The organism is Pseudomonas sp. N040, from assembly GCF_015637705.1.
Lineage (GTDB): Bacteria > Pseudomonadota > Gammaproteobacteria > Pseudomonadales > Pseudomonadaceae > Aquipseudomonas.
The window spans coordinates 114,437-172,107 of the sequence record NZ_JADOBE010000010.1 but is presented as its reverse complement, the minus strand read 5'-3'; the positions used below and the strand labels follow the sequence as shown (position 1 = coordinate 172,107).

The following is a 57,671-nucleotide window of genomic DNA, read 5'->3' as shown; positions in this document are numbered from 1 at the left end:
CAGTCGCATGGTGCGGTCGGCCGAAAAGTCGCGGTATTCGATATCCGGGTGATACAGCGCCAGCACCGCATCGAGGTCACGGTGTTTCCAGGCAAAGTGGTAACGCATCACCGCTTCACGGGTCAGCTCGGTTTGCTCGGGTCCGTCAGGGAAATCAATATCAGACATGCAACTCATCCACAGAAGGCCTACAGCTTGCCTGAGGATTTCTACCGGGCCAATAACGACAAAACCGGCCAGAGCCGGTTTTGTCGTGACACTCAGACCATCAGAAGCTTTCGCCCTTGGCGGCCTTCTCCAGCAGCAGGGCCGGCGGCAGGAAACGCTCGCCGTACTGCTCGGCCAGGTACTGGGCGCGGGCGACGAAGTCCTTCACCCCGTACTGGTTGATGAACTGCAGCGCACCACCGGTCCAGGCAGCGAAGCCGATACCGAAGATCGAGCCGATGTTGGCATCCGCCACCGACAGCAACACGTTCTCTTCCAGGCAGCGCACGGTTTCGATGGCCTGGATGAACAGGATGCGGTCACGTACGTCTTCCTGGGAGATCTGCGCATCGGCCTTCTCGAAACGCGCCTTGAGTTCTGGCCAGAGGAACTTCTTGCCACCCTGCGGGTACTCGTAAAAGCCGGCACCCGCCGCTTTGCCCGGACGCTTGAACTCCTTGAGCATCGCATCGACCACGGCATAGGCCGGGTGATCGGGCATCTGCTTGCCTTCGGCGGCCAGGTCCTTGATCGTCTGCTGACGGATGTGCTCCTGCAGGCTCATCGACACTTCGTCGCTGATCGCCAGCGGGCCGACCGGCATGCCGGCCTTGCGCGCTTCGTTCTCGATCATCGCTGCCGAGACGCCTTCGCCGAGCATGGCCAGACCTTCGTTGGTGAAGGTGCCGAACACGCGCGAGGTGAAGAAGCCACGGCTGTCGTTGACCACAATCGGCGTTTTCTTGATCTGCAGCACATAGTCGAAGCCACGGGCCAGGGTTTCATCCGAGGTGTTGGCACCCTTGATGATCTCCACCAGCGGCATCTTGTCGACCGGGCTGAAGAAGTGCAGACCAATGAACTTGTCCTGCTTCTGCACCGCCGTAGCCAGACCGGTGATTGGCAGGGTCGAGGTGTTGGAAGCAATCACCGCATCCGGCAGCGCGGCGGCTTCGGCAGCTGCGGTGACCTTGGCTTTCAGGCCGCGGTCCTCGAATACCGCTTCGATAATCAGGTCGCAGCCGGCAAAATCCGCATCGCTGACGGTCGGCTGGATGCGCGCGAGAAAGGCATCGCGCTTCTCGGCGGTCATCTGGCCGCGGCTGACTTTCTTGTCGAGCAGGTTGGCCGAGTAGCTCTTGCCTTTTTCCGCCGCTTCGATGGACACATCCTTGAGCACCACGTCGATACCGGCGGCTGCCGTCACGTAGGCAATGCCCGCACCCATCATGCCGGCACCGAGGATGCCGACCTTCTTGGTCACGTAAGGCGCCGGGCCTTTCGGCCGCGAACCGCCGGCGTTGATTTCGTTGAGCTGGAACCAGAAGGTGCCGATCATGTTCTTCGCCACCTGACCTGTGGTCAGTTCGGTGAAGTAGCGCGCTTCGATGATCTGCGCGGTGTCGAAATCGACCTGTGCACCTTCGACCGCGGCGCACATGATCTTCTCCGGCGCCGGGAAGCAGCCCTGGGTCTTGCTGCGCAGCACGCTCGGGGCAATGGCCAGCATCTGTGCCACGGCCGGAGAACTTGGTGTACCGCCAGGGATCTTGTAACCCTTCACATCCCATGGCTGGACGGCCGCCGGATTGGCCGCGATCCAGGCACGCGCCTTGGCCAGCATGTCTTCGGCAGAAGTCGCCAGCTCGTGGATCAGGCCCGCCTTGAGCGCTGCGTCCGGACGGACTTTCTTGCCCTCCAGCAGGTACGGCAGGGATTTTTCCAGACCGAGGATGCGCACCATGCGCACCACCCCGCCACCGCCCGGCAGCAGGCCGAGGGTCACTTCCGGCAGGCCGATCTGCACCGCCGGGCTGTCCAGCGCAATGCGGTAATGGCAGGCCAGGGCGATCTCCCAGCCCCCCCCCAAAGCCGCTCCATTGATGGCGGCGACCACCGGCTTGCCGAGGCATTCCAGGCGGCGCAACTGGCCCTTGATGTTGAGAATCATGTCGTAGAACGACTTGGCATCAGCCTTGGTGACCTTGATCAGCTCATTCAGGTCGCCACCGGCAAAAAAGGTCTTCTTGGCGGAGGTGACGATCACCCCGGCAATCGAGTCTTTCTCGGCTTCCAGGCGATCAACAATCTTGCCCATGGCTTCGCGGTACACCGCGTTCATGGTGTTGGCACTCTGGCCCGGCATGTCCATGGTCAGAACAACAATATTGTCCGGGCCTTTTTCGTAGCGGATAGCTTCAGTCATTTTCTAATTCCTTCGATGCGTAGGGCGGGTGAAACCCGCGTCTGGTCAATTGCGCGGGTTGCACCCGCCCTACCGGTCAAATACGTTCGATGATCGTAGCGATGCCCATCCCACCACCGACACACAGGGTGGCCAGGCCATAGCGCAGATTGCGCTTCTCCAGTTCGTCGAGCAGGGTGCCGAGAATGGCGCAACCGGTCGCACCCAGCGGGTGGCCCATGGCAATCGAGCCGCCATTGACGTTGACCTTGTCCTCGGACACGCCCATTTCCTTCATGAACTTCATCACCACCGAAGCAAAGGCTTCGTTGACTTCGAACAGGTCGATATCACTGGCCGCAAGGCCCGCCTTGGCCAGTGCCTTGCGCGTGGCCGGAGCCGGGCCGGTGAGCATGATGGTCGGATCAGTACTGGTGACGGCGGTGGCGACGATGCGGCCGCGCGCCTTGAGGCCCAGCTCTTTGCCCTTGGCTTCGCTGCCGATCAGCATCAGCGCCGCGCCATCGACAATGCCCGAACTGTTGCCCGGGGTGTGCACATGGTTGATCTTCTCCACATGCGAATACTTGCGCAGGGCTGAAGCATCAAAGCCCATCTGGCCCATCATCTCGAAGCTCGGCTTGAGCTTGCCCAGACTCTCCACCGTGGAATCACCACGAATGAACTCGTCATGGTCGAGGATGACGATGCCATTCTGGTCGGTCACCGGAATCAGTGATTTGTTGAACGAACCATCGGCACTGGCACGCGCAGCTTTCTGCTGCGAGCGCATGGCGAAAGCGTCAACGTCGGTACGCGAGAAGCCTTCCAGCGTGGCGATCAGGTCGGCGCCCACGCCCTGCGGCACAAAGTTGGTGTGCATGTTGGTCGCCGGGTCCATCACCCAGGCGCCGCCATCAGAACCCATCGGCACGCGCGACATGGACTCCACGCCGCCGGCTACCACCATGTCTTCGAAGCCGGAGCGCACTTTCATTGCAGCCAGGTTGACGGCTTCCAGGCCGGAGGCGCAGAAACGATTGAGCTGCACGCCCGACACGCACTCGTCCCAGTCGGCAACGAAAGCGGCGGTCTTGGCAATGTCGGCACCCTGATCGCCCACCGGCGTCACGCAGCCGAGGACGATGTCGTCCACCTGGCTGGTATCCAGCTGGTTGCGGGCTTCCAGAGCTCTGAGCAACCCGGCTACCAGATCAACCGGCTTGACGCTGTACAGCGCGCCGTCCTTCTTGCCCTTGCCACGCGGAGTACGCACGGCATCAAAAATATATGCTTCGGTCATGGCTTTCTCTCGTCGCGATTGATCCAGGGGCAAACACCCGTTTCACCCGGTGCACACACCTTAGCGGCAGCGCACCAGCACTCAATGACCGATGCGCTCAAGCCGATTGACCACTCGGCTCATGCCGCCGCAGCCTGCCAGCGACTGCGCGGTGCGCCAGGTCTGCCGGCTGTGCTAGCGTGAGCGGAGAACCAGTCCGGGAGTTTCCGCATGCGCACCCACCTGCTGCCCTTGTTGCTGTACCTGCTGCTCGGCCTGCCGGTGAACGCTGCCGAACTGAAGATCGAACTGGGTGACCACACGCGCATCTGGAGCACCGCGGAACTGCTGGGCCTGCCCCAGGCGCAGCTCATCGAGATTCCCGCGGATGTCGGCTACCGGCGCCCCATGCGCTATCGCGCCGTACCACTGCGCACGCTGCTGCCGGGCGTCGGCGCGGATCAGCACGTGCAGGCGGTGGCCATGGACGGCTTCGTTGCCGAATTGCCGGCCGCGCCGCTGCTGCAGGAGGAAGGCTCCGTGGCCTGGCTGGCCATCGAGGAACCGGGCACGCCCTGGCCGGGACTGGCCGCAGGCAAAGCGGGGGCCGGGCCGTTCTACCTGGTCTGGGAAAACCCTGCGGCCAGTGCCATCGGCCCCGAGCAGTGGCCCTTCCAGCTTGCCGCATTGCGCACCACGGCCAGCGTCAGCCAGCGCTTCCCGGCACTGGTGCCGGCAGCCGATGCTCCGGACGATGTCCAGCAGGGCTTTGTCCAGTTCCAGAAGCATTGCCTGGCCTGCCACCGCCTCAATGGCGAAGGCGCCAGCGAGTTCGGCCCGGACCTGAACATTCCCTACAGCCCCACCGAGTACCTGGCCGGCGACTTCCTGCTGCAGTACATCCGCGACCCGCAAAACCTGCGGCGCTGGCCACAGGCACGCATGCCCGGCTTCGACTCGGCCACCCTTGGCGACCTGCAACTGCACCAGCTGCTCACCTACCTGCGGCACATGGCCGGACGCAAGCAAGGCACTAGCGCCAGCCCCTAGGAACTGTTGACGCCGGGTCACGGCCGCGACCATCAGCGGCCGCTCGGCAAAGCCGCCCGCATGGCTATACTGGCCCGCCAAGCCCCCCGCCACCGGCCATCCTGAGGAGCAACCATGAGCCAGGCACAACCCGGAATCCTCGCGCCAATCCCCGCCTTTGGCCGTTACCTGCTGTTTGCCGCACGGCCGCAGGCCGGACAGGCGGCCGCCCTGACCCGGCTGGCCGCGCTGGCTGAAGTTGACGCTATGGTCGTCGGCCTGGGGCCGGCACTGGTCAACCGCCTGGGCGCGCGCATTCCCGGCCTGCGCGGCTTTCCGGATTTCTCCAGCCCCGGCCTGGCCATCCCGGCCACCCCGCACGACCTGTGCTGCTGGCTGCGCAGCGACGAGCGCGGCGAGCTGGTGCATCTGAGCCGCCGGGTTGAACAGGCGCTGGGCCAGGCCTTCGACCTGCAGCACGGCGTGGATGCTTTTCGCTATGGCGGCGGGCGCGACCTCACCGGCTACGAGGACGGCACGGAAAACCCGGTCGGCAGTGCCGCCACCGCCACCGCCCTGGTCGCCACGCAGGGGCCCGGCCTGGATGGTTCGAGCTTTCTCGCCCTGCAGCAATGGCAGCACGACTTCCACGCCTTCGACGGCATGTCCGGCCAGCAGCAGGACCACGCCATCGGCCGGCGCAAGAGCGACAACCAGGAACTCGACGATGCGCCCGAGTCGGCACACGTCAAGCGCACCGCGCAAGAGAGTTTCGATCCGGAAGCCTTCGTCCTGCGCCGCTCGATGCCCTGGGCACGGGATGACGACAGCGGGCTGATGTTCGCCGCCTTCGCCACGTCATTCGACGCCTATGAAGCGCAGATGCGGCGCATGGTCGGCGCCGATGACGGCATCCGTGACGGGCTGTTCCAGTTCAGCCGGCCCATCAACGGCAGCTACTTCTGGTGCCCGCCACTGCGCGACGGCCAGCTCGATCTGCGGGCGGTCGGCTTGTAGGCGCTGTAGCTGCAAAAAGAGGGTGAGCCAGGCACCGCAGGAGGCCGGGAAGCGCAGCTTACGAACTACAAAGGCGTCACCGTAAGGAAACTGGAGCGCCCAGTTGCGTGACCTCTGACCAGTGATTGGCATGGGTGCCGACTAACCGCTTGCGTTCAACGGGGTCAGCCACGCAGGCTGCCAACCGGCCGCCTCCGACCCGAAGGCCTTGTCGCCGCAGCTGGTGGACAAGTAGACGTTGTCCACCCTACGGGCACCCGAACTTGCGCAGGGTGGGGAAACTGCGCAGCAGTTGCCGCGATTCGAACGTCCAGGTTATTTGCTTATCTATGAAAGCCGCAAATACTCGCTCTGAATCGCCCCGAGTTTTGTAGACACTTCTGATGGTCTGCTTTTGGAAAATATCAGCCCGGCACGAATGGACGAAGCCCAGTACTTCCGTTGGTCACGGCCGTGTTAGCGGCTCAGCCATATGCCGCGCGGTTCAATTTCGTTTGGTATCGAGCCTCCGCGCAAACTCTCATCCCAGCATCTGCACCGCCGGCTGCTTTGCAACGGCCTTTTGGGAAGTCTGCTGTTATCAACTGACGGCCAGTCGCAGCCAGTGGCTATACAGCCCTTCTGCGAGCCGGTTCATCGCCGCCACTTTCCCCGCCAGATTTTCCCGCGTCTGGACGCGCTTCTCCTGGCTCGGCTGGGTCTCATCGAGCAGGTGGCCGGCGTCGCGGAACCATTCCTCCACCAGTTGCACGGTCATCTCCGGATGGCCTTGCAGCGCCAGCAGCTTGTCGCCCCAACTGAAGCCCTGGTTGGCGCACCAGCTGCTGGATAACAGGTGGATGGCGCCCTCGGGGATGGCGAAGCTGTCGTTGTGCCACTGGTAAATGGGGAATTCATCCGGCAGATGATCCAGCCAGGGGCTGGGCGCCAGGCGACGCATGGGTTGCCAGCCGGCTTCGTTGTAGCCCATGTGCTGCACCGGTGCACCCAGCGCGCGGGCCAGCAGCTGCCCGCCCAGGCAATGGCCGATCAGCGGAATGTCGCGGGCGATGAAATGCTGGAGCACCTGGATCTCTTGTTCAAGCCACGGCAGCGGATCGTTGACGCTCATGCCGCCGCCCATCACGGCCACCGCCTTGGGCTGATCCAGATCCAGTGCATCCAGCTCGCCCAGGTCGCAGCGCACCTCGCGCCAGGACTCGCCTCGGGCATCGAGGAAGTCGCCCAGGTAGGCCGGCGGGCAATAGTCAACATGGGTCAGGACAAGTATCTCGGACATGGGTCACCTCTGCTGACGGATTGTGCAGATAAATTGACGCATGGTCGAGAAACTTTACAACCCAACCCTGTTGCAGGTGCTCAGAAATCGATGCTCAGTTGCTCGCCGCGGGCCCGCGAGACACAGGTGGCGATGCGCTTGCCCGTCTGCTGTTCCTCGGCGCTGAGGATCGCATCGCGATGCTCGACCTCACCTTCCAGCACGCTGCACAGGCAGGCACCACACAGCCCCTCGCGACAGGCACTGGGCGGATTCAGGCCGGCCACTTCCATGGCTTCGAGCATGCTCTGTCCGGCATCCACTTGCAGGCTGCGCCCGCTACGGGCCAGATGCAGGGTAAAGGCGTGATCGCCCGGCTGCGGTCCGGCGGCAGCAGCTGCGAAACGCTCCAGGTGTACCGCCGTGGCAGGCCACCCGCTGGCGCGAGCGGCGGCGTCCGCCTGATCCATGAAGCCTGTCGGGCCACACACATACAGCTGGCGGGGGCGCTGGGCGTCCCAGCCAGCCAGCAATTGCCGCAGATCGACGCGCCCGGCCTGACTGCTCAGGTGGGTGTGCACGCGGTCGGCAAACGGCCAGCTGGCGAGCTCGCCGGCAAACGGCAAATGCTCGGCGTCGCGACCACACAGGTGCAGACTGAAGGGCTGGCCACTGGCGTGCAGCGCCCAGGCCATGGACAGCAACGGCGTTACCCCGATGCCGCCGGCCAGCAGCACAACCTCACCGTCGGCCTGCAGATCGAGGGCAAAATTGTTGCGTGGCAAGCCCACCCGCAACCGGCTGCCGACCTGCACTTCGGCATGCAGGCGCAAGGAGCCGCCCCGCCCGACGGCATCCTGACGGACAGCGATAGAGTAGATGTCCTGTTCCAGAGGATTACCGCACAGCGAATACTGGCGCACCACTCCGCCATCGATTTCGACATCCACATGCGCGCCCGCTTCCCAGGGTGCCAGCGCACCACCGTTGCTGGCGAGCAATGCATACATCCGCACATCGGCCGACACTTGCACGATGCGCTCGACTACCAATTCCTGCCACTGCCCAGCATCAGGCAACTGCAATTTCTGGCGCAGTTCCGGCAACAACCCGGGCTCCAGCGAACGTGCCCAGGGCGAAAAAGCCGGTTTGAAGATGGTCAGCATATCCCCCAGATACGGTGCTGACTCGCGTACGAAGGACGCCCAGGCACGAGCCTTGGTGGGCGTGCAACCGAGCCGGACGCAGACCTGCGGCAACAACGCGCGCCACATGCGCATCAATGTCCGCACCGCCGAGCGCATGCCCCGCCCCAGCGTGGAAATACGCATGCGGTAGGCTGCGGCACCTGTGCCATAAATGTGTTCGTACATATCGTGCACGACGGCAGTGTGCTCGGTCTCCTCCATGCAATGCCAAAGCAGCAGGCGGTGAAATGCGGGGTCTACCTGGGGATGCAGGTCATGGGCCGTTTCGTACCATTCGGCAACACTGAAGATTACGTGCTCCAGCACCGCCACCATGGCCACCTGCTCCTGCTCGCTACTGTGCAGCACAGTGTCAATGAAGCGCTTTCCTTCGCGCTCCACCGCAGTTGTGTCATAGCCATGCTGAGCAACCAGCGAGCGGTTGAACAGTTCATGCGCCTGCGAATGCAATGCTTCCTGCGCGACAAACACCTGCGCCTCACGGGCCAACGCGGGATGTTCAGCCAGTTTAGGCACGGCGTTGCGTACCACCGGAATACCGACATCCTCGAACGCCACCACAAACCAGGAAACAGCCAGCAAGAAGGCGGACAATTCGGGATTATTCGCCACCGGTGCAGCAGGCAGACATGGGAAATTCCAATGCAACCGGCGCGGGGCCAGATGGATATTCTGCAGCATGGTGGAGGTTGGACGCAGTGGGGCGTCATGCATCTGAACAAGCGACATGGGCTTTACCTCATAGGGTTTCGCGACGACATGAATTCTTCGCCTGATGGCTTGCCAGCAGCAGTGTCAATGCAGACAATCGGTTGTCATATCACGCCAGACTGACCATTAATGCCCAGCCACATCTCAGCCCAGCCAGCCGGAAGCCTGCTCTACCACGCGGTCTATGCACGACTGTTATGTGACGTGGCGAAAAGTCATGGCCTGCCGGTCACTGAAATACTGCGTGAAGCCGGTCTTGATGCCAGACGCATAGACAGCAGCGCGCAACATATCGGCCACGCTGAGATGAACGCGCTGATTCGCGCCGTGCAAAAGCGTTGTGACGATCCGCGGCTGCCCTTCGAGCTGGGTGCCAAAGCGCGCTCGGATGTACACGGCCTGCCGGGCATAGCCATGCTGTGCAGCCGTGACCTGCGGCAGGGGCTGGCCACCCTCTGTCAACTGAGCAGCCTGCGCAGCTCACAGTTCCGCGGCCAGCTGAGCGAGAGCGACGGGGAAGTCCGCCTTGATTTCAGGCCGGTGGTGCCCTTGCACGATGTGCAGGAATTCATCTGCGCTGCCTTGGGACTTATCCTGGCGCAGTTGTTGGCGTCAATGCTGGGCGACCAGCACCACCAGCTGCGTGTCGGATTGCCCATGGACGCGCCGTCATGCGCGGCAACGGTGGCGGGGTGGTTTCCCTGTCCGGTCCGCTTCAACGAATCCGCCCTTTATTTGAGCCTGCCGCTCGAACTGCTCGATCTGCCCTGCCCGGCTGCCGATGCCCATACCCATGCCGTGGCGCTGCGCCAATGCGCACTGGACCAGCTGGGCCTGCAAGGCGATCTGGCTTCACGGCTGCGGGCGCATCTGGCCGGCTGCCAGCTGGAATACCCGAGCCTGGAAGACTGTGCGCGGCGGCTCTGCCTGTCCCCGCGCAGCTTGAGCCGTGCACTGCAACAGGCCGGTTGCAGCTATCAGCAATTGCTGGATGAAACCCGGCAGGAAGAAGCTTTGCGTCTGCTCACCGACACTCCGCTTGCCGTCGAGCAGATCGCCTGGCAGCTGGGCTATGCCGACCCGTCCAACTTCAACCGTGCCTTTCGCCGCTGGCAAGGCTGCACGCCGCAAGCATGGCGTCTGCAGCAGACACTCAGGGACGACTGACCAGCTCCATCAGCTTGCGCAATACGGCGTTTGGCATGATCTGACCCAAGCGGTACAGCCAGCTGAACAGCTGGCCCACCGGACGATGAACGCGGGCGTCATGCGCCTGCAGCCAGGCCGCTTCGGCAATGTCCGAGGCTTCCAGATCCACACCCAACCGATCGATAACCGGCGGGGTGACGCTCTGGCTGCTGACCATGGGCGTACGCACAAACGGCGGCATCAGGTCACCCACCCGTATCCCGTGCCGCTGCCATTCCAGCTCAAGCGCCTCGGTCAAGCCGCGTACGGCGAATTTCGAAGCCGAATAGCTGGCAAATTGCGGCACCCCATACACCCCGGAGGCCGAACCCATATTGATCACCTGCGCTCCAGGCGTAGCCTTGAGATAAGGAAACGCCGCATGGGTCATCGTCAGCAGACCCAGCACATTGATCTGCATGATCCGCGCGTGCTCAACCAGACTGATGTCCTCAAAGTTGCCGACGCGCAAAATGCCGGCACAGTTGAACAACAACCGCAGCCGACCATTCTGGCTGCGGGCGAACTCAGCCAGCACGCCAGCCACCGCGCCCGGGTCACTGACATCCAGTGGGCGGTACCAGGCTCCACCAAGTTCCGCGGCAAGCGCGGCCAACGCCGGCTCGTTGATATCCAGTAGACCGACCGCCCAGCCACGCTGGTGAAACAGCCGCGCGGTGGCCGCGCCAATGCCGGAGGCCGCACCGGTAATCAGTATGTTGTTCATCTCATTTCACCCATTCACGCAGGAAGCCAACCACCCGCTCCAGCGCCAGATCGGCCACGCGCAGCACACCGGCATGCGCCTGGAACACATGCCAGAGCCCTTCGTAGCGCTGCAGCTGCACCTCGACTCCGGCGGCCCGCGCACGCTCGGCAAAGCGCAGGCTGTCGTCGCGCAGCACTTCATCCTCCCCGACCTGCAGCAACACCGGCGGCAACCCGGCCAGGTCGGCATTCAGCGGCGACACACCGGGCATGTGCAGGTCCAGCGGCGCCGGGCAATAGGCGCTGCGCGCCTGGGCCATCCAGTCCAGGTTGATCAGCGGGTCGCCGGCGGGCGGGTTATGGATTGCTTCGGAACTGAAGTCGGTTACCGGCGAGAAGCACACCAGCGCCGCCGGCAAGGGCAGGCCCAGATCACGAATGCGCAGGGCCGTCACCAGGGCCAGGTTGCCGCCGGCAGAGTCGCCAGCGATGCTGATCTGCCCGGGTTGGTAACCCAGCTCGAGCAAGCCGCGATACACCGCCAGGCAATCATCCGCGGCGGCCGGGTACGGATGCTCGGGCGCCAGCCGGTAATCCGGCACGCACACCGACATGCCGCCAAGCGCGGCAAGGTTGGCCGTGATCGCGCGGTGGGTGGCCGGCGCACCGATCATGAAGGCGCCGCCGTGCAGGTAGAGCATGACCCTGCGGCCCGAGGCCGCGCCGTGCTGCCACTCGCAGGGCACGCCATGGATGTTCTGCTGGCCGCGCACCACACTGCGCGGCGTGTGGTTGAGCATGGTCAGCAGGCGAATGATCCAGCGCTGCAGCCAGACCGGCACCGGCGGCCGCACCAGGCCGTGGAAAAACAGCCGGAGCATCCCGCGCAACAGCGCCTTGATGACGGTTTGCTGGCTGCTGCGGTGTTCGTACAGATCATTGGTCACAGTCATGCTCGGCTAACTCTGGAAGGTGAAGGTACAGGCGAACGCCTGCGCTGTTTTACCAGCAGCCCGCGGGATAGGGCAAAGTTGTGCGGCCGCTCGTTCAGCCAGGACACGCACTGCATGCTAGGGCGCGCAGGCTCGCCGGGCAATGTCCTATTCGGCCGGGAGTTGTGCGTTTCGGCAATGCCCGCAGGGTCAGTCCGGCTGCAGGTCGGGCATGTGCCGGTAGATGATGAAGGCGCCGAGCAAGGCCACCAGGCTGGCCAGCAGAAAGGTCCAGGTCGGGCCCAGCCCGGTCCAGCTGTAGCCGGCATACAGCGCGCCCAGCCCGCCACCGACCCCGGACACCGCGGCATACAGCGCCTGACCCTGGCCCTGCTGGCGGGCATTGAAGCTGCCGCGCACCACCAGCACGCACACCGCATGAAAACTGCCGAAGGTCGCCGCGTGCAGCAACTGCGCAAGCAGCAGCCAGAAACCGTGCTCCGCCAGCGTGCCGAGCAGGATCCAGCGCAGCACCGCCAGCAGCAGGCTGGCGATCAGCACCTGGCGCAGGCTGACGTGCCGCAGCAGGCGCGCCATCAGCAGGAATACGAGGATTTCCGCGACCACCCCGATGGCCCACAACTGGCCGATGACCCCGCGGGCATAGCCGAGCGACTCCAGGTACAGGGTGATGAAGGTGTAGTAAGGCCCGTGGCACAGCTGCATCAGCCCCACCACCACGAAGAACGCCAGCACGCCGGGCTGGCGCAACTGGCGCAGGAAGCCGCCCGACAGCGGATTATCGCGCGCCGCGCTGAGCTGGGCATTCGGCACCCACCAGCTGCTGATGAAGATGCAGCTGATGATGCCGATCAACACCCAGGGGAACGCGTCCAGGCTGACCCGCTCGAACAGCAGGCCCAGGCCGACCACGGTGAGGATGAAGCCGACGCTGCCCCACAGCCGCACTTCGCTGTAGCGCGCGGTCTGCTCGCCCAGGTGGGCCAGGGTCAGCACCTCGAACTGCGGCAGCACCGCATGCCAGAAGAACGCGTACAGCGCCATGATTAGCGCCAGCCAGGCATAGCTCTTGCCGAACAGGATCAGCACGAAGCTGAACAGGGTGCAGCAGGCGCCGAAGCGCACGATGGCCAGGCGCTTGCCGCTGCGATCGCCCAGCCAGCCCCACAGGTTGGGCGACACGCAGCGCATCAGCATGGGAATCGCCAGCAGCTCGCCGATGCGGGCGCTGGAGAAACCCAGGTAGTCCAGATACAGCGCCAGATAGGGCGCGGTCGCGCCGAGCAGGGCGAAATAGAACAGGTAGAAGCCGGACAGCCGCCAGTAGGGCAAGGCACTGGCCATGAGTCAGGTCCGTGTAGGTTGGGCTGAGCGACGCGAAGCCCAACGTTGCATGGCAGAGGACTCAGGCTCAGTTTGTTGGGCTTCGCTGCGCTCAACCCAACCTACATTGCTCATAGCTGTGGCAGCACCGGGGTGAACACCTGAACCGCCGCATTCTGTGCACGATGGCGCAGCAGGTGATCGAGCAGCACGATGGCCATCATCGCCTCGGCGATCGGCGTGGCGCGGATACCGACGCAGGGATCATGGCGACCCTTGGTGATCACCTGTACCGGGTTGCCGTGGATGTCGATGGAGCGGCCCGGGGTGGTGATGCTCGAAGTCGGCTTGAGCGCCAGATGGGCAACGATCGGCTGGCCGGAGGAAATCCCGCCGAGGATGCCGCCGGCATTGTTCGACAGGAAGCCTTCCGGCGTCATCTCGTCGCGGTGTTCGGTACCGCGCTGCGCCACGCTGGCGAAGCCGGCGCCGATCTCCACGCCCTTGACCGCGTTGATGCTCATCAGCGCATGCGCCAGCTCGGCATCCAGGCGATCGAAGATCGGCTCGCCGAGGCCGGGCATCACGCCCTCGGCGACCACGGTGATCTTCGCCCCGACCGAATCCTGGTCGCGGCGCAACTGGTCCATGTAGGCCTCAAGCTCCGGCACCTTGTCCGGATCCGGGCTGAAGAAGGCATTCTGCTCGACGCTGTCCCAGCCCTTGAACGCAATCTCGATCGGCCCGAGCTGGCTCATGTAGCCGCGCACCTGGATGCCGAAGCCGGCCAGCACCTTCTTCGCGATGGCCCCGGCGGCGACGCGCATGGCAGTCTCGCGCGCCGAGCTGCGGCCACCGCCGCGGTGGTCGCGCAGGCCGTACTTGTGGTGGTAGGTGTAATCGGCGTGGGCCGGGCGGAACAGGTCCTGGATCGCCGAGTAGTCCTTGGACTTCTGGTCGGTATTGCGGATCAGCAGGCCGATCGGGCAGCCGGTGGTCCTGCCCTCGAACACCCCGGCGAGGATTTCCACCTCGTCGTCTTCCTGGCGCTGGGTGGTATGCCGGCTGGTGCCGGGCTTGCGCCGGTCGAGGTCGCGCTGCAGGTCAGCCAGGCTCAGTTCGATGCCCGGCGGGCAGCCGTCAACGATAGCGACCAGCGCCGGGCCATGGCTTTCGCCAGCGGTGGTAACAGTGAACAGCTTGCCGTAAGTGTTGCCGGACATGCAGGAAAGCTCCGCGAGAACCTGAAAGAGGTCGCCAGTATATACCGGCCTCGCAGGCCGATGAAAAACGTCGGCGAGGCGGCCGAGGCCAGGTGCAACGACCAACGGAAGTAACAGCCGCAGGCTGGCCCGCAGGGCTGACGTGGGGTGGGCGCAGGGTGGGCTTCAGCCCACCAAAAGCGCGAAATGGCGGGTCGGGCCAGCGGTTGGCCGCGGTGGGCCAAGGCCCACCCTACGGTTGATGGTTGGCGCGTGAGCCGCAGGGGCGGGTTCAATTGGGGTCGGAGGGGGTGCTGTGGCCGGCCTTGCGGCCGGTTGGTGGGTTACGGCCCCTGGCCTAACCCACCCTACAAAGGCCCACTCATATGAACCAACCCATAACAAGACAGCGCCTTTTTCAACGGCCTGCTGCTAGCCCAGTTGCGCCCGGAACAGCGCCTGATGCTCGCGGCACTGGGCGGCGGCCAGCAGGAACACGCCGTGGCCGCCCTGCTCGAACTCAAGCCAGGTGAAGTCCACCTGCGGGTACAACGCCTCGACGTGCGCCTGGCTGTTGCCCACCTCGACGATCAGCAGGCCCTGCTCGCTCAGATGATCGGCCGCCTCGGCCAGCAGGCGCCGCACCAGGTCCAGGCCATCCTCGCCGCAGGCCAGCCCGAGCACCGGCTCGTGCTGGAACTCGGCCGGCATGTCGGCAAAATCCTCGGCATCCACGTAGGGCGGATTGGACAGGATCAGGTCGAAGCGCTGCTTCGGCAGCCCGCCGAAACCGTCGCCCTGCACGGTGTAGACGCGCTCTTCGAGACCATGCCGTTCGATGTTCAGGTTGGCCACCTCCAGCGCATCGAAGGAAATGTCCGCCAGCACCACTTCAGCCGCCGGGAAGGCGTAGGCCGTGGCGATGCCGATGCAGCCGGAACCGCAGCAGAGGTCGAGGATGCGCGCCGGCTCGGCGGGCAGCCAGGGCTCGAAGCGCTGGCCGATCAACTCGGCAATCGGCGAGCGCGGCACCAGCACGCGCTCGTCGACCACGAAAGGCAACCCGCAGAACCAGGCCTCGCCGAGCAGGTAGGCGGTCGGCACGCGTTCGACGATGCGCCGCCTGAGCAAGTGCTGCAGGTGCGCGCGCTCGTCATCCTCGAGGGCGCAGTCGAGGTAGCTGTCGGCCATCTCGAACGGCAGGTGCACCGCGCCCAGCACCAGCTGGCGGGCTTCGTCCCAGGCATTGTCGGTGCCATGGCCGAAAAACAGGTTTTCCGCATGAAAGCGGCTGACCGCCCAGCGGATGTGGTCACGCAAGGTACGCAATCGGGACTCGCTCACAGCACTCTCCTGGATAGGCTTGCGCGCAGTTTAACAGCCGTGGCGGCCCCGGCAGTACACAAAGCCTGCTGGCACGGGGAACCTGCGGCGCGGATAGACGTCTGAGCGTGAACAGCAAAGGAAAACTGCGATGAAACTGTCCGCCGGATTCGATGCCAGCCGCCTGCGCGGCAAGGGCCCGGGCAAGTGGCGCTGGCGCCTGTGCGGCGCGCTCGCCGCCCTGCTCTGCTGCCTGGGCGTCCTGCTGCTGATGGCCGGGATCGCCATGGGTCTTGGGCAACTCCCGCCACTGCTGCAGGGGCATGCTTCGCTGGCCGTGATCCTCGCCGGCAGCCTGCTGCTCGTGCTGGGCATCGCCTGCTGGCGCATCTGCCGCCGGCGGCGCCGGCGCAACGGCCTGGGCATGGCGCCGGGCCTGCTCAAATCGCGCTGAACGGGTAAACTGCGCGTATCCCCTGATTCACGGCCAGCGACCGCCATGTCCAGTACTCCAGACGACTCCGACAGCAACCTGTTCGCCGAGCAGATGCGCGGCGTGAAGCGCATTGCGCACGATCACGCCGAGACCGGCAAGGCCAGGCCCGACCGCCAGCAGCTCAAGCGCCAGCGCCTGAACGCCACGCAGCGCAGCAATGAGACCCGGGTTGACGGCCTGTCCGATCAGTTCGTCATCGATGTCGGCGCCGAGGACGAGCTGTACTGGGCCCGCGATGGCGTGCAGGAAGGCCAGATGCGCAAGCTCAAGGCCGGCCAGGTGCCCTTCGAGGGCAGCCTCGACCTGCACGGCATGTCCGTGGAGAAAGCCCGCGAAACGCTCTGGGCCTTTCTCGCCGAAGCCGCCCGCCTGGAAATCCGCTGCGTACGGGTGACCCATGGCAAGGCCGCCCGTATCGATGGCAAGCGGCCGCTGATCAAGAGCCACGTCAACACCTGGCTGCGCCAGCATGCGCAGGTGCTCGGCTTCACCTCGTGCCTGCCCCGCCATGGCGGCACCGGCGCGATCTACCTGCTGCTCAAGCGCACCATGCTCGAAGGCCGCGACGAGTAGCCGCGTGCGCGGGCGGCGGATCACGCTGTGCGGCTATCAAGCCTGCTCACCGGCGCCACGCACCAGCACAAAAGGGCACGCCAGCCGGCGCAGCAACGGCAGATCAAGGTAAGTCAGGCACAGCCAGTGGTCGGCATCCAGCTGGCGCAACTCGTCGCGCACCCAGCGCCAGGGCATTCGCGCGCTGGCGCCGTAGGCCACGGCCGCACAGGGCCGGCCATCCAACCAGGATGGCTGCTCGCTGCAGCGCATCGGCAAGACTTCACGCAGGCCGCTGCCGGCACGCAGCAGATTCACCGCGCTTTGCGCAGTATCAAAGCGCTTGCCCTGCCAGCCCGGCATGCCGCCCAGGGCGATGCCCGGTGCCGCACTCAGGCGCAGCCACCAGGGCCCGACAAAGCAGGCGCGCCACAGCCCCAGGCGCGCCGTTGCCGGTACCGCCGGCAGCGTGGCGTAGAGGTTCAGCAACTGGCGGACGGACAGTCCGGAAAGTCTGGATAGCATTGTCATCGCCTTGTCCCGCAAGTGAGCCGCCAGGCTAGCCGAACAGCCTGGCCGGGGCAGCCATGGGTTCGGACAATTGCCAGGGCGATGCGGACATTCAGCGCCGATTTCGACTTGCCAGCCAGGCTCCCCAGCCCCTACCCTGCGCGTCTGCAACCGCGAGTGAAACCTACATGTCCCTGGAACAGCACTACACCGCCATCCTCAGCCAGCTCGGTGAAGACGTCAGCCGCGAAGGGCTGGTCGACACCCCCAAACGCGCTGCCAAGGCCATGCAGTTCCTCTGCCGTGGCTATCAGCAGACGCTGGAAGAGGTGACCAACAACGCGCTGTTCAGTTCGGACAACAGCGAGATGGTGCTGGTCAAGGACATCGAACTGTATTCGCTGTGCGAGCACCACCTGCTGCCCTTCATCGGCAAGGTGCATGTTGCCTATATCCCCAGCGGCAAGGTGCTCGGCCTGTCGAAGGTCGCGCGCATCGTCGACATGTATGCACGGCGCCTGCAGATCCAGGAAAACCTCAGCCGGCAGATTGCCGAAGCAGTGCAGCAGGTCACCGGCGCGCTGGGCGTGGCGGTGGTCATCGAGGCCCGGCACATGTGCATGATGATGCGCGGCGTGGAAAAGCAGAACTCGGTGATGATCACCTCGGTGATGCTCGGCGAGTTCCGCGACAACGCCGCCACCCGCAGCGAGTTTCTCAGCCTGATCCGCTAGGAGCCTGCCGGCCTTGGCCCGGGCCACGGCGTAATCCGCGCCCCAAGCGCCCGGCCCGGCCGGAAGGGATTGGCAATCCAGCCCATAACCAGCCAGTCCGCGCCAATTACTCCAGCACCTCCACCGGCATGCCGACACGCAGCTCGCCGCACGCCTCGGCAATCAGGTTCTGCCCGAAATACACCTGCCCGTCGCGCTGCCGGTAGCCTTCGAGGGTGCGCAGCGGCTCGCGGTCGGTGCTGCGTTCGCCGGTGAACGGGTCGAGCGTGGTCATGATGCAGCGCGAGCAGCCCTTGACCACCCGCAGCTGCAGCGCGCCGATACGGATGCGTTTCCAGCCATCCTCGGCATACGGCAGCGCGCCGCCGACCACCAGGTTGGGCCGGAAGCGCAGCATCTCCAGCGGCCGGCCGACCCGCGCGGCCAGGTCATCCAGCGAGGCCTGGCCGATCAGCAGCAAGGGAAAGCCGTCGGCGAAACCGACCCGCTCACCCGCTTCGGCAAACGTGCGGTCGATCTGCCGCGCCTGCTGCAGCGGCACATGCACCAGCCGGCAGGCGCGCTGCAGGTAGCTGCTGCACCAATGTGCCGCGGCCTCGCCGGCATCGCTCACGGCGAAGGTGTCCGCCCACAGGGTCACCGTACGCAAGCCGGTCGCGGGGTCCGGCAGCGGGACCTGCAGCGGCGCCGCGCCGGGTGCGCTCAGCTGCAGTCCGGCGGCGCTGCCCTGCGCGACGATGCGGCCGATCTGCGGCAGCAGGCGCTGGCTGAGAAAACGCCCGCTGGCGGCATCCACCAGCATCCAGCGGCGGTCCCCGGCCAGCCCCAGCGCGTCGATGGTCGCCTCCGGCAACACCTGGCTGGCGCCGGACTTGAGCGGATAACGGTACAGCGCGGTCAGTTGCAGCATGTTCGGGGGCTCCATTCAGATCACCGGCTGACAGCTCAGGCCGGGTAGCCGGTGATCGCGCGGATACTGCGATAGAGCGGCTGCAGGCGACGATACATGCGCTGGTAGACCTGGCGATAGAGCCGCTGGTAGACCGCATGGGCCTCGGGATCGGGTTCGAATACCCGCCCCACCCGGGTCATGGCGGCGATCGCCGTGGGAAAGTCCGGGTGCAGGCCGAGGCCGACCGCGCAGTCGATCGCCGCGCCGAGGCCGGAGGTTTCGTAGGTATGCGGGCGCTCGGCGGGCAGGCCGAAGATATCCGCGGTCAGCTGCATGGCCGCATCGCTCTGCGAGCCGCCACCGGATACGCGCAGGCGGGTGATGCGCGTCCCCGAGCGCTTCTCGATCTTTTCCTTGCCCTGGCGCAGGGCGTAGGCCAACCCTTCGAGGATGGCGCGATACAGGTGCGCGCGGGTGTGCACGTCGCCAAAGCCGATGATCGCGCCCTTGGCTTCCAGCCCCGGCTCGCGGATGCCCGGCGACCAGTAGGGTTGCAGCATCAGGCCCATGGAACCGGGCGGCACGCTGGCAACCAGTTCGTCGAACAGGCTTTCCGCCTCCACGCCCAGCTCCAGCCCGCGCTGGCGCTCGGCATGGCCGAACTGTTCCTTGAACCAGCTGACCATCCAGAACCCGCGGAAGATCATCACTTCGGTGTTGTAGCGGTCCGGAATCGCCGCCGGGTATGGCGGAATCAGCGGCACGGTTTCCAGGTAGCTGCTGCGCGTGGTGTTGATGGTCGCCGTGGTGCCATAGGACAGGCAGGCCGTGCTCGGCTCCACCCCGCCTGAGCCAATCACTTCGCAGGCCTTGTCGGAGGCGGCGGCAATCAGCGGCAAGCCTTCCGGGATACCGGTGTGCCGGCTGGCTTCGGCGCTGATGCTGCCGATCTGCTCGCCCGGCTTGACCAGCTCGGGCAGCATTGACGGTGTAACCGGCATCGCCTGCCATTTCCAGTCACGCGCGCAGGCCCACTTGAGGCGCTTGTAGTCGAACGGCAGGTAGGCCACGCAACTGCCGACCGAGTCGGCGAAGCGGCCGGTCAGGCGATGGGTGAGAAAGCCCGAGAGCAGCAGGAACTTGTGCGTCTTTGCCCACACCTCCGGTTGGTTCTGCGCAATCCAGTTGGCCTCGGCCTGGGCGCGGAAGTAATCGATGGTCTGCTCTTCACCGATCAGCTTGAACAGCCAGCCCCAGGGGCCCTTGATCTTGCCGCGCACCGCGGCGCGGCGCTGGTCGAGCCAGAGTATCGCCGGGCGCAACGGGTTGCCGGCGGCATCCACGTTGATCAGGCTGCCGCGCTGGGTGGTCAGCGACACGCCGCGAATCTGACTGCGGTCGATATCGACCGAATCCCAGAGCTTCTGGCACGCCTCGCCGAGGCTGCGCCAGTAATACTCGGGATCCTGCTCGGCCCAGCCGGGCTCGGTGGAAAAGTAGGGAACCAGCTCAACCTTGCCCTTGCCGACCAGGTTGCCCTGCAGGTCGAACAGCAGCGCGCGCACGCTCTGGGTGCCGTTGTCGATGGCCAGCAGGTAGGGTTTATCGTTCAAGTGTCACGCTCCATGATTCGTATTCCTGTAGGAGCCAGCTTGCTGGCGATCAATGCCCCGCAGCAGAGCAATCGCCAGCAAGCTGGCTCCTACAAAGGCAGGCTGTAACAGCGCTGCCAGAGTTGCAGGTAGTCCTGCTCTTCCTGCTCCCAGCGCGCATCGCTCCAGCCCAGTCGCGGCTGGCACAGGGCACGCACCTGCGCCAGTTCGGCGCCCGCGCCATTGGCCAGCAACAGGCCGATGCGCGTACGGCGCAGCAACAGGTCGTCCAGATGCAGCACCAGCTCGTTGTCGCAGGCGTGTGCCAGTTCCGCCCAGAGCGTATCGAGACTGCCAACCGCCTGCTGGCCGACTTCCTCCAGCAGCGCCGCCACCTGCGGCAAGGCCAGGCCATGCCGCCCACTCAGGCGACGCTGCTGCGTGGCCGTCAGACCGGGCAGTGCGAATGGCGGCAGCGGGCGGAACACCGCCTGGCCGTAATCTTCCACCGGCTTGCCGACAAACGCCGCGCAAGCCTGCAACACCTCCAGCGCCAGCAGGCGGAAGGTGGTCAGCTTGCCGCCGGCCAGGGTCACGCAGCCCGGCTCGACCCAGAGCATGTGCTCGCGTTTTTCATCCGAAGGGGCCGCGCTGTCATCCCCCTCGCTGACCACCGGACGCACCCCGGCCCAGCTCGACAGCACATCCGCGCGGCGCACCTGCGCCGCCGGAAACTGCTGGGCGCAGGCCGCCAGCAGGTAATCCACCTCCTCCGCCGTGATGCGCGCGTCCTGTTCCAGCGACTCGTGGTGGTCGAGGTCGGTGGTGCCGATGACCGTGGCGCCCTCCCAGGGGAAGACAAACACCGGGCGCCGGTCGGCGGCGTGCATGAAGCTGATCGCATGCGCCACCGGCAAGCGCCAGTGCGGCAACAGCAGATGGCTGCCGCGCAGCGGACGGATATGTTCGGGGCCGTCCTGTTTGCGCAGGGCATCGGCCCAGGCACCGGTGGCCTGCGCCACCGCGCGGCTGCGAAAGCTGAAGCGCCGGCCGCTTTCAGCATCCTCGGCCAGCACGCCGCAGACCTTGTCCGCCTCGCGCAGCAACTCGACCACGCGCATCCCGTTGAGTGCTTCGCCGCCTTCGGCGCGCGCCTCGCCGAGTACACGCAGCACCAGCCGCGCATCGTCGGTCACCGCATCCTGGAAGCGCGTGGCGCCGGCCAGGCCCTGCTCCTTGATGCCGGGCAGCAGGTAGCGCAACTGCTGCAGCGGGTAGTACAGGTGGTTGCGCTTGCCGGCCAGGGCGTCGTACAGCGCCAGCAGCCCGCCGAACACCCGCGGCCCGGGGAACTGGCCCTGATAGTGCGGGAACAGGAAACTCAGCGGATCGACCAGCCCCGGCGCCTCTTCCAGCAGGCGCTGGCGCTCGCGCACCGAATCGCGGGTCAGGCCGAACTGGCCCTTGGCGATATAGCGCAGCCCGCCGTGCACCATCTTCGACGAGCGGCTGGAGGTGCCCCAGGCAAAATCGCGCTGCTCCAGCAGCAGGCAGCTCCAGCCACGCCGCGCCGCCTCGCGGAGGATGCCGGCGCCGCTGATGCCGCCACCGACCACGATCAGGTCCCAGTCACGTTCTGCCAGTTCCGGCAGCACCTTCTCGCGCCAGGCGGCATTCCAGAGCATCATGCTTGGCTCTGCAGGAGCACGCCCGGAGCCAGCCGCTGATCCGGATCGAAATGCGTCGACAGCGCCTGCAAGGCAGCAATGCCCAGCGCGCCCTTCTCCACCGGCAAGTAAGGTGCGTGGTCGCGGCCCACGCCATGCTGGTGGCTGATGGTGCCACCATTGTTGACGATGGCCTGGCAGGCCGAGTGCTTGAGTTTCTGCCAGCGCGCCATGGCCGCTGCGTAGCTGTTGCCCGGGCGGAACACATAGCTGGTGTAGATGCTCGACCCCTCGCCATACACGTGCGACAGGTGGGTAAACACATGCACCTGCTCGCCTTCATCGGCCAGCGCGCTGCGCAGGCTGTTTTCCAGCTTGTTCAGCAGGCTGTCGACATTCGCCCAGTCGGTGGCGGTTTCCAGGGTATCCACCGCATAGCCGGCTTCCCACAGGCCATGGCGCAGGTAGGGGAAGCGAAAGCGCCCTTCGGACCATTTCTTGCCCAGCAGGGTGCCGGTGAACACGCCGCCGAAGACCTTCAGGTGCTGCTTGGCCTGGCGTACCGACAATGCGTTCTGCCGACGATTGCCGGTCACGCCGAAGGTCAGCATGCACTTGCCTTCGCGCGCCCCGCGCAGGGCCAGATAGCGCTCCAGCCAGGCGATCTGGCCCGGATGACCGGCCAGCGCCAGCTGGGTTTCGGTCTCGATGGCATTCGACAGGCGCAGCATCGACAGCGGCACCCGCGCCTGCACCAGTGTGCGGATGGCCTGCAGCGCACGCGGCCAGTCGGGCAGGAACACGGCGTAGAACTTTTCTTCCTCGGCCAGCTTGCTGACCCGCACGCGCACCTCGGAAATCACCCCGAAGCGCCCTTCCGAACCCAGCAGCATCTCGCGCAGGTCGGGCCCGGCGGCGGAGGCCGGGAAGGTCGGCAGGTTCAGGCTGCCGGCAAAGGTTTCCAGCGTGCCGCCGGCGAACAGCTGCTCGATGCGCCCGTAGCGCAGCGACTGCTGGCCGCTGGAACGGCTGGCCACCCAGCCACCGAGAGTCGAGAGTTCCCACGACTGCGGGAAATGCCCCAGCGTGTAGCCACGGGCGCGCAGCTGGCTTTCCACCTGCGGGCCGTTGGCGCCCGGACCGAAGGTGGCGATCAGGCTCTCTTCATCCAGCTCGAGCAGCCGGTTCATGCGTTCCAGCGACAGCGTCACCACCGGCTTGGCACTGGCCTGCGGATTGATATGCCCGGCCACCGAGGTGCCGCCGCCGTAGGGAATCAGGATCACCTCCTGCTGCTGGGCCCAGGCCAGCAGCTCGCGGATCTGCGCCGCCGTTTCCGGCAGCGCCACACCGTCGGGAAACACCCCGAAGCGCCCTTCGCGCATGGCCAGCCAATCCGGCAGGCTCTGCCCGCGGGCATGCCGCACGCGGACTACCGCGTCGAGGCTGATCAGTGTATGCGGGGCGCTGATGCGCGAAGCCGGCACCTGCGCCAGCACCTGCTCCAGCGTGGCATCCGCCAGTACCTGACCAGCACCCACCAGCTCACCCAGGAAAGCCGCGCCGTGTGCCGGCAATTCCACCACTGTGCTTTCTTCACCCCAACCGTTCCAACGCCGCATGCACGTGCTCTCCAAAGCTATTCCGATCACCAATGACCGCCGCCTATACTAGCCGCCCGCAACACGGCGTCACTGTCGAATCATGCCAGCCGCTGTGGCCAATCACGCCAGCCCAACCCAGAACGCCCATGGATAGCCTCGGCTTCATCTCCGTACCCGCCCTGCTCACCTACCTGCGTCAGGCCGAACAGCTGGGGCTGGATAGCCGCGTGGTGCTGGCAGCCATCGGCCTCAGCCCGGCCGACGTGGCCGACAACGGCAAGCGCCTGTCTTCGATCGTGCTGGAGCGGCTGCTCGCCTACTTGCTGAAAAACACCACGGACCGGCTGGTCGGCCTGCATGCGGCACGCTTTGTCCAGCCCGGCACCTGGAGCGTACTCGGCTACATCACCATGAACTGCGCCACCCTCGGCGAGGCCATGAGCCGCATCGTGCCCTACGAAAAGCTGGTGGGTGACATGGGCGTCAGCCGCATCGAGAGCGATGGCGGGCAGATCCGGCTGATCTGGAACTGCCGCCATCGCGACAGCGAACTGCGCCGGCAGATGGTCGAGCACGTGCTGGCTTCATGGCTGCTGTATGCGCGCTGGATCGCCGATACCGAGCTGTCACCGCAAGAGGTCTGGTTCGAGCACGCCCAGCCGGACGGCACCGAGCTCGCCGAGTACCGGCAGCTGTTTGGCTGCCCGGTCAGATTTGCACAACCGTGCAGTGCCCTGGTCACCCTGCCCGAACACCTGCAGATCCCGCTGCGCCAGGCCGACGCCAACCTGCTGCGCACCCTCGAAGAACACGCGCTGGCGCTGATGGCCGGCATCAATGACGACGAACCGCTGCCGGTCCGGGTGAAGAACGCCCTGCGCCTGCTGCTCAAGGACGGCCTGCCGCGCAAGGAACGGGTGGCCGAAAAGTTCCACATGACCGAGCGCACGCTGCAGCGCCACCTGCAGCAGGCCGGCACCAGCTACCAGGAAATCCTCGACGAACTGCGCCAGGAACTGGCCGAGCACTACCTGCTGCGCAGCGACCTGCCGATCCAGGACATCGCCAGCTACCTGGGCTTCAGCGAAGCACGCTCGTTTCACCGCAGCTTCAAAGGCTGGACCGGCATGACGCCCGGCGAGTACCGCGAACGGCACAAGGCTGGCTGATCAGCGACACAGCAGAAATATGCCTGTAGGAGCCAGCTTGCTGGCGATCGCCTGCGCAGCGAAATCGCCAGCAAGCTGGCTCCTACGGCTGGCCTGCTCTCGTCACTGGCGCTCAGCCCAGCAACTCACTGAACGGGATAAAGCGCACGGCCTCGCCCTCGCTCAGCGTGCTGTGCTCGCGCACCTCGACCAGCCCGTCGGCCCAGGCCGCGCTGCGCAGCACGCCGGAGCTCTGGTTCGGGTAGAGCACGGCGCGGCCGGACTGCACCTGCGCGCGCAGGTACTCGCGGCGGCTGCCCGGCTTGCTCCAGGCAAACCCGGCGGGCACGCTGAAACCCAGCGGCTCGACTTGCCGCACCCCCATCCGGCGCAGGATATAGGGGCGTGCCAGCAGGCCGAAGGTCACCAGCGTGGAGGCCGGATTTCCCGGCAGGCCGAGTACCGGCACCCCGCGGAAATGGCCGAAGGTCAGCGGCTTGCCGGGCTTGATCGCCAGTTTCCACAGCGCCAGCTCGCCTTCCTCGCGCAGTGCTGCGCCAAGAAAGTCGGCCTCGCCGACCGATACCCCGCCAGTCGACAGAATCAGCTCGGCGTCGTGCAAACCGGCCAGGGCCGCGCGGGTGGCCGCCAGGTCGTCCGCCAGGATGCCGGCGTCCAGCACCTCGCAGCCCAGGCGCTGCAGCCAGCCGATCAGCAGCTGTCGGTTGCTGTTGTAGATCTGCCCCGGCCCCAGCGTCCGGCCCGGCTCGACCAGCTCGTCGCCGGTGGACAGCACCGCCACCCGCAGGCCCCGGCGCACGGTCACCGCGGCCACCCCGAGACTGGCGACCAGGCCCAGTTCGAGCGGTGTCAGGCGGGTGCCCGCCTCCAGTACCACCTCGCCGCGGCGGGTTTCCTGGCCCTGCGGACGTACGTGCTGGCGCGCCTTCAGCGGCTGCAGAAAACGCACCCTGCCATCGGCCAGCAACTCGACGTTCTCCTGCATTTCCACGCAATCGGCGCCGGCCGGCAACGGCGCGCCGGTGAAGATCCGCGCACAGCTGCCGACGGCCAGCGGCTCCGGCGCGCTGCCGGCAAGAATCCGCTGGCTGACCGGCAAGGGTTCGCCCTGCCAGTCGGCCAGGCGCAGCGCGTAACCATCCATGGCGCTGTTGTCCCAGGGCGGCAGATCCAGGCCGGCAACCAGTGTTTCAGCCAGTACCCGGCCATCCGTCGCTGCCAGCGGCAGGCGTTCGGACGCCTCCAGCGGCGCGCCATCCGCCAGGGCCAGCAGGCGCTGCAGGGCCTCTTCGACCGGCATCAGGCCCGCTTGTGCGCAACCGTCATCCATCGCTCAACCCCGGCTCGGACAGGCGGCAACAGCCTTCAGGTGCGGCACGAAATTGCACGGCCGATGACGCGCATCCAGCTGCTCGGCGAGGATGCCGTCCCAGGCGGTGCGGCAGGCATTGGTCGAGCCCGGCAGGCAACAGACCAGGGTGCCGTTGGCCAGTCCGGCCAGCGCGCGCGACTGGATGGTCGAGGTGCCGATATCGGCCACGGAAATCTGCCGGAACAGCTCGCCGAAACCCTCCACCTGTTTGTCCAGCAGGCAGGCCACCGCTTCCGGCGTGCTGTCGCGGCCGGTAAAGCCGGTGCCGCCGGTGATGATCACCACCTGCACGGCGTCCTCGGCGATCCAGCCCGCCACCTGGGCCCGAATCCGGTAGAGGTCATCCTTGAGCAGCACCCGGGCAGCCAGCTGGTGCCCGGCCGCGCTCAGCCGATCGACCAGCAGCTGGCCGGAGGTATCGGTTTCGAAACTGCGGGTATCGCTGACCGTCAGCACGGCGATTGCCAGCGGAACGAAAGGGGAGTCTTCCTTGTGGCCCATCACGGCCTCCTGTTGAGATGACAATTTGACAGGCCGGTGTTATATCACAGGCCCTTTTGCCCGCCATGACGCAGAACACGGATGCCGCACACTCCCCTTCCGCCCTGCTCGATCCTGCTGCTCGCCGGCGGGCGCGGCCAGCGCATGGGCGGCGCCGACAAGGGCCTGCTGGAATGGCGCGGCAAGCCGCTGATCGCCTGGCTGCACGAGCAGGTGCGCCCGCTCAGCGACGACCTGATCATCTCCTGCAACCGCAACCAGGCCCGCTATGCGCCCTATGCCGACCAGCTGGTGAGCGATGCCGAAGGCGATTTTCCCGGCCCGCTGGCCGGCATCCGCGCCGGCCTGGCGTGCGCCCGGCACCCCTACCTGCTGGTCTTGCCCTGCGATGCCCCGCTGCTCGACCGTGAACTGCTGCAGCGCCTGCTGCAGGCTGCCGGCGAGCGCGCCGTGCTGCTGCGCCAGGGTGACCAGTGGCAACCGCTGTTCAGCCTGTGGCCACGCGCCCTGCGCGGGCAACTGGACAGCGCCTGGCACGCCGGCCAGCGCAGCCCGCTGGGCTTCCTGCGCAGCAGCGGTGCACTGACTCTGGACTGCGCGGCGGACGACCCCCGACTGAGCAACCTGAACACCCCGCAACTGCTCGAGCAGGCCGCGCAGGACCGCCCGCAGCCGGGCAAAGATGCCTGACGCCGGCAAAATGGTTCTGTCTGCGTGATTGGTTGAACGTGCTTTTCCCCGCGCGGGGTGGGCGTAGGGTGTAGGGTGGGCTTCAGCCCAGCAATGCCAGACACCTTGTTGCGGTGGGCTAAAGCCCACCCTACGCCCACCCTGCAAAACCACTTGTGCGAGCCAGCCCATAACCGGCACAGCGGCAAAAATAATCCCGCCAAGTGCTTGTGCCGCCGCACTTTTTGAGTAGAATTCCGGCCAGATTTCGGAGCGTAGCGCAGCTTGGTAGCGCGTCTCGTTCGGGACGAGAAGGTCGCAGGTTCGAATCCTGTCGCTCCGACCAATTCCCGCTTTGCAGCAGTCCAAACCTGCCGGCAAACCACCCGACAAAGCCCGCCCCGTGCGGGCTTTGTCGTTTCCGGCGCAGCGTTGACAGGGCGCACGGCCAAACCAAAAGCTCTGTCCGTGTCACGGGTTGAATACTCGGTTGTCGCAGGCCGGGCGTAGGGTGGGCTTCAGCCCACCAAAAGCAGCGTTGCAATTGAGCGGCAGGTTGGCAGCGGTGGGCCAAGGCCCACCCTACGGATGATGGTTGGCGCGTGCGCCACCCGTTGCTCTTCAAACAGCGAACCCTGCACCCTGGTCATCCGTTACATCCACGCCTCACACAAGGTTTCAGCCTGATCCAGCACCAGCTGGGCGGCCTCTTCCTGCTGATCGGGCGGGTATTTGTATTTGCGCAATATGCGCTTGACCAGCAGCCTGAGCCTGGCGCGCACGCTGTCGCGGCTGCTCCAGTCGACGCTGACGTTCTGGCGCAGACTCTCGGTCAGTTCGTGGGCAATCTTGGCCAGAGTCTCATCACCCAGTTCACGCACCGAGGCTTCGTTATTGGCCAGGGCATCGTAGAAGGCCAGTTCGTCATCGTTCAGGCCCAGAGCGTCGCCTCGCTTGCTGGCCGCGGCGAACTTCTTGGCCATCTCGATCAGCTCTTCGATCACCTGGGCGGTTTCGATGGAGCGGTTCTGGTAACGCTTGATCACGTTGTCGAGCAATTCGGAGAACTTCTTCTCCTGCGCCAGGTTGCTGGCGAACTTGCTCTTGATCTCCCCCTCCAGCAGGCGTTCCAACAGCTCCACCGCCAGGTTCTTCTCCGGCAGGTTGCGTATTTCGGCGAGGAAGTCTTCATCCAGCAGGCCGATGTTGGGTTTGTCCAGCCCGACAGCCTGGAACACATCCACCACCTCGCCGGACACCACCGCATTACCGATGATCTGGCGGATGGCCAGCTCGCGCTCTTCGTTGGTCTTCTTCTGCGCGCTGACTTCACGCTTGATCAGGATGACCTTGATCGCCTGAAAGAACGCCACCTCCTCCCGCACCGCCTTGGCTTCATCCAGGGTGCAGCACAGGGTGAAGGCCTTGCTCATGGCCAGGGCATTGTCGGCAAAGCGCTTCTTGCCGTCCTTCTCGCCCAGCACATGGTTGGCAGCGCCGGCCAGCAGCTTGTGGCCACCGGTGAGGAAATCGCTGAAGTCGAAGCCATGCAACAGGCTGCGCAATACATCGAGCTTTTCTTCCAGCAGTGCATAGGCCTCATGGGCATCCACTGTGGGCCGACCCCGTCCCTTGCTCGCGGTGTACTCCCTGAGCGCAGCCTTCAGCTCATTGGCGATGCCGATGTAATCCACCACCAGACCGCCCTGCTTGTCCTTGAACACGCGGTTCACCCGGGCGATGGCCTGCATCAGGTTGTGGCCTTTCATCGGCTTGTCGACATACAGGGTATGCACGCACGGCGCATCGAAGCCGGTCAGCCACATGTCCCGCACAATCACCATTTTCAGAGGGTCTTGCGGGTCCTTGAAGCGCTTCTCCAGGCGCTTCTTCACCTGGCTGCTGTAGATATGCGGCCGCAACAGCGCCTTGTCTGAGGCACTGCCGGTCATCACCACCTTGATCGCGCCCTTCTCAGGGTCTTCGTCATGCCAGTCCGGGCGTTGCGCGATGATTTCGTTGTACAGATGCACGCAGATCTCGCGGCTCATGGCCACCACCATGGCCTTGCCGTTCTGGGCCTGGTTGCGTTCCTCAAAGTGCTCCACCAAATCCCTGGCCACGCTCTGTATCCGCGGCTCGGCACCGACCACTTTCTCCAACGCGGCCCAGCGGCTCTTCAACCGGGACTGCTCGCCGTCTTCCTCGTCTTCCGCCAGCTCATCGACTTCTTCGTCAATGTGCGCCAGCTCGCTGTCTTTCAGCGACAGCTTGGCCAGCCGCGACTCGTAGTAGATGGCCACGGTGGCGCCATCTTCCTTGGCCTGCTGCATGTCGTAGACGTGGATGTAGTCACCGAACACCGCACGCGTATCGCGGTCTTCGCTCGACACCGGCGTACCGGTAAAGGCCACGAAGGTGGCATTGGGCAAGGCATCGCGCAGGTGCTGGGCGTAGCCGACCTGATAGCGCGCGCTGCTCTCGGCGGCATGCACATAAGCGCCAGGCGCCAGCTTGCTGGCAGTGCTCTGGTCCGGCGCAGGATCGCCAGCAAGCTGGCTCCTGCCAGGGGCTTTCAGTTGGGCACTGAACCCATACTGGGTGCGGTGCGCCTCATCGGCAATTACGACGATATTCGAGCGATCCGACAGCACCGGAAAACTGTCCTCATCCTCGCCCGGCATGAACTTCTGGATGGTGGCAAACACAATCCCGCCGCTCGGACGATTGGCCAGCTTGGCGCGCAAGTCACCCCGCGAGTCCACCTGCACCGGCTGCTCGCGCAACAGGTCCTGCGCCAGGGAAAACACGCCAAACAACTGGCCATCCAGATCATTGCGGTCGGTAATCACCACAATGGTCGGGTTCTCCATCGCCGCTTCCTGCATCACCCGCGCAGCAAAGCAGGTCATGGTGATGCTCTTGCCCGAGCCCTGGGTGTGCCACACCACCCCGCCCTTGTGCGTGCCACCCGGGCGCGAGGCTTTCACCACCTGCTGAATCGCCGCGCGGACGGCATGAAACTGGTGGTAGCCGGCAATCTTCTTGAGCAACCGGCCGTCATCCTCAAACAGCACGAAGTAGCGCAGGTAATCCAGCAACAGTGCCGGCGCCATCACGCCGCGCAGCAGGGTTTCCAGCTCATTGAACTCGCCCAGGGGGTCAATCTGCAGGCCATCGATGGTGCGCCAGTTCATATAGCGCTCGGCATCGGCCGACAACGAACCCATGCGCGCATCGCTGCCATCGGAAATCACCAGGATCTGGTTGTACTGGAACACATCCGGGATCTGCTCCTTGTACGTCTGGATCTGGTCAAATGCCTTCCAGATATTGGCATGCACATCGGCCGGGTTCTTCAGCTCCAGCAGCACCAGCGGCAAGCCGTTGACGAACAGGATGATGTCTGGCCGACGCGTATGCTTTGGCCCCTGAATGCTGAACTGGTTGACCGCCAGCCAGTCATTGGCCGCCACATCGGCCCAGTCGATCAGCCGAACGAAATCGCCGCGGGTTTCGCCGTCCTTCTGGTACTGCACCGGCACGCCGCCGACCAGCAGGCGATGGAACAGCCGGTTGGCCGAGAGCTGCACCGGCATTCCCAAATCGACGACCTGCTTCAGCGCATCCTCGCGCGCCGCCAGCGGCACCAGCGGATTGAGCCGGGCAATGGCGCTGCGCAAACGCTCCACCAGCAACACCTGGCGATAGTTTTCGCGCTCGGGGCTGCTGCCATCAAAGGCAATATCAGGGCCGTAGACATGGGTATAACCCAGCTCAGCGAGCCATCCGAGTGCTTCCTGTTCCAGCTGGTCTTCGGTCATCGCCACAATTCCGCTTTATTGGCTTGCAGCCAGTCCAGTACCAGCCGGGCATCGCTCAGGCTGCGCTGTGCCGCCTCCAGCAAGCGCCGGATGCTGGCGGGGTCCGGTTCGATGGCCTCCAGCGACAGGCCCAGCAGATTCTCCAATGTCATCCCTGCCCCCCCAATTCCAGCAGTAACGCTGCATTGCCCAGCACAAACAGCTGCGGCTTGCTCAGCAGATCCCGCACGAAAGCCGCCTGCCCCGCAACCAGCGCCTGCCATTCGCGGACGCTGTAGACCTTCGGATTGATCTCGCGCTGCAGCTCAGCCTGCGACGGGTACAGGTGCGTCACTACTTCGCCAAACCCGCAGTCGCCGATGACCATCAGGTCGATGTCGCTACCGCTGGTTGCCTTGCTACTGGCCATCGAGCCGAAGACGAAGGCAACCTGCACTTTCCCGGCGATGGGCAGCAGCGCTTCACGCAGTACATCCGCCAGGCCGCTGGTCTTGCGCAGAATGCCGGCCAGCTCCTGGTAAATCGGACACGCCTGATTGGCCGCATACAGCACCTGATTACCCTGACGCTCCTTGAGCAACAGGCCTGCCTCGGCGAGCTTGTTCAGCTCGCGCGTCAGGGTGCCGGGTTGCGTACCCGTCAGGCGGGAAATCTCGCGCAGGTGGTAGCGCGCTTCGGGATGCAAGAGCAGCAAGCCCAGCACCTTGCGGCGGTATTCGTTGAACAGCAGCGCAGCCAGTGACATGTGGCCCCCAATATCGTTGCTTTAATAGCAACATTTGTAGCCTATAAGGCAACATCTGAAAAGCTGACCCGTCTGCTTTGGCTGTGAATCTTTGCAGGGAAGTACTTTGTTCCGAACCTTGTTCCACACTTTCTTCCGAACTCGGGGGGCATTTTGCATTGGTTCATGCGCCCACCTGCAGACAGGTAACGGCCATACCGGATGAGCAGATCGGCAACGAGGTGAGTTCAACATCGACTAAACACTCCCGCTCCAGATCAAAAGGCAACACACGCAAAGTCAGCCCCCCACCAAAATCGAACAAGGGCAAAGCAACCTGGAACGGTGCCCAGCGTGGATAAATCAAGACCAGCTCGCCCATCCCGCCCAGATACTTATGTCCATAAGCAAACAGTTGGTAGAAGTCGGCCTGGCTCAAGCCGTACTTATTCTCCCGATCCGCGGCATCCAGACGCTTCCACTTGGTATCCAGTACCCAACGCTGCCCCATGTGCTCCACCAGCATGTCCGGCTCCAGACGGAACATCGGCTTGAGCTCCTGCCTGCAAAGGGAGTAACGCGAAGCCTGGGGAGTGAGTTCTGCCGCAGCTACCAGGCTCCGCCCGAGCCAGCGCTCGACATATTTCTCGAACAGCTTTTCCATCGGGAACAACAGGCTCATGCCCTGCCACTGGCCAGCCACCGCTATCGGCATTTGCTGGTTGAGGATCAACTCGCACCAGGGTTTGATCGGCTGGTAATGCGCCATCAGCCGGTCACGACTCCAGGCACGAAAATCGGCTGGCACCTGCCGGCTCGCAGGGATCTCCGCGAGCATGGACCGCAGTTCGTTGGCCAAACGCCAGTTGCCGGCATCCTGGGTTGTCTTGGCCACCTGTTCCAAAGCCAATTTGAGCAGGCGATTCTCAGCCCGATCCGGCAAAAACAGATCGTGGCGAATCTGGAAGTGATGCTGCCGCCCCGGTGGCTGGCGCATCTGCGCCACTACATTGAGTTGCCCGCGCAGGAAGCGCTGCTCTTCCTCCACACGCTGATAATCGAAACGTACGCCGCGCTTGATCAGGTGATCCAGTTCAGCCAGAAACTGCCCCATTACCCACTCGGTCAAAGGGGCATCGAATAGCTCCAGGCCTGTCACCGTTGCCTGCCGAGGCTTGAGCGACAAGGCTGCCTGAATCATCTTGCGCAGCAGCGACCTGCTCTGTTTTACGCAATCGCCCTGTTCAAAATGCTTGGGCAAGATTTCCAACCGGGTACCACAAGGGGTTTCGATTACCCCCCCATAGCTGTCCCACTTCAATGAACGCCGCCCCTCCACTTGCAGCAAGGTGGCACCGCTGCGATTGAACCGGGCACTCAGCTCGCACAGCCACTCGAAGGCGCTGACAGATACCTGCGCCAAATCCAGCGAAGACTCAACCGGCTCAGTGGTAAGCCGGGCATATTCGCGAATGGTGATCAGCGGCCGGTTCAAGAGGCTCAGCCCAGGATATTGCGGTAGCTGTCGATGGAAACAAATGCCGCGTCATTCAACGCCCAGCGCTGGTCATTGAGCTTGCCGGCCACCTCGTTGCCAAACAGCGCGGCCACGTTCTGCTCGCTCTCGGGGCGCCGCAAGAACGGCACGCTGGCATTGTCCTTCGCTCGCTGATCGTTCAGTACCCAGGCGATACGCTCCCAATCCTCAAAGAAATACTCCTGCAGCAACGGCATGATCTGGTTGCGGAAGATGGCTCCCAGGAGCTCCAGGCTTGGATCGGTTTTGAGCGGGATAAAGTAGGCATGCCCCAGGCAGTGATCGCGATCCAGCAGCACCTCGATGCGCTGGTTCATCACACCCAGAAGCTGACCGATGTTTACGCCTTCGATCACGATTTCATCCAGCAGATCGGGTCTGGGTGGCATCTCCACAAAAGTGAAGCGCCGACGCAGGGCGATATCCAAGCCCGCCAGCGAGCGGTCAGCGGTGTTCATCGTACCCAGCAGGTAAAGGTTGGCCGGCACACTGAAGGGTTTCTTCGAGTACGGCAGCATGACTTCAAGTGCCTCAAGCTGGCCGGCGCGCTTGGACGGTTCGATGAGCGTGATCAGCTCACCAAATATCCGCGATACGCTGCCACGGTTGATTTCATCAATAATCAACACAAATTTATCGCGCTGCGATGCCGGGATGGCACTCGGCTGATACTCCGGCAAACCGCACTCCTTGCGCAGATAGCCCAACATGCCGTCCACATACGAGGAGTTGTAGATACCCTCCTTGCTACCGGTTTGGTAGAGCTTGCGCACCAGTTCCATATTGCCGGTATAACCGTTTTTCAGCTCTTCGTTGCTTTTCGGGAAGACCAGAAAGGTCAAACCGCCCGCATACTCGACCTCGAAAATCTTGCCTTTACTGGTACTCAGCGTCAGCCGGCCATCATTGGCTTCCAGCTGCTCTGACAGAACCTTCAGTGCCTGATCGAAGGGGTCATCCACGGCTGGCCGCCCCAGACTTGCCCGCTCACACAATTTCTTGAATAACCCGGATTCCACACGGTAATGCAGCGCCCCATCCAGGGTTTCGGCGCGCAAGCCCTCGACAAAATCCTCATAGCTGAAACTCTGGTGGAAGGTACAAAACACCACCTGACCATTCTCTATGTAGCGTTTGAAGGCAGTCGTCAGCTCTTCGCGCTGCACGTCTGGTTTTGCGACAAGCGCCGGATCGAGGATTTTCAGAGCACGGTCAATGGTTGCATAGGTCTTGCCGGTACCCGGCGGACCAAAAAGGATCTGGTTCAGCGGAATAGTTGTATCCGGTAACTCGACTGGGTCCACGCCTGGCCCTCCTTGCAATGCTTCCAGCAATTGCCACATGGCAATGTTGTTCGGTAGCACGGTATTCATGTCCAGCCCGGCCATGTCCATGCAACGGATGATCTGCGCATTTAGCCCGCACCAGCCTTCATCGAGGCTGGTTACCGGCAACTGAAACTGCGCCGCCAAACCGCGAAGGAGCAGCTGACAATCCTCCGTCTTCAGCAATGAGGTGAACTGGTCAGGTGCAATGGCCGCGAATACGCGATTGATCATCGCCGGGCGGTTCATTTTGAACTGTCCGCTCTCAACCCCCTGCCGCCAGCGCTGCATGACTTGCTCATGCGTTTGTCCGGTTGGCGATGCCAGAATGCCTTGCGTCAGCTCGGTGATCGTGACCTGCTGCGCACTCAATTCAGCGCGTGAAAGCACGCCCTGCTTCAAGCTCGACACGCCGTTGTCACGATCCAGCCACAAGCGCTGCAAAGCCATCGTATCCAATCCAACTTGCCCGTTGCGCAACCCCCTGGCCAGCTCGGTAATCTCTTCATAGCGCCCCAACCATTCAGGTCGGGACTCCACAGGTGAGGCCTTGCTCCATTCCACATATTGCCGAAGACTGTGCCTGCCCTCTCCTGCCTGCCAGAGCTGCTCCAGCTGCACGGCCAGCGCCGGCTTGATCTCGACACCGGAGCTTTGCGGATTCCAGCGTTGATCGGGTAGCGCCTTGTTCAAAAGCACCATGGGCAACAGGCCGCTGGCGCAGTCCGGGCGGTGCTCTACGATGCGGAATCGAATGTAGTTGCGAGTCTTGACCGGGTCTTTCCAATCAGGGGCGTCATGCGCGCCTTCGGTTACCAGGCCCCGGGCAACAATGCCACGCGGCTCCTTGCCCAGACGAACCAGATAAACCACATCGCCTGGCTGCGGCTGCCTGGAGTGGCAGTTCCAGTCCACCTCGTCGCCGAGGGCTACGCCCGCATCACCCCCGAGTTTGAAATGCTCGGGATTCCAGGTCAGCAGGTAGGCAGGCTTTACTGATTGGGTATTTACATCCGCCAGATAACCAAGCTCCAGCAGCGCCCTGTTTTGCGGGTTACCATCGGAAAGCTTCCCGGCGAAATGGCGTAAATCTGTTTGCATGGAGCGTTCAGCAGTGTCTTTTTTCTGCCGACCTTTAAACTCATTCTGGAAGTCGGCAATACAAGCAATCCCCGCCTCGTCGGCATGGCGACGCATCAGCTTGAGGTTGACGCTGGCTTCTGCAGTATCCGCATCACGCCCGGCAAGCCGGACATGGGTTATCAGGCCGCTACCCCAAGGTGCAGGCTCTCCAAACGTCAGGGTGACTGGCACAAAAACCTTTCGGCTTTCCCCCGCGTCATCTTCCTTTTTGGGCGCTAACCCAGCCTCCTCGCTATACAGCCCGCGCATAAATCCATAAGTACTCAAACCGGGGACTGCCTCGCATGCTTTCAGATAGTAATCACGCAATAACAGCATGCGTGCTACAGGCTGACGGAAAGGAGGGACATCCGCTTCAGAACAGCCCAATGTGACGAGAAAGTGGGCCAGGTGCGCCGAGGATGAAATCGGCAAGGTTTCTGATGGGTTGTAGCAGGACAACAGCCTTAGTTTGCGGCCTTCTCCAACAGTAACCAGCGGATCAACCCCGGCGCGTTGGTAAATTTGCGCATCATCATCAACCCAGCGCAAATCCTCCCCCGGATCTGCTGCTGCAATAGTGCTCTGCACTTTGAGCGTGTACCTCAGTGCATCTTCGTCGCTCCAGCCATCAAAGTTCTTGATCCGGTAGAGGCTGCCATCCTTGCGGTAATAAAGGATATGCCCACGCGACGTGCCTGGCATGTAGCGCCCCAACACCGGTGTAAGACCGACCTCCAGCCACCAACAGAACGACCGGTCGCCTTTGCCGACGCAGTACTCATCCAGCGCCAGCTGATTGATGCGCTCAAGCGGAAAGGCCTCGATAAACTCGCGGTAGAGCGGTGTGCTTTCGCTGTGTTGCTGCGCGGCTGCACCCTGCGCCTGCAGATGTTCAATCAGTCTGGAGAAATTGGCATTGGTGCTGAGGCTCATAGCGCCTCCTGAATAAGGGCTTCTGCCTCCGGCAGGCGCAATTGGCCGGAGATTAGGCGGGGTAATAGGGTGTCGCGGAGTTGGGTGAGGGTTTGGGCTTGCTGATGGTTAGCCGTAATTGATTTCTGAATTGGCATGACAAGATCAGAAAATGCATTTGCCACTGACTCTGTAGGAATCGCCAAAAAGAAACGCCCTAGCACATCATTTTGGATTCGCTGCCGCCCGCTGGTGCCGGACATGCTTTGAATAGCGAACTCACGAAACGCCTTATGTCGAGCCAACAGATAACCGTGGTACTCGGGCAAAGGTGATTTAGGACGAAGCACTAAAAACTCTGTTGAGCCCCAACCATTTTGGCCATCACCTAGGAAGTCAACAAATGCAGACTTGCCGTTCTCTAAGCAAGGCGTGATGCGTGCCAGTAGGGTATCGCCATTAGTGAACTTGGCTCCCGATCCCATCTCGCGCTGAATGTATGCATCCGAGCAGTGCCCACAGGTAGGAGCACTGGACATATCCAGATAAGGAGCAACTTCACCTTTTTTTAATTTACGCGACGGATTCATCTCATAGGCATCAGCCAAGGCGGCCCAGCTCCACCCCTTCGGCACCAAGCCCAGTTCGGAGTCTTCGAAGCTGTCGGGGAACAGGGCGGCGGTGGGGGCGTCCATGGCTTGGGGTTCGAGGCCTGCGGCCTTGGCGCGCACGGGGTCGAAATCGACGAACCAGGATTTGAACAGCGCCTGGGCGATGGCTTCCAGGGTGGCGTTGGTTTCGCGTAGCAGGGTGATGCGGTCGTTTATGGAATCAAGAAAACTATAAATTGCTGACTGCTCCGATGGAGGAGGCAATTTGAAAGTGAAGTTTTCAACAGCATCCTTAGTCAACATCACCACCGTTGTTCCCTTGGCGGAAGCTACAATTTGCTCACGATAGCTGGGCGACTTCATGACCCAATACAAGAAGCGGTTGTCAACCGAAGAAGTATTTATAACCTTATACAAATTCGTTGCAGCAATAACCGCATTTCCCGGTAAGCCGCTAGGAATTATGGCCGGGCACCCAATAACGACTCTATTCTGAGTTACGTCACGAGTTGCGATGACTAGATCACCAACTCCCAGAGAGTGTTGAGCACCAAAAGACCCTGTATATCTTTTCAATCCAGCTCTTTTAAAAGGCTCATCTGGTGAAACGCAGCCCATAGTGACGAGTGAATTCCCATCATCAGAAATTAACTCCCCCTTATAAGACAGACCTCCCCGCAAGCTGATCAAATCGCCAAGGCGCACATTTTTCCAATCAGAAGGTAGCGGCTGTTCACCAACCTTAGAAAAATCAAAACTCATACCCCAGCCCCCCGAGCCTCTGCCGGATTAACTGATCGAGTTCTGACCCCCTGGCCATCTGTTCGCCAAACTGGGTGGTGAGCTTTTGCATCTTGTCGGCAAAGGCTTCGTCGTCATCCTCGACCTCTTCGGCTCCGACATAGCGGCCCGGCGTCAGGACATGGCCGTGTTCGGCGATTTCGCTGAGTGTGACGCTGCGGCAAAAGCCGGGGATGTCCTGGTAGTCGTGGAGACCTCCGCCCACGGTCGCTCCCGGCATCCTGCCTCCCGCGACACTGGCACTTCCCTGTGCGGCGTCCAGCGGTTCGCCGCGCCAGTTGGCGACGGTCTGGGCGATGCGTTCGATGTCGCTGTCGAGCAGTTCGATCTGCACGCGGCTGACATTGGTGCCGAGTTTGCGGGCGTCGATAAACAGCACTTCGCCGGGGCGGGCGACTTTCTGTTTGGTCAGGAACCACAGGCAGGCGGGTATCTGGGTGTTGAAGAACAGCTGGCCGGGCAGCGCCACCATCACTTCCACCACGTCGGCCTCGACCATGGCGCGGCGGATGTCGCCTTCGCTGTTCTGGCTGGAGCTCATCGAGCCGTTGGCCAGCACAATGCCGGCGCGGCCGCTGGGTTTGAGGTGGTAGAGCATGTGCTGCAGCCAGGCGTAGTTGGCATTGCCTTGCGGCGGGCTGCCATACACCCAGCGCGGGTCGCCTTCCAGGCTGCCGTGCCACCAGTCGCTGACATTGAACGGCGGGTTGGCCAGCACGAAGTCGGCACGCAGGTCGGCATGCTGGTTGCGGATAAAGGTGTCGGCCGGCTCTTTGCCGAGGTTGAAGTCGATGCCACGAATGGCCAGGTTCATCGCCGCCAGGCGCCAGGTAGTGGGGTTGGACTCCTGACCGTAGATGGACACATCGCCGAGCTTGCCGCCGTGGGCCTCGATAAACTTCTCGGACTGCACAAACATGCCGCCCGAGCCGCAGCACGGGTCATAGACCTTGCCGTGGTGCGGGTTGAGCACCGCCACCAGGGTCTTGACGATGCTGGCCGGCGTGTAGAACTGCCCGCCCTTCTTGCCTTCGGCGCTGGCGAACTGGCCGAGGAAGTATTCGTAGACCTGGCCGAGCAGGTCACGGGCCTTGTTGGCGTCGGTGCCAAAGCCGATGGTGGAGATCAGGTCCACCAGCTCGCCGAGCTTGCCGTCCGGCAACTGGGCGCGGGCGTAGCGCTTGTCGAGGATGTTCTTCAGGCGCGGGTTTTCCGCTTCGATGGCGCTCAGTGCGTCGTCGATGCGCTTGCCGATATCCACCTGCTTGGCGGCGGCGCGCAGCGACTCCCAACGAGCCACGGCCGGCACCCAGAACACGTTGACCTCTTTGTAGTAGTCGCGGTCTTCCAGCTCGGCATTGATCAGCTCGGGGTCATCGCTGCCCAGGTAGTAGTCGTCGTTCTCGTCGGTCAGCTTGCGCTCCAGTTCGATACGGCGACCGGCGAAGCTGTCGGAGATGTACTTGAGGAAGATCAGGCCGAGCACGATGTGCTTGTACTCGGCAGCGTCCATGTTGGCGCGCAGCTTATCGGCGGTGGCCCAGAGGGTTTTCTGCAGGTCTTGCAGGGTGCTGCTGGCCTGCTGTTTGGCCGGGCTGCGCACGCTGGCGGCGGCTTCGGCCAGGTAAGTACCGGAGACTTCGGCGACTGCTACCTGTTCACGGCGCGCACGGGCGGCAGTCAAGGTCTGCTGCGCCAGGTTGCGGGCGCCATCTTCCACCTGCGTGCGCAGCACCGCGCCGCCACGCCCACGGCCCTTGGCCAGCTCGCCGGCTGCAATCAGCCCATCCCGCACAGCCCAGAATTCGTCATCGGTCAGCTGGGGAAACTGGCTGCGCAGCTGTGCTTGCAGGGACTGGTTGCCAATGCTGCTGCCATCAGCCGGCACGGCAGCCAGCAAGGCCGCGCGCAACAGGGTTGTATCAGTCATCCATCACTCCAAAGCCCGGCAGCGCTGGTGCGGGGCAAATCATTCAAATTCATCAGCTTGCAGGTGCAGGCAGTCACAGTAGCCATGTCCCGAGCACGGGTAAAGCGCAGCTAACACATTGAGGCATAAAGGCTATTCATCCCACTGGCCATCGTTGTCCAGATCCCGGTCGATGCCGCCTTGATCCTGGTCCCAGACGTTGTCGTTATCCAGGTCGCGGTCGATACCACCCTTGTCGTGATCCCAGCTGCCGTCGTTGTCGATATCGCGGTCGATGCCGCCGGCGCCATGATCCCAGCTGCCATCGTTGTCCAGATCGCGGTCAATCCCGCCCTTGTCGTAATCCCAGCTGCCGTCATTGTCGGTGTCGCGGTCGATGCCGCCCTTGCCGTAGTCCCACACGCCATCGTTATCGAGATCGCGGTCGGCGGCCTGCGCCGCGCTGGTCAGGAGCAGTGTCGCCAGCAGCAGTGTCTTCAACATGGTCATGCCCTCGGGGAACCGGTGATGGTGGCCTGCTCGTGCAATTCATCCAGCAATAGCGCCATCAGCCGGGTCTTGCGCTGCAACTGCTGGACATGCTCGCGCTCCGCACGCAGGGCCGACATGATTGCGCGGTGTTCCTGCTGCAGTGCGCGGTGCCGCTCGCAGCAGCGCTCATTCTGCCTGAGCAGTTCGGCATTGGCCTGCCTGAGGCTGCCTAGCCGCAGCCCGGCAACCCGCAGCGCAATGCCCGCCAGCAGGGCCGTGGCGGAAACCATCCAGAACGTCTCGAACTCATTCACTGCTTCGCTTCTCACTGGCCGCACAGGCTTGCTGTAAGGCTGCAGAATATGTAGCGTGACTAGACGCATCTAGAGTGTTTACGCGTACAGGTAAAGTTTTCAAGCAGATGGAGGCGGGATGAAACGACAGCAATCGATTGAACAGGTGCGCTGGGATCTGGCTTTGCGCTACCGCCTGATCGAGACGGTGGCCTGGTGGGAAGGCCGCCTGACCACCAATCACCTGATGCAGAGCTTCGGCATCAGCCGGCAGCAGGCGTCGAAGGACATCAACAGCTACATCAACGAATATGCCCCCAGAAACCTTACATATGACAAGTACCTGAAGGGCTATGTGCCGAGCAAGCTGTTCCAGCCACTGTTCATCGATGACAGCGCCAGCGCCTATCTGCACCTGCTCAACCAGAACCACGAGCGCGCGCCGCACATCGACGGCCTGGCCCTGGCCTATGCCCACACCGAGGTGCTGCAGGTGCCGGACCGCTCGGTGCGCCCGCAGGTGTTGCGCCCGCTGCTCAAGGCCTGCCGCGAGGGCCTGCGCCTGGAAACCGAGTACGTGTCGTTTGCCACGCCGGTTTCCGAGATTCGCCTGATTGCGCCGCACACGCTGGTGTATACCGGCATGCGCTGGCATGTGCGCGCCTATTGCGAGAAGAACAGGGCCTACCGCGACTTTGTGCTGAGCCGCTTTCGCGGGGTGCCCGAGGTGCTGGATGCGTCGGCCAATGATCGCGCGGCCGATGCGGCGTGGAACACCCGGGTGGAGGTCATCATCGAGCCCGACCAGCGCCTCAACCCCGAGCAGAAAGCCATCATCGAGACCGACTACGGCATGCGCAACGGCCAGCTGAGCGTGCCGAGCCGTGGCGCGCTGGTGCAGTACGTGCTGCAGCGCTTCCAGATCGACGCGAACAAGGTCGAAACCAAGGCCAGTGCGCAACAGATCGTGGTGGCCAACCTGGATGCCCTGCAACCCTGGCTGTACCACTGACAAGGCTACCCGCCGGGAACCCCGGCGCGCCGATGGTCGCCTCGCGGCAACAGGTGCTGTCCGGTTGAATTGGCAGGGCGGGTGCAACCCGCGCGGCCACAGCGGGTTGCACCCGCCCTACACCAGCACTGCGCAGGCCTAAACGTAGCGCAGCGAGTCAAGCAAGTAGCTTTTCGGCTCGGGCAGCCTGCATCCATGCCGTCCTCGCCAGCAAGCTGGCTCCTGCAAAAGTTTGCCGAACAGCCCGTGCGGCTGTCCGGCGAGGATGATTTCAAAACGGTAGTTTTTCATGGCATGAATGCCGTTGCCGGATTGAGAGCTCTTGCCTTGAAATCGTTTTCAACTTCCAGCTTTATTTTGTCTATCCGGCCTGTTGCTTTCATTTTCTTGAGGATTGGATTGAGACTCTCCACGACAGGTCGATATTTCACCGCGAGAACATGGTAAAGCTCAAACGATAAAACTGGCTTGTCGCTGACCAACAAGCTGTCTGCAATCCCCAGACCAGTAGCCTCCGCCAAGACTATTTCGCGATCACCTAAAAATACATCCGTCCGGTCATGCGTTAACTGCAATAGCCCTGACGCAGTGTTATTGGCCGGATGTAAGTTCATTTTTTTATTCTTTTCGATCCCTATTGAGCCTCTTTGGTGGCTAACACGGTAGGTTCCATCGCTTATTTTTCCGAGGTCGATTGCCTTGATTCGCTTGTCTGCGAACGCATAAACATCCCATGTGGATATGCGTTCCGGCACGATCATCACACTACTATCCAGGATGCCAGTCGTGTCCGATGCGCAAACATAGCCATCAACTTCCCCTTTGCCAGCCAAATAGATGGCGCGTGCTCCCGGCATTTCTTCAATGTTTATGCTCACGCCAATCTGCTCGTAGGCTTCGCGCATGACCCTGACGCAAACCTCCGAGGTAGCGTTTTTTATGTGGTAGGTGGCGATCCTTAATGGTCGTTCTGCAGCGACAGCACTGACCGGCCCGCATGGCCCAAGCATGCAGAGTACTGCACAGAAAAACACTGTCCTGATGCTGTCGACGTGGCTCATTGATTACTTATAGGTGGCGGCGCTGAGCGCTGCTGATGAAGACATGTATTTTTGGCATTACTGAAAGGGTGAAAACCTTTGTGCTATCTCACGACACTCGTGAGCGACAGAGGGAGCCCGACGAGCGGCCTCTGGCCGCCCGCCCGACTCCTCGGGTGCCTCAGCCTTGCGGGCCGTACCAGATCGGCGAGGTCCAGGCACGCTCCTGTACCGTGGCCGGGGCGTTGTCCGGGTGCGGCTTGCCGATCGCGTTGGCGTCGTGCTGGCTCCAGCGGCATACCGGGTTCTCCAGTACGCGGGCGTAGTAGAAGGCCGACTGACTGGCGTCGAAGTCCGGGTCGGTCCAGGTGGTCGCCAGTTCGGCGGCGCCCTTGTCGGCGGAGATCGAGCAGTCGCTCAGGTTGACCCTGGCACCGTTGTTCGGGCACAGGTGGGTCTGGGCATCCGGCTGCAGGCCATCAGAGCAGACCACGTCGTAGACCTGCTCATGGCTCTGGCCATCGGCCAGCCAGCCCTTGACGATCTGGATCTTCTGCAGCGGTGCCGAGTTGGCATCACGCATGGCCTGCACCAGCAGGCGCGGGGCCTGCCCCGGCGCGGCCGCAGCAAGGTCGCCGCCCATGGGCACGCCCTGGGCGTAGGCGGTCTTGAGCATGTCGGCCTGCTGGTGCAGGTCGCTCGGGTAGTCGAAGCCGGCGAACAGCCGTACGCGCACGCGGGTGCCGCTGGTGGCGAAGGTTTCCTTGGCCTTCATCGCATCGAACAGCGCCTCGCGGGTGTTCTCCGGCGCCCAGATGCCGGCCAGGCCGCCCGGGTTGAGCTTGATCAGCGGGAAGCCGAGCACATCGGAAACCATGTTGGTTTCGTAGCCGAGGCGGTATTCAGCGGTCGAATCGGGTTCGCCGCCGTGGCCCTTCCAGGTGTTTTCCTCGGTATCGCCGGGAGTGCCGTTATGCGTATCGGTGGAGCCGATGAAGCCGACCTTGTAGGGGTTGAAGCCCCACTTCTGCTGCTCGACCAGGCCCTTCTTGAGTACCTGGCGGAAACTGTCGTTGGGTCCGACGCAACGCGGCGCGTGCTGGCCGGTCTGCGGGTCGACCTTGAGCTGTTCCTCGGTACAGGCCGGCCAGAGGTTCTCGAAGGCGCACTGCTCGTCGTTGTTGCCAACCCCGGCGGCGCACTCGGAACCACCCTTGATCTGGAAGATCTCCACCAGGCTCTCGTACTTGGCGCGCAGCAGCAGGTTGTCACGGGTCAGCGGCGTGGCGTCGCTGTTGCTGTCGCCGTACATCAGGCCCCAGGACCAGTTCGGGTTGTGCGGGATCGCCAGTGCCTGGCACTCGCCCTGGCAACGGTTGTCCAGCCAGCGCAGCAGGTCCTCGGCAAAACCGTCGAGGGCGCTGAAGGCGCTGTCCGGCACTTCACTGCCGCGGAAGATCACGTTGCGATGGACCATGCCGCTCTGGTTCAGCGTCGGGCTGAATTCATAGCCGATGAAGGTGGTGAACTTGCCCGGCTGGTAATACTCGTTGGCCGCGGCCTGGATGTCCTGCCAGATCTCCTTGGCCGAGGTCTTGCAGAAGATCCCGCTAGCCCCACAGACCCCTTCGTTGTACTGCCCGGTGTGCTGGCCTTCCTGTTGCAGCGACTTGACCAGCCGGCCGAACATGATTTTCAGCTTGAAGCGCAGGCCGTAACAAGCGATCGCACGGTAGTTCTCACTGTCCGGGTTCTGGCATTGCTCCAGCATGCCGAAAGCTTCGGAGTGGTCGGTCACCGCCGCGAAGTCCAGCGGCACCTTGAGCCGTTGCTTGAGCTCGCTGCCCGGCATTGACACTTCCGCGCCCTGGGCGAAGCGATAGGCTGCGCGCGGGTCGTTCTCCGAGTGATTCTGGAACACGAAGGCATCCATGGAGTAGCTGGTATGCAGGTGCAGTTCGCCGAAGTAGGCATTCTTCAGCGGATTGACCGGCGGGTGCTCATAGGCTTGCGCCGGTGCCTTGGCGGTCTCGACCGGCTTGCTCGTGGGGGTGCTGCAGGAGGCAATCACCGCCAGTATGGCGGCTATGCCCAGCGTCCACAGTGACAGTACCTTCATTTTGTTTTTCATCAGGGCTTCGCTCGTGTTGTAGCTGAAAGTGTCATACGGCCTGCCAACCCAGCAGCAGGCTCATGCGTTGCAGAAACCAGAATCCGGCCAGCGAGCCAGCCGCATACAGCGGCAGCTGCTGCAGCCATTGCGGCCAGCGGCGCTGTAGCCGGCGCAGCAGCGCCAGTACGGCCAGCACCACGGTGACGAACAGCAGTTGGCCGGCCTCGACGCCGAGGTTGAACAGTAGCAGCGCCAGCGGGATGTCACCCTGCGGCAGGCCGACCTCGCTCAGCGCGCCGGCAAAACCCAGGCCGTGCAGCAGACCGAAGCTGAAGGCCACCAGCCAGGGCCTGCGGCTGGCCAGGTCCTGCCCGGCCGGGCGGCGCAGCTCGCAGGCGAGGAACAGGATCGACAGCGCGATGCAGGCCTCCACCGGCGCGCCGGGTACCTGCACATAGCCGAGGGTAGCCGCGGCCAGGGTGATGCTGTGGGCCACGGTGAAGGCGGTGATGGTCTTGACCAGCGCCAGCGGCGCGCGCACCAGCAGGATCAGGCAGAAGACGAACAGCAGATGGTCGAGGCCGCCGAGGATGTGCTCGACGCCCAGGCCGAAGTAGCCGCCGATATCCACCGCCTGCGGTTGCTCGCGCTGCAGCTGCACCTGCGGCTCGGCCGGCGAGGCGATGCGGGTCAGGCTGTGGCCATCCAGGTACTGCACGCGCACCAGCGCGTTGATCAGGCTCGCCGGCATGCCGTCGAAGCGGATCAGTGCGTCGCGCAAGCCGTCGCTGCAGCGCAGGCGGCTGTCGCTGACCTGCGAGCTGGCGGTCATCCGCGGCGGCGCACTGCGCAACACCTGGCAATCGGCCGGAAACTGCGGACTGATCGCCAGCGCCGCGCCGCCCTGCACGGCCGGCACGCGCCAGCTGGCAGTGAACTCCCCGGGCTGCTGCTCGACCAGCAGCAGCGAGGCCGGCAGGCTTTCGTGGGCCAGCAGGCCGCGGCTGCCGAGCAGCAACAGCAGCACCAGCAGCGTGCGGATCATGGCGCGGCAGCCTCGGCCAGCGGCTCGATATGGATCTGGTAGCGACTGCGCAGCGCCGCGTAGGCGGCGTCACGCGCCTCCTGCTGGCGCTGGGCGGTCAGCTCGGCGGCCACCTTGTCACGGATGGTCGCGTATTCCAGCAACTGCGCCGGTTCGTGGCGCTCGACCCGCACCAGATGCACACCGAAGGGCGAGCGCAACGGCGCGCTCCACTGGCCGACCGGCAATTCAAACAGCTGCGCGGCGAACGCTGCGCCGAACTCGCGGGCGGCCATTGCCTGCGACTGCGCAACGAAGTGCTCGGGCAGCATCAGGCGCTCGCCGCTCACGCTGGCCTGCGGGTCGGCGCGCAGTTGCGCCAGCGCCTGTTCGGCCGCCGCGGGGTCCTTGAAGTAAAGCTGGCGAAAGCTCAGTTCGGCCGGCGCGCCAAAGCGCTCGGGGTGCGCTTTGTAGAAGGCCAGCACTTCGTCTTCAGTGGGCAATGGCACATCCGACTGGGCGAGGAACTCCATCTTCTGCACCAGGCGCCGCCGCACGATCACGTCGTCGGTCTGCAGGCCGCTGGCCAGCGCCTCGCGGTACAGCACCTCCTCGCGTATCTGCTGCTGCACCAGATCTTGCAGTTCCTCGGCAGTCGCCGGTTTGCCCCACTGCTTTTGCGCCATGGCGGCGAGGCGCTGCCAATCCTGCGCATCGATGTCGATGCGGGTCGCGGCGGCCTCGACGCCGAAGCGGGCATTCACCACGAAGATCAGCGCACCAAGGACGATGAACTGCAGGAACGGCTCGCCCAGCAGGCGGCGCAGCCAGGCGTGCCGGCGAACGGGGGCGGATTGGTGGGCGGTCATGTCCAGCAGGGTCTCCAGGCGGGCTTGCGCGCGCGGCGAGGGTAGTAAATCAGGCCGGCAATTATTCACCAGCCGGCCGCGCACTACTTGTGATTTCGGCTCAGCGCAATGCGCATTACCGCTAACAGGCACATAGAGTCCCAGTCTGCGACCGTCCGAGCTATCGGAAATCCGCAAATCGTAAATCCGCAAAGCAGCAATTCCCGCAAGACGCTCGGTCTTGCTGCAGGACCACGAAATCTGCAAGGCAGAGCAGGCCGATACAACGCCTCGCAGCGTTCGGGGCCAGCCTGTAAAGGTGCACCGCGCGACGGCTGTCTGGACTTCACGACCCTGGCGATGGCCAAATGGCTAGTATTCCGGTGCGGCGAAGCAGGCGCGCCATGACCCGCACAAGAACATCCAGCGATGCTTTGTCGTCAGCTGGAGACAGCCCATCCGTTGAGAGCAATGCACTTGAGCCTAGTGAGCACAGAGCCTGGCCTGGTCCTGAAAGCGACACCACCGCGACTGCATAAATCCGCCATGCTGCGTAACCGCCTGAGCCTGAACGCGACCCGGCTGACCGACAAGGCTGTGCTGGTTTTGCAGGCGCCGGCCGGCTTCGGCAAGACCCAGCTGCTGGCGCAATGGCGCCGCGAGTGGCTGGCACAGGGCGGCGTGGTGGTCTGGTTGAGTCTCGACGAGCAAGACGTGCCCTCGCGCCTGGCTCAAGGTCTGGCCGTAGCCAAGGCCGTCGGCAGTGGCCGGCCGGTGATAGCCCAGGGCGCTCCCCAGCGCCTCAGTCAGGAAGCCGACGAGCTGGGCGAGCTGACCAGCTGGCTGGCAGAAATCGCCGATCTGGGCGCCGAGACCCTGCTGATCCTTGATGATGTGCATCACCTGCCCGACACCACGCTGCGCCATTCCCTGCCCTACCTGCTGCGCAATGCCCCAGCCAATCTGCACATTGCCCTGGCTTCGCGCGGGCGGTTCGGCCAGTCCACGCCGAAGCTGCTGATCCATGGCCAGTTTCGCTCGATCAGCAGCGAGGAGCTGCGCTTTACCCTGGACGAAACCCTTGCCCTGCTCGCCGCACGTTTCGACCAGCGCCTGGAGCTGGATGACCGGGTGCGCCTGCATGAAATCACCGAGGGCTGGCCGCTGGGACTGCAGCTGGCAATTTCCGCGCTCGAGCATGCTACGGACCTGCATGCGGCCACCCGCGAACTGGGCTCCAGCGGGGGTAACCTGCAACAACATCTGGTCGACTCGCTGCTGGCCCGCCTTTCGCCACAACAAACCGACTTCCTCACGCGCATCTCGCTGTTCGAGATGATTCATCCAGAGCTCTGTCTCGCCCTGTTGGGTGATGCGCGCGCACCAGCCTGGTTGCAGGAGCTGCTGAACAGCACCCCGATCCTGATCGAGAGCGTCGACAGTGACTGGTTGCGTATCCATCCGCTGGCACAGGAACTGCTTCGCCAACGCTTCGCCGCGCTGCCCGACAGCGAGCGGCGGGTCTTGCACCAGCGCGCCGCCGATTGGCTCGCGGCCCACGACCTCCGCGAGGCCGCCGCGCAACAGGCGCTGCTCGCCGGGCAAACCGATCAAGCCTATGCCCTGGCTGAGAGCTGCCTGTACGAACTCATGCTGCGCGGCCACCTGGCACGGGTGCTGGACTGGGTGAAGCAGCTGCCAAGCGCAGAAGTCGAACGCCGCCCGCGCCTGCGCCTGGCCGTGGCCTGGTCGCTGGCCAGCAGCGAACTGCAGGCCGAAGCGCTGCGCCTGGCCGAGCAAATTGGCGGCGACCCCCAGGCGTCCGACGAGCAGCACTGCGAAGCCGCGGCCATTGCCGCGACTGCTGCCTTATTCGCCGACCAGCCGGATCGCTCGTTGAGCATCATCGGCCCATGGCTGCAGAAACCCCCGCCACGCTCAAGCAACCTGCAGGCGGTGATGACCAATCACCGTGCCCGCCTGGCCCTGAGCGAGGGGCAGCCAGAGCTGACCCGCCACTATTGCCAGCAGGCGCAGCGCAGCTCCGGCGGCCTGGCTATGGATATCATGTCCGGCCACCGCGAATGGATTATCGGCCTGTCTTATTTCTGGGAAGGACAGATGCTCAGTGCCGAACGGGTGCTGCGCGCCAGCCTGAGCAAAGCCGACCAGGAACTCGGTCGGCGCAGCGGCATCGCCGTGCTGCTCGCCACCGCCCTGGCCAGCGTACTGCTCGAGCGTGACGCCCTGGAGGAGGCTGGCACCATCCTGGCCAACCGCATGGACGTGCTGGCGCACCTGGCCGCACCCGAAGGCATCATGCTCGGCCACCTCACTGCGGCACGCCTCGCCGCGCTGCAGGGGCAGGCCCACCGTGCGCATGACCTGCTCAATGAGCTGTTCGCCCTGGGTGAAACCCGGCAGATGCCACGCCTGTCGATTGCTTCGCTGGCCGAGCAGATTCGTCTGCACGCCCTGCGCGGCCATAGCGAAACCTGTCAGTCCCTGTGGCTGCGCCTGGAACGCCGGCTGCCCGACTTCGTCCGCCAGGAACAGGGCCTGCTGGGGCCGGAACTGGCCCTCTACGCACAACTGGCACAGGCCTATGCTGCGGTTGCCAGGGAGGCCTGGCGGGACCTATTGCCGCCGCTCGAACAGGCGGCCCGCCTGGCGGAGCAACTGCGCCGCGGGCGTGAGTCGGTGCAGGTGAAATTGTTGCAGGCACTCGCCCGCCAGCGGCTGGGTGAAGATGGCCTGCCACTGCTGCGCGAGGCCCTCAGCCTGGCCGCCGAACTCGGCCTGCAACGCGTGCTGGTCGATACCCACCCGCAGTTGTCCGCCTGGGCGGCACAGGCTGCAACAGCCGGCCCTGCGCCGCAAGCAGCCACTGGCGAGCCTCCGCGGGCACCGCGGGTAACCGCCTCGGCGAGTGTTTCGCCAAGTCGGATGCTCACCCCCAAGGAGCGCGAAATCCTGCAATTGCTGACGCAAAACCTGTCGAACAAGCAGATCGCCCAGGCGCTCGACGTCGGTGAAGAAACCGTGAAGTGGCACATGAAGAATCTGCTCAGCAAATTCCAGGCCGGCAACCGCAAGCATCTGGTCGACCGCGCCTACCTGCTGGGCATCCTGCAGCCATAGTCCCGGCTTTTAGCCCCCCCCCTACCCCCCCCTCGCGCATCAGCTCCCCCCTCGTCACAGGGGTGGGGAAATGGTGCGCTCGCCATATTCTGGCGGCCCATCCAGCTCCGGTCACCAGCACAGGTACAGCTCACGCCGGGTTGCCTGTGTATATCGCCCGGTGTCTGTACGGCGCAGGTAACTGCGCGGGACTGCCCGCCGGAACGGCGCAAGCACACAGCCCACGCATGCGCGGCAACCTTGTGTCGAGCCGTGCGCAGGCGGCGGATGAATCGCTTCAGCTCCACACCACTACAAGAACCAGAGGTGCACCAACCCATGAAGAGCCCACACCATCGTCCCTTGCACCGCAGCCTGCTGGCCACGGCCATCCTGGCCGCCAGCCTGCCAAGCGCCCATGCCTTCGAATTCGACACTGGCAGTGAAGACTGGGCGGCGCGTCTCGACAACACCCTCAAGTACAACTACGGCGTGCGCACCGAAAGCGCCGACAGCCGCATACTTGGTACGCCCAACAGCAACGACGGCGACTACAACTTCCGCAAGGCCGGCACCAACATCACCAACCGTGTCGACCTGCTGACCGAGATGGACGTGGTGTTCAAGTCGAGCATGGGCTTTCGCGTCAGTGCCGCCAGCTGGTATGACAAGGCCTATGAGAATACCGGCTCCAACGCCAACCCGATGGTCAACGGCAATGGTGCCCAGAGTGGCTACATCACCCAGGCGCTGGGTCCGGCCAATGCCGCCGCCGGCGGCTTTGGCAGCCGTCATCTGAGTAACTACGCCCAGCGTTACTACAACGGCCCGTCCGGTGAAATCCTCGATGCCTTCCTGTTCTACAACACCGAGATCGGCGACAACTCGCTGCTGGGGGTAAAAGCTGGCCAACACAACGTATTCTGGGGCGAGACCTTCCTCAGTGCCGCGCACTCGCTGAGCTACGGTCAGGCCGGCCTCGATCTGGCCAAGGCCGCTGCCTCGCCGGGCACCGAGGCCAAGGAACTGTTCCTGCCACGCAACCAGATTTCCGCCACCTTCAACCTCAATCCGGAGCTGACCTTCGGCGCCCAGTACTTCCTCGACTGGGACCCGGCACGCCTGCCTGAAGCCGGCACTTACTACGCCGGTTCCGATGTGGTCGGTCAAGGCGCACAAAGCCTGCTGCTCGGCAATGGCTATGTGCCTGTGATTTTGCCCTCGATAAACCCTAACGCGGTCGCTGACGTGTCGAAGCAGATCACCCTGCGCCGCGGTGACGATTACACCCCGGATGACCGCGGTGACTGGGGCGTCATGGCCAAGTGGTCGCCGGAGTGGCTGGATGGCACCCTCGGCTTCTACTACCGCCAGACCTCGGACATCATGCCGCAGGCCACCCTGGATACACGCCTGCCGCTTATCAGCTTTCCGCCGCCCGTATTTGACCGCCAGTATCTGCAATACCAGTTCGCCTATAACGACAATATCGACATCTACGGCCTGAGCCTGTCCAAGGAGTTCGGCGGGGTCAGCGTCGGCAGCGACCTGAACTACCGCGAGAACATGACGCTGACCAGCATCGCGGCCAACTACAACCCGACGACCTATGCGGCACTGCAGGCAGCCGGTATCAATCCGGGCAGTGCCGGCGTGGTCGATACCGCACCCGAGGACGGCGACAGCATGGCCGCCACCGGCAAGACCCTGCACTGGACCCTCAACGGCCTGGTCGCCATTGCCGACACCCCGCTGTTCGACTCCGCCAGCCTGCTGGGCGAGCTCTACTACAGCAACCTGCTGAGTCTGGACAGCAAGAACGAGGCGCTCTACAAGGGCAAGGACACTTACCGCGGCGTGGACAAGGCGACCCGCGACAACGTGGGTATCGCCGTCAACTTCACCCCGACCTGGTTCCAGGTGCTCCCGGGTGTCGACATGAACATGCCCCTGACGGTCAACTACGGCATCGACGGCAACTCGCCGGTGGCCGGCGGCGGTGCGGAAGACACCGGCAACTACTCGCTGGGTGTCGGCGCGATCATTCGCAACCAGTACTTCGTCGACCTCAAGTACGTGGATGCCTTCGGCAAAGCCGGCAAGTGTGATGACCCGGTCAACGACAACGCCCAGGCACTTCCTGTCGCGGGCACTGCCTCGGTCGCTTACACCTGCTACGCCGGCGGTTACTCGTCCTTCTCCGGCTCCGGTGCGACTGAAGACCGTGGCGCCGTGTACCTGACCCTGAAAACCACCTTTTGATTCGCGAATGGCTTAGCCCTGCGCAGGAGAACAACTAGATGAAATTCGTCCACACCCTGATGGCCGCGTCTCTGGCCCTGGCCGTCGCCGGCCAGGCACAGGCCGCCGTTACACCGGCAGAGGCCGCCAAGCTTGGCGCCGAGCTGACCCTGATCGGCGCCGAGAAAGCCGGTAACACTGACGGCTCCATCCCGGCCTACGAGGGTGGCCTGACCACCCCGCCGGCCAGCTTCAAGGCCGGCGACAGCTTCCGTCCCGACCCTTATGCCGGCGAGAAGCCGGTACTGGTGATCGACAGCAAGAACGTCGAGCAGTACAAGCATCAACTGACCGCGGTCACCGCCGAACTGGTCAAGCGGTTCCCCAGTTTCCATGTCAACGTCTACCCGACCCATCGCAGCGCCTCCCTGCCCCAGCGCGTACTGGACAACACGGTGAAGAACGCCACGACCGCCCAGTCCACCGATGGCGGTAACGGCATCGACAACGTGCTCCCGGGCGCGCCCTTCCCGATCCCGCAGACCGGCCATGAGGCCATGTGGAACCACCTGCTGCGTTACCAGGGGGTGAATATCGCCAGCAAGTTCGACTCCTGGAACGTGGATTCGACCGGTGTGCCGAACCTGGCCACCACGGGTATCGGCTTCATCAACTACGCCGCCTACAGCGACCTGTCCAAGCCAGTTTCCGGCAAGGACACCTTTTACCAGATCAAGCTGCTGTACTCCGGCCCGGCCCGTCGTGCTGGCGAAGCGATCCTGGTTCGCGATGCGGCCAACCCGTTGCAGCAACCGCGTCGCGCCTGGTCGTATCTGCCCGGCCAGCGCCGGGTGAAGCTGGCCCCGGACCTGGCCTACGACACCCCGAACCCGGGCACTTCCGGTGCCGCGGTGTACGACGACTCCTTCGTGTTCGCCGGGGCACTGGATCGCTTCGACTGGAAGCTGATCGGCAAGCAGGAGATGTACGTGCCGTACAACACCTATGCGGTGACCTACGTCAAGGATCCCAAGCAGCTGACCACACCGAACCATGCAAACCCCGACCTCGTGCGCTGGGAGAAGCACCGCGTCTGGGTGGTCGAGGCCAGCCTCAAGGAAGGCAAGCGCCACATCTACCACAAGCGCCGTTTCTACCTGGACGAGGACACCTGGATCGCTCTGGCTTCCGACCAGTATGACGGCCGCGGCGAGCTGTACCGTGGTTCCTTCGCCTTCATGACCCAGAGCTATGACAAGCAGAACCCGGACGCCACCACGACCATGATCTACGACCTGATCAGCGGCGCCTACAACATCAACGGCCTGGTCGGCCCGCACGGCGGGATCAAGTACAGCGATCCACTGCCCCAGGTGAAATGGTCGCCGGACTCGCTGGCCACTACCGGCATCCGCTGACCTGCGGACCCTGCTGCATCTTTCGCCCACCTGCGACCCTGGCCTCAGTGCCAGGGTCGCTTTAGGTCGGAGGGCTCGCCTGCTCTCCGACTTTTTTATTCCTGCCAACACGCGGCCTGCGCTCCGGCTCCAGACGGTTGCAGCGAGCAGCGCTTGACGTGCCGCGCAGACGGCATGCAGTCACCCTTCCGCAGGGCATGACGCCCCCTCCCCGGACTCACCTGCAAGTTTGCGGATTTTCGATATTGCCCGGCACCGGGTCAGCGCAAGCTGTGTCACATGCGGACACCCAACTGCAGCTGCTACCCACTAGCCACCCAAGGAGTCTTCCTGATGAAAATGAATGCCTATATTGCCGGCGTCGGCATGACCAAGTTCGGCAAGCACCTGGACAAGACCCTCAAGGGCCTGGCCGGTGAAGCCATCCAGGCGGCGCTGGCCGATGCCGGCCTCGACAAGTCGGCGATTCAGGCGGCCTGGATGGGCAATGCCGCGGCGGGCGTGGTCACCGGCCAGGAAATGATTCGCGGCGAAGTGGTGCTGCGCAACATGGGCATCGGCAAGATCCCGGTGGTCAACGTCGAGAACGCCTGCGCCTCTTCCTCCACCGCCTTCCAGCAGGCCTGCGCCATGGTCAGCGCCGGCTTCTACGACATCGTGCTGGCCTGCGGCAGCGAGAAGCTCTACCACGAGGACAAGAGCAAGAGCCTGGGCGCCTTCTCCAGTGCCGTGGACATCGAGGATCCGGATGGCGCGGTGAACGTGGTCAAGCGTATCGCCCTGGAAATCGGCGAACCCTTCGATGCCTCTACCGTGGGCGTCAACCGCTCGATCTTCATGGACATCTATTCGGTGATGGCCAAGAAGCACATGAAGAAATACGGCAGCACCAAGGAGCATTTCGCCATGGTCGCGGCAAAGAACTCCTTCCACGGCAGCATGAACCCGCGCGCCCAGTACCAGGAACTGATGACCGTCGAGCAGGTACTGGCCGCGCGCCCGATCATCGATCCGCTGACCCTGCCGATGTGCTCGCCGATTGGCGACGGCGCCGCCGCGGTGATCATCGTCAGCGAGCGCAAGGCCCGCGAACTGGGCCTGGCCCGGCGGATCAAGGTAGCCGCCTCGGCGCTGGTGTCGGGCTGGGACTTCACCGAGCCGGGCGAGTCGGTCGGCGCGCTGGCTGCCGGGCAGGTTTACGAGGCTGCCGGCATCGGCCCGCAGGAGCTGTCCTGCGTCGAGCTGCACGACGCCTCGGCGCCCTCGGAAGTGGCCGCCTACGAATACCTCGGGCTGTGCGCACCGGGTGAAGGCGCGCAGCTGATCGAAAGCCGCGCCACCTACCTGGGCGGGCGCATCCCGGTCAACGTCTCCGGCGGCCTGCTGCGCAAGGGCCATCCGGTCGGTGCCACCGGCTGCGCGCAGATCGTCGAACTGACCGAGCAACTGCGCGGCCAGTCCGGCAAGCGTCAGGTCGAGGGCGCGCGCATCGCGCTGGCGCACAACGGCGGTGGCGCCATCGGCACCGATGCCGCCGCCACCGTGGTCAGCCTGCTGATCAAGGAGCAATGAGATGACCCGGCACGCTCCCCTGACCCTGGCCGGGGTGATCCAGCAGCAGGCCGAGACCCGTCCGGACTTTACCGTGCTCACCGTCGAGGGGGCCGGCGTGCGTCCCGACGATACGCGCACCTTCGCCCAGCTGTGGGAGCAGGGCCAGCGTTTGGCCAGCGGCTTGCACCAGCTTGGCCTGCGCCCGGGCGACAAGCTCGGCACCCTGCTGGCCAACCACGCCGAGTTCGTCGAACTGATGGTCGCCGCGGCGCTGCTGGACCTGACCCTGGTGCCGATCGACCCGCGCACCAAGGGTGACAAGCTGGTCTACATGCTCGCCTCGGTGGGCTGCAAGGCAGTGGTTGCCGGCGACTATGCGCTCAATGAAGTCATCGCAGTGCGTCCGCAGATTGCCAGCCTGCAGTGGCTGATCGGCCTGCCCACCGACGAAGGCAAGGCCACTGTCGAGCAACTGCGCGCGATAAATGCCATCCCCTATGCCGAACTGGCGGCTGGCCCGGCCAGGCCCGAACTGCTGCCCGGCGCCAGCCCCGACAGCGCGCTGGAGCTGATCTACACCTCCGGCACCACCGGTGACCCGAAAGGCATCGTCATGACTCACCGGCGCTATGTCGAGACCGCCCGCTCGCTGCCGGCGTTCTTCGGCTTTCAGGCCGACGACCGCCTGTATTCGGGGCTGTCGCTGACCCACGCCAACGCCCAGCTGATCACCCTCGGCACGGCGCTGGTCAACGCCATTCCCTGCGTGCTGTCGCGGCGCTTCAGCAAGTCGCGGCTGTGGGACATCACCCGCCAGTACGGCTGCACCAACTTCACCCTGCTCGGCGGCATGACCACCGCCATCTACGCCGAACCACCGAAAGCCGACGATGCCGACAACCCGGTACGCAGCATCATCTCGGCCGGCATGCCGGCGGCGATCTGGGAAGACTTCGCGCGGCGCTTCGATGTGCGCCTGTATGAGTTCTACGGCGCCGCCGAGGGCGGCCTGACCGGCAACCCGCCCGGCGTTGGCCCGGTCGGCAGCATCGGCAAGCCGGTGGCCAGCCTGGATTACCGGCTGGTCGATGAGGCCGGTGAGGATGTGCCGAGGGATGCCCATGGCGAGCGTGTCGGCGAACTGCTGTTCCGTCCCAAGGACGGCACGCCGTTCAAGGTCGAGTACTACGGCAATCCCGAAGCCAGCGCCAAGAAGTGCGCCGGTGGCTGGCTGCGCATGGGCGACGAGGTCCGCGAGGACCGGGACGGCTGGCTGTACTTCCTGTGCCGCAAGGGCAGCGGTATCCGCCGCAACGGTGACTTCATCAACAGCGCCTTCATCGAGAAGGTGATTGCCGAGCAGCCGGAAATCGACGACGTCTATGTCTACGGCATTCCTTCCGCCAACGGCGTGCCGGGCGAGAAGGATGTGGTCGCGGCGGTGGTGCCCCGGCAGGGCGGGCAGTTCGATGTGCAGGCGCTGTACCGCATCTGCCGGGCCCGGCTGGAAGCCAACTTCGTGCCCAGCCATATCCAGGTGCTGCAGCAGATCCCCAAGACTGCCTCGGAAAAACCACTGGAACGCTTCCTTGTCGAGGCGCTGACCAGCAACCCCGAGGAAGTACACCGGGAACTGCGCTGAAGCCATTCGCCAGTTGCATAGCAACCAGGTCTGCGGGCAGCGCGTTGCGCTGCAGCCGCGGATCAACCGAGAACACACCATGACACCTTCTACAAAATCCACTCCCGCCAAGCGTCGCAGCAAGACGGTACCCGTCAAAGGCGATGCGCAGCTGATCCTCGAAGCCAGTGCCAATACCCTGGCGGCCAGTCCGCTGATCGGTCTCAGCGCCCGCGATGTGGGCGCTGCCGCCGGCGCCCTGGTGGATGCCGTGGTGCGTGCGCCGCGCAAGGCCAGTCGCCATCTCGGCAGCCTTGCCGGCGAGCTGCGGCGAGTGCTCAAGGGGGACTCGGAGCTTGCCCCGGACCCACGCGACCGCCGCTTTGCCGACCCGGCCTGGCAGAACAATTTTCTGCTCAAGCGCCTGCTGCAAGCGCACCTGGCCAGCCAGCAGGAACTGACCCGCTTCATCGACGAGTCGGATCTCGACATGGTCGGCAAGGGCCGCGCGCACTTCATTGGCTCGCTGTTGGTCGATGCGCTGGCACCGAGCAACTGGCCACTGAGTAATCCAGTGGCCATGCGCAAGATGATCGATACCGGCGGTGAGAACTTCGTCCAGGGGCTGCGCAACCTGCTCGACGATCTGCGCCACAACCACGGCATGCCGGCCCAGGTCGACCGCAGCCCGTTCCAGGTCGGCGTGAATGTCGCCACAGCCAAAGGTGATGTGGTGTTTCGCAACGAGATGTTCGAGCTGTTGCAGTTTGCCCCC

Annotated in this window: 46 protein-coding genes and 1 tRNA gene (2 of these 47 running past the window's edge); 16 read left to right on the top strand and 31 right to left on the bottom strand. The window is 63.9% G+C overall.

Annotated features, from left to right (window positions below):
* The 3 genes from ISX93_RS15220 to ISX93_RS15210 form a co-directional block, all read right to left on the bottom strand.
* Positions 1 to 168: the 5' portion of an AraC family transcriptional regulator gene (locus tag ISX93_RS15220; RefSeq protein ID WP_195779617.1), read on the bottom strand. The gene continues 654 nt to the left of window position 1, outside the view; only the first 168 of its 822 coding nucleotides appear in the window; the start codon lies at positions 166 to 168; its stop codon lies beyond the left edge, outside the window.
* 100 nt (positions 169 to 268) lie between these two features.
* The gene (locus ISX93_RS15215) at positions 269 to 2,413 is read right to left on the bottom strand and encodes a 3-hydroxyacyl-CoA dehydrogenase NAD-binding domain-containing protein (protein WP_195779616.1); all 2,145 of its coding nucleotides are present in this window, start codon (positions 2,411 to 2,413) and stop codon (positions 269 to 271) included.
* Between the two features lie 76 nt (positions 2,414 to 2,489).
* Complete coding sequence (locus ISX93_RS15210) at positions 2,490 to 3,695, bottom strand: acetyl-CoA C-acetyltransferase (RefSeq protein ID WP_195779615.1); 1,206 nt, start codon at positions 3,693 to 3,695, stop codon at positions 2,490 to 2,492.
* 210 nt (positions 3,696 to 3,905) lie between these two features.
* Here ISX93_RS15210 and ISX93_RS15205 point away from each other — a divergent pair, with 210 nt between their 5' ends.
* Both ISX93_RS15205 and ISX93_RS15200 read left to right on the top strand, forming a co-directional pair.
* Complete coding sequence (locus ISX93_RS15205) at positions 3,906 to 4,724, top strand: c-type cytochrome (protein WP_195779614.1); 819 nt, start codon at positions 3,906 to 3,908, stop codon at positions 4,722 to 4,724.
* Positions 4,725 to 4,838: 114 nt separating this feature from the next.
* Entirely contained in the window at positions 4,839 to 5,720 is an 882-nt protein-coding gene (locus tag ISX93_RS15200) for a Dyp-type peroxidase (protein ID WP_195779613.1), read from the top strand.
* A gap of 580 nt (positions 5,721 to 6,300) precedes the next feature.
* On the opposite strand, the gene ISX93_RS15195 is transcribed toward ISX93_RS15200, so the two are convergent.
* On the bottom strand, positions 6,301 to 6,999 hold the full coding sequence (locus ISX93_RS15195; RefSeq protein ID WP_195779612.1) for a type 1 glutamine amidotransferase: 699 nt from the start codon (positions 6,997 to 6,999) through the stop codon (positions 6,301 to 6,303).
* Positions 7,000 to 7,079: 80 nt separating this feature from the next.
* Positions 7,080 to 8,915, bottom strand: a complete 1,836-nt coding sequence (locus tag ISX93_RS15190; protein WP_195779611.1) for a metal-dependent hydrolase — start codon at positions 8,913 to 8,915, stop codon at positions 7,080 to 7,082.
* A 111-nt stretch (positions 8,916 to 9,026) separates the two neighbouring features.
* On the opposite strand from ISX93_RS15190, the gene ISX93_RS15185 reads away from it, so the two are divergent.
* Positions 9,027 to 10,064: an AraC family transcriptional regulator gene (locus ISX93_RS15185; RefSeq protein ID WP_195779610.1), complete on the top strand. Its 1,038-nt coding sequence runs from the start codon at positions 9,027 to 9,029 to the stop codon at positions 10,062 to 10,064.
* Here the strand turns inward: ISX93_RS15185 and ISX93_RS15180 are convergent.
* The 5 genes from ISX93_RS15180 to prmB all read right to left on the bottom strand — a co-directional run bounded on the left by ISX93_RS15180 (position 10,051) and on the right by prmB (position 15,615).
* Positions 10,051 to 10,812, bottom strand: coding sequence for an SDR family oxidoreductase (locus tag ISX93_RS15180; RefSeq protein WP_195779609.1), 762 nt, complete (start codon positions 10,810 to 10,812; stop codon positions 10,051 to 10,053). The two genes, ISX93_RS15185 and ISX93_RS15180, sit on opposite strands and share 14 nt — an antisense overlap.
* Position 10,813: 1 nt before the next feature.
* The gene (locus ISX93_RS15175; protein ID WP_195779608.1) at positions 10,814 to 11,746 is read right to left on the bottom strand and encodes an alpha/beta hydrolase; all 933 of its coding nucleotides are present in this window, start codon (positions 11,744 to 11,746) and stop codon (positions 10,814 to 10,816) included.
* A 189-nt stretch (positions 11,747 to 11,935) separates the two neighbouring features.
* Positions 11,936 to 13,090, bottom strand: a complete 1,155-nt coding sequence (locus ISX93_RS15170) for an MFS transporter (RefSeq protein ID WP_195779607.1) — start codon at positions 13,088 to 13,090, stop codon at positions 11,936 to 11,938.
* 110 nt (positions 13,091 to 13,200) lie between these two features.
* A complete protein-coding gene (gene aroC, locus ISX93_RS15165; protein ID WP_195779606.1) occupies positions 13,201 to 14,292 on the bottom strand; it encodes a chorismate synthase in 1,092 nt (363 codons plus the stop codon).
* A gap of 411 nt (positions 14,293 to 14,703) precedes the next feature.
* The gene (prmB, locus tag ISX93_RS15160; RefSeq protein ID WP_195779605.1) at positions 14,704 to 15,615 is read right to left on the bottom strand and encodes a 50S ribosomal protein L3 N(5)-glutamine methyltransferase; all 912 of its coding nucleotides are present in this window, start codon (positions 15,613 to 15,615) and stop codon (positions 14,704 to 14,706) included.
* 130 nt (positions 15,616 to 15,745) lie between these two features.
* Between prmB and ISX93_RS15155 the strand changes: the two genes are divergently transcribed.
* Together ISX93_RS15155 and ISX93_RS15150 are read left to right on the top strand one after the other, a co-directional pair.
* Complete coding sequence (locus ISX93_RS15155; RefSeq protein ID WP_195779604.1) at positions 15,746 to 16,048, top strand: hypothetical protein; 303 nt, start codon at positions 15,746 to 15,748, stop codon at positions 16,046 to 16,048.
* Positions 16,049 to 16,093: 45 nt separating this feature from the next.
* Positions 16,094 to 16,663 carry a Smr/MutS family protein gene (locus tag ISX93_RS15150; RefSeq protein ID WP_195779603.1) on the top strand — a complete coding sequence of 190 codons (570 nt, stop codon included), beginning with the start codon at positions 16,094 to 16,096 and terminating at the stop codon, positions 16,661 to 16,663.
* 36 nt (positions 16,664 to 16,699) lie between these two features.
* Here ISX93_RS15150 and ISX93_RS15145 read toward each other — a convergent pair whose 3' ends face one another.
* Entirely contained in the window at positions 16,700 to 17,173 is a 474-nt protein-coding gene (locus tag ISX93_RS15145; RefSeq protein ID WP_195779602.1) for a hypothetical protein, read from the bottom strand.
* Positions 17,174 to 17,340: 167 nt separating this feature from the next.
* Here ISX93_RS15145 and folE point away from each other — a divergent pair, with 167 nt between their 5' ends.
* On the top strand, positions 17,341 to 17,886 hold the full coding sequence (folE, locus tag ISX93_RS15140) for a GTP cyclohydrolase I FolE (RefSeq protein WP_195779601.1): 546 nt from the start codon (positions 17,341 to 17,343) through the stop codon (positions 17,884 to 17,886).
* Positions 17,887 to 17,992: 106 nt separating this feature from the next.
* Here folE and ISX93_RS15135 read toward each other — a convergent pair whose 3' ends face one another.
* The 4 genes from ISX93_RS15135 to ISX93_RS15120 all read right to left on the bottom strand — a co-directional run bounded on the left by ISX93_RS15135 (position 17,993) and on the right by ISX93_RS15120 (position 23,659).
* Positions 17,993 to 18,796, bottom strand: coding sequence for an MOSC domain-containing protein (locus ISX93_RS15135; RefSeq protein ID WP_195779600.1), 804 nt, complete (start codon positions 18,794 to 18,796; stop codon positions 17,993 to 17,995).
* A gap of 35 nt (positions 18,797 to 18,831) precedes the next feature.
* Entirely contained in the window at positions 18,832 to 20,391 is a 1,560-nt protein-coding gene (locus ISX93_RS15130) for an FGGY-family carbohydrate kinase (protein WP_195779599.1), read from the bottom strand.
* A gap of 89 nt (positions 20,392 to 20,480) precedes the next feature.
* On the bottom strand, positions 20,481 to 22,058 hold the full coding sequence (locus ISX93_RS15125) for a glycerol-3-phosphate dehydrogenase/oxidase (RefSeq protein ID WP_195779598.1): 1,578 nt from the start codon (positions 22,056 to 22,058) through the stop codon (positions 20,481 to 20,483).
* Positions 22,055 to 23,659 carry an FAD-binding oxidoreductase gene (locus tag ISX93_RS15120; protein ID WP_195779597.1) on the bottom strand — a complete coding sequence of 535 codons (1,605 nt, stop codon included), beginning with the start codon at positions 23,657 to 23,659 and terminating at the stop codon, positions 22,055 to 22,057. Before ISX93_RS15120 ends, ISX93_RS15125 begins: the two co-directional genes overlap by 4 nt.
* Positions 23,660 to 23,787: 128 nt before the next feature.
* Between ISX93_RS15120 and gliR the strand changes: the two genes are divergently transcribed.
* Complete coding sequence (gliR, locus tag ISX93_RS15115) at positions 23,788 to 24,810, top strand: AraC family transcriptional regulator GliR (RefSeq protein WP_195779596.1); 1,023 nt, start codon at positions 23,788 to 23,790, stop codon at positions 24,808 to 24,810.
* 112 nt (positions 24,811 to 24,922) lie between these two features.
* Here gliR and ISX93_RS15110 read toward each other — a convergent pair whose 3' ends face one another.
* A complete protein-coding gene (locus ISX93_RS15110; RefSeq protein WP_229732231.1) occupies positions 24,923 to 26,140 on the bottom strand; it encodes a molybdopterin molybdotransferase MoeA in 1,218 nt (405 codons plus the stop codon).
* Positions 26,141 to 26,143: 3 nt separating this feature from the next.
* Positions 26,144 to 26,683, bottom strand: coding sequence for a molybdenum cofactor biosynthesis protein B (gene moaB, locus ISX93_RS15105; protein ID WP_195779594.1), 540 nt, complete (start codon positions 26,681 to 26,683; stop codon positions 26,144 to 26,146).
* A gap of 81 nt (positions 26,684 to 26,764) precedes the next feature.
* On the opposite strand from moaB, the gene mobA reads away from it, so the two are divergent.
* Positions 26,765 to 27,373 (top strand): molybdenum cofactor guanylyltransferase MobA, encoded by a 609-nt coding sequence (mobA, locus tag ISX93_RS15100; RefSeq protein ID WP_195779593.1) that lies wholly within the window; start codon positions 26,765 to 26,767, stop codon positions 27,371 to 27,373.
* Between the two features lie 248 nt (positions 27,374 to 27,621).
* Positions 27,622 to 27,698, top strand: a tRNA-Pro gene (locus ISX93_RS15095).
* Positions 27,699 to 28,005: 307 nt separating this feature from the next.
* Here the strand turns inward: ISX93_RS15095 and ISX93_RS15090 are convergent.
* The 9 genes from ISX93_RS15090 to ISX93_RS15050 form a co-directional block, all read right to left on the bottom strand.
* Positions 28,006 to 31,176, bottom strand: a complete 3,171-nt coding sequence (locus ISX93_RS15090; protein ID WP_195779592.1) for a type I restriction endonuclease subunit R — start codon at positions 31,174 to 31,176, stop codon at positions 28,006 to 28,008.
* A complete protein-coding gene (locus ISX93_RS15085) occupies positions 31,173 to 31,328 on the bottom strand; it encodes a hypothetical protein (protein WP_219841034.1) in 156 nt (51 codons plus the stop codon). Before ISX93_RS15085 ends, ISX93_RS15090 begins: the two co-directional genes overlap by 4 nt.
* The gene (locus ISX93_RS15080) at positions 31,325 to 31,921 is read right to left on the bottom strand and encodes a nucleotidyltransferase domain-containing protein (protein WP_195779591.1); all 597 of its coding nucleotides are present in this window, start codon (positions 31,919 to 31,921) and stop codon (positions 31,325 to 31,327) included. The genes ISX93_RS15085 and ISX93_RS15080 overlap by 4 nt, the downstream gene beginning before the upstream one ends.
* A gap of 163 nt (positions 31,922 to 32,084) precedes the next feature.
* A complete protein-coding gene (locus ISX93_RS15075; RefSeq protein ID WP_195779590.1) occupies positions 32,085 to 33,395 on the bottom strand; it encodes an McrC family protein in 1,311 nt (436 codons plus the stop codon).
* A gap of 5 nt (positions 33,396 to 33,400) precedes the next feature.
* Positions 33,401 to 36,820, bottom strand: a complete 3,420-nt coding sequence (locus ISX93_RS17185) for an McrB family protein (RefSeq protein ID WP_229732230.1) — start codon at positions 36,818 to 36,820, stop codon at positions 33,401 to 33,403.
* Positions 36,817 to 38,172 (bottom strand): restriction endonuclease subunit S, encoded by a 1,356-nt coding sequence (locus ISX93_RS15065; protein ID WP_195779589.1) that lies wholly within the window; start codon positions 38,170 to 38,172, stop codon positions 36,817 to 36,819. The genes ISX93_RS17185 and ISX93_RS15065 overlap by 4 nt, the downstream gene beginning before the upstream one ends.
* Positions 38,162 to 40,141: a class I SAM-dependent DNA methyltransferase gene (locus ISX93_RS15060; RefSeq protein WP_195779588.1), complete on the bottom strand. Its 1,980-nt coding sequence runs from the start codon at positions 40,139 to 40,141 to the stop codon at positions 38,162 to 38,164. The genes ISX93_RS15065 and ISX93_RS15060 overlap by 11 nt, the downstream gene beginning before the upstream one ends.
* Positions 40,142 to 40,273: 132 nt before the next feature.
* Positions 40,274 to 40,624 (bottom strand): hypothetical protein, encoded by a 351-nt coding sequence (locus tag ISX93_RS15055; protein ID WP_229732229.1) that lies wholly within the window; start codon positions 40,622 to 40,624, stop codon positions 40,274 to 40,276.
* Between the two features lie 2 nt (positions 40,625 to 40,626).
* Entirely contained in the window at positions 40,627 to 40,926 is a 300-nt protein-coding gene (locus ISX93_RS15050; RefSeq protein WP_308705345.1) for a hypothetical protein, read from the bottom strand.
* 118 nt (positions 40,927 to 41,044) lie between these two features.
* Between ISX93_RS15050 and ISX93_RS15045 the strand changes: the two genes are divergently transcribed.
* Positions 41,045 to 41,917: a helix-turn-helix transcriptional regulator gene (locus ISX93_RS15045; protein ID WP_195779587.1), complete on the top strand. Its 873-nt coding sequence runs from the start codon at positions 41,045 to 41,047 to the stop codon at positions 41,915 to 41,917.
* Positions 41,918 to 42,055: 138 nt separating this feature from the next.
* On the opposite strand, the gene ISX93_RS15040 is transcribed toward ISX93_RS15045, so the two are convergent.
* The 5 genes from ISX93_RS15040 to ISX93_RS15020 form a co-directional block, all read right to left on the bottom strand.
* Entirely contained in the window at positions 42,056 to 42,208 is a 153-nt protein-coding gene (locus tag ISX93_RS15040; RefSeq protein WP_195779586.1) for a hypothetical protein, read from the bottom strand.
* Positions 42,205 to 42,822 (bottom strand): transporter substrate-binding domain-containing protein, encoded by a 618-nt coding sequence (locus tag ISX93_RS15035; protein WP_195779585.1) that lies wholly within the window; start codon positions 42,820 to 42,822, stop codon positions 42,205 to 42,207. Before ISX93_RS15035 ends, ISX93_RS15040 begins: the two co-directional genes overlap by 4 nt.
* A gap of 316 nt (positions 42,823 to 43,138) precedes the next feature.
* Positions 43,139 to 45,076: a DUF3604 domain-containing protein gene (locus ISX93_RS15030; protein ID WP_195779584.1), complete on the bottom strand. Its 1,938-nt coding sequence runs from the start codon at positions 45,074 to 45,076 to the stop codon at positions 43,139 to 43,141.
* Positions 45,077 to 45,119: 43 nt separating this feature from the next.
* Positions 45,120 to 46,115 (bottom strand): HupE/UreJ family protein, encoded by a 996-nt coding sequence (locus ISX93_RS15025; RefSeq protein WP_195779583.1) that lies wholly within the window; start codon positions 46,113 to 46,115, stop codon positions 45,120 to 45,122.
* Positions 46,112 to 46,963, bottom strand: a complete 852-nt coding sequence (locus tag ISX93_RS15020; protein WP_195779582.1) for a peptidyl-prolyl cis-trans isomerase — start codon at positions 46,961 to 46,963, stop codon at positions 46,112 to 46,114. The genes ISX93_RS15025 and ISX93_RS15020 overlap by 4 nt, the downstream gene beginning before the upstream one ends.
* 525 nt (positions 46,964 to 47,488) lie before the next feature.
* On the opposite strand from ISX93_RS15020, the gene ISX93_RS15015 reads away from it, so the two are divergent.
* The 6 genes from ISX93_RS15015 to ISX93_RS14990 form a co-directional block, all read left to right on the top strand.
* Complete coding sequence (locus ISX93_RS15015; RefSeq protein WP_229732228.1) at positions 47,489 to 50,083, top strand: helix-turn-helix transcriptional regulator; 2,595 nt, start codon at positions 47,489 to 47,491, stop codon at positions 50,081 to 50,083.
* Positions 50,084 to 50,350: 267 nt separating this feature from the next.
* Positions 50,351 to 52,324, top strand: coding sequence for a DUF1302 domain-containing protein (locus ISX93_RS15010; protein WP_374987700.1), 1,974 nt, complete (start codon positions 50,351 to 50,353; stop codon positions 52,322 to 52,324).
* Positions 52,325 to 52,362: 38 nt separating this feature from the next.
* The gene (locus tag ISX93_RS15005; RefSeq protein ID WP_195779579.1) at positions 52,363 to 53,721 is read left to right on the top strand and encodes a DUF1329 domain-containing protein; all 1,359 of its coding nucleotides are present in this window, start codon (positions 52,363 to 52,365) and stop codon (positions 53,719 to 53,721) included.
* A 333-nt stretch (positions 53,722 to 54,054) separates the two neighbouring features.
* On the top strand, positions 54,055 to 55,293 hold the full coding sequence (locus tag ISX93_RS15000; RefSeq protein WP_195779578.1) for a thiolase family protein: 1,239 nt from the start codon (positions 54,055 to 54,057) through the stop codon (positions 55,291 to 55,293).
* A 1-nt stretch (position 55,294) separates the two neighbouring features.
* The gene (locus tag ISX93_RS14995) at positions 55,295 to 56,917 is read left to right on the top strand and encodes an AMP-binding protein (RefSeq protein ID WP_195779577.1); all 1,623 of its coding nucleotides are present in this window, start codon (positions 55,295 to 55,297) and stop codon (positions 56,915 to 56,917) included.
* A gap of 79 nt (positions 56,918 to 56,996) precedes the next feature.
* Positions 56,997 to 57,671, top strand: partial view of an alpha/beta fold hydrolase gene (locus tag ISX93_RS14990; protein WP_195779576.1) — the 5' end (the start) only. Its footprint extends 1,071 nt past the window's final position; 675 of the gene's 1,746 nt are visible here — the first part of the coding sequence; it begins with the start codon at positions 56,997 to 56,999; its stop codon lies beyond the right edge, outside the window.

Coding starts and splice junctions, on each gene's coding strand:
- ISX93_RS15040 (WP_195779586.1), bottom strand. CDS start 42,208: ATGAAAAACTACCGTTTTGAAATCATCCTCGCCGGACAGCCGCACGGG.
- ISX93_RS15135 (WP_195779600.1), bottom strand. CDS start 18,796: ATGCTGCAACTGACCGCGCTGTACCGTTATCCGCTCAAGTCCGGCGCC.
- ISX93_RS15180 (WP_195779609.1), bottom strand. CDS start 10,812: ATGAACAACATACTGATTACCGGTGCGGCCTCCGGCATTGGCGCGGCC.
- ISX93_RS15175 (WP_195779608.1), bottom strand. CDS start 11,746: ATGACTGTGACCAATGATCTGTACGAACACCGCAGCAGCCAGCAAACC.
- gliR (WP_195779596.1), top strand. CDS start 23,788: ATGGATAGCCTCGGCTTCATCTCCGTACCCGCCCTGCTCACCTACCTG.
- moaB (WP_195779594.1), bottom strand. CDS start 26,683: ATGGGCCACAAGGAAGACTCCCCTTTCGTTCCGCTGGCAATCGCCGTG.
- ISX93_RS15210 (WP_195779615.1), bottom strand. CDS start 3,695: ATGACCGAAGCATATATTTTTGATGCCGTGCGTACTCCGCGTGGCAAG.
- ISX93_RS15080 (WP_195779591.1), bottom strand. CDS start 31,921: ATGTCACTGGCTGCGCTGCTGTTCAACGAATACCGCCGCAAGGTGCTG.
- ISX93_RS15190 (WP_195779611.1), bottom strand. CDS start 8,915: ATGTCGCTTGTTCAGATGCATGACGCCCCACTGCGTCCAACCTCCACC.
- ISX93_RS14995 (WP_195779577.1), top strand. CDS start 55,295: ATGACCCGGCACGCTCCCCTGACCCTGGCCGGGGTGATCCAGCAGCAG.
- ISX93_RS15205 (WP_195779614.1), top strand. CDS start 3,906: ATGCGCACCCACCTGCTGCCCTTGTTGCTGTACCTGCTGCTCGGCCTG.
- ISX93_RS15045 (WP_195779587.1), top strand. CDS start 41,045: ATGAAACGACAGCAATCGATTGAACAGGTGCGCTGGGATCTGGCTTTG.
- ISX93_RS15005 (WP_195779579.1), top strand. CDS start 52,363: ATGAAATTCGTCCACACCCTGATGGCCGCGTCTCTGGCCCTGGCCGTC.
- ISX93_RS15170 (WP_195779607.1), bottom strand. CDS start 13,090: ATGGCCAGTGCCTTGCCCTACTGGCGGCTGTCCGGCTTCTACCTGTTC.
- ISX93_RS15060 (WP_195779588.1), bottom strand. CDS start 40,141: ATGACTGATACAACCCTGTTGCGCGCGGCCTTGCTGGCTGCCGTGCCG.
- ISX93_RS15030 (WP_195779584.1), bottom strand. CDS start 45,076: ATGAAGGTACTGTCACTGTGGACGCTGGGCATAGCCGCCATACTGGCG.
- ISX93_RS15145 (WP_195779602.1), bottom strand. CDS start 17,173: ATGACAATGCTATCCAGACTTTCCGGACTGTCCGTCCGCCAGTTGCTG.
- ISX93_RS15015 (WP_229732228.1), top strand. CDS start 47,489: ATGCTGCGTAACCGCCTGAGCCTGAACGCGACCCGGCTGACCGACAAG.
- ISX93_RS15155 (WP_195779604.1), top strand. CDS start 15,746: ATGAAACTGTCCGCCGGATTCGATGCCAGCCGCCTGCGCGGCAAGGGC.
- ISX93_RS15150 (WP_195779603.1), top strand. CDS start 16,094: ATGTCCAGTACTCCAGACGACTCCGACAGCAACCTGTTCGCCGAGCAG.
- ISX93_RS15000 (WP_195779578.1), top strand. CDS start 54,055: ATGAAAATGAATGCCTATATTGCCGGCGTCGGCATGACCAAGTTCGGC.
- mobA (WP_195779593.1), top strand. CDS start 26,765: ATGCCGCACACTCCCCTTCCGCCCTGCTCGATCCTGCTGCTCGCCGGC.
- ISX93_RS15010 (WP_374987700.1), top strand. CDS start 50,351: ATGAATCGCTTCAGCTCCACACCACTACAAGAACCAGAGGTGCACCAA.
- ISX93_RS17185 (WP_229732230.1), bottom strand. CDS start 36,820: ATGAGCCTCAGCACCAATGCCAATTTCTCCAGACTGATTGAACATCTG.
- ISX93_RS15195 (WP_195779612.1), bottom strand. CDS start 6,999: ATGTCCGAGATACTTGTCCTGACCCATGTTGACTATTGCCCGCCGGCC.
- ISX93_RS15035 (WP_195779585.1), bottom strand. CDS start 42,822: ATGCGCGAAGCCTACGAGCAGATTGGCGTGAGCATAAACATTGAAGAA.
- ISX93_RS15055 (WP_229732229.1), bottom strand. CDS start 40,624: ATGTTGAAGACACTGCTGCTGGCGACACTGCTCCTGACCAGCGCGGCG.
- ISX93_RS15020 (WP_195779582.1), bottom strand. CDS start 46,963: ATGACCGCCCACCAATCCGCCCCCGTTCGCCGGCACGCCTGGCTGCGC.
- ISX93_RS15025 (WP_195779583.1), bottom strand. CDS start 46,115: ATGATCCGCACGCTGCTGGTGCTGCTGTTGCTGCTCGGCAGCCGCGGC.
- ISX93_RS15085 (WP_219841034.1), bottom strand. CDS start 31,328: ATGACATTGGAGAATCTGCTGGGCCTGTCGCTGGAGGCCATCGAACCG.
- ISX93_RS15200 (WP_195779613.1), top strand. CDS start 4,839: ATGAGCCAGGCACAACCCGGAATCCTCGCGCCAATCCCCGCCTTTGGC.
- folE (WP_195779601.1), top strand. CDS start 17,341: ATGTCCCTGGAACAGCACTACACCGCCATCCTCAGCCAGCTCGGTGAA.
- aroC (WP_195779606.1), bottom strand. CDS start 14,292: ATGTCCGGCAACACTTACGGCAAGCTGTTCACTGTTACCACCGCTGGC.
- ISX93_RS15065 (WP_195779589.1), bottom strand. CDS start 38,172: ATGAGTTTTGATTTTTCTAAGGTTGGTGAACAGCCGCTACCTTCTGAT.
- ISX93_RS15125 (WP_195779598.1), bottom strand. CDS start 22,058: ATGATGCTCTGGAATGCCGCCTGGCGCGAGAAGGTGCTGCCGGAACTG.
- ISX93_RS15215 (WP_195779616.1), bottom strand. CDS start 2,413: ATGACTGAAGCTATCCGCTACGAAAAAGGCCCGGACAATATTGTTGTT.
- ISX93_RS15185 (WP_195779610.1), top strand. CDS start 9,027: ATGCCCAGCCACATCTCAGCCCAGCCAGCCGGAAGCCTGCTCTACCAC.
- ISX93_RS15090 (WP_195779592.1), bottom strand. CDS start 31,176: ATGACCGAAGACCAGCTGGAACAGGAAGCACTCGGATGGCTCGCTGAG.
- ISX93_RS15120 (WP_195779597.1), bottom strand. CDS start 23,659: ATGCGGCGTTGGAACGGTTGGGGTGAAGAAAGCACAGTGGTGGAATTG.
- ISX93_RS15110 (WP_229732231.1), bottom strand. CDS start 26,140: ATGGATGACGGTTGCGCACAAGCGGGCCTGATGCCGGTCGAAGAGGCC.